Here is a 56,459-nt window from a genome sequence, read left to right as displayed (position 1 = left end):
GGCGGTCGTCGATCTGGCAGATGGTCTGCGGATCGGCGATCAGTGACTAGGGCTCTCCGCCCCACCAGCCGACGGCCACGGGTTCCCAGGAATCATTGGCGAAGCCGCAGCTCGGGCGCTCTCGATTCGGGGTCGACCAACCCCAGCGGTGGTGGTCGTCGAATCTGAGAGGGGTCATGCCTTCGGACGATAACAGCTTGCGTGAGGCTTCACAATAAATTCTCAGCAACGAATGGCCGCCGCCATCGCCGAGGATGCACCGGGCTGAGCCGCCCGGACCTGCCCCGCGCGGGAACGGTCAATCGGGCAGTCCCGGTCGATTCGGCAGTCCCGGTCGATTCGGCAGTCCCGGGTCAGCCTATTTCGACGAGGATGACTCCGACGGTGATGAAGCCGATGCCCAGCAGCGCCTTGCGCGTGAGCGGATCCTTCCAGATGACCCGGGAGAGCAGGCAGACCAGCGCGACTCCGCAGGCCGCCCACAGACCATAGGCGACGCCCAGAGGCATGCCCTCGGCAAGTGTGCGGCCGAGGAAGAAGAAGGCCGCGGTGTAGCTGATGGCCACGGGAATGAACCAGATCCTGCGCTGCAGTCCGGCGCTCGCACGCAGGCACAGGGTGCCGGCGACCTCGCTGAGGATCGACAGGGCCAACCACATCCAGCTCATTCGGTCACCTCCGTCTCCACGGTCGCGGATTCTTCGGGAGTGCCGGATTCGACGAGGATGACGCCGATGATGATGAGGGCGATGCCGATGATGGCGCCGACGCTCAGAAGTTCACCGAAGAACACGACACCGAGCACGGCCACGAGTGCGACCCCGCTGGCCGACCAGGTCGCGTAGACGGCACCCAGCGGCATACCGAGCCGCTGGGTGAGGCCGAGGATGAAGAAGGCCGCGGCGTAGAGGACGACGACCCCGGGAATCCACACCGGATCGGCGACCGCGGCGCGCAGCATCAGGGTGGCGGCCACCTCGGCGAGGATGGCGGTAACGAGCAGCAGCAGACGTGTCGAGTTCATCCTGTCACCTCCGCCGCGGCATCGTCGGACGTTCCCACAGCGACTCCCGCCGCGGCATCGATGGCTGCCTCAGCGGCGTCGATGAGCGCGAGCGCGTGCGTGCGCACGGCCGCGAGATCGGTGGAGGGGAACACTCCGGTGGCTTCGGACATCCATGCGCCGTCGGCACAGAAACGAGCGGCGGTGAGCAGAGACACCGCACGATCATCGAGCCCGGCGGTGTCGAACCACGGACCGAGATGCTCGCTCCACGCCCGCGACAGCTTCGGGTGGTAGAGCGCATCGGAGAAGATCCAGTAGTCCGCGCGCGAGACCTCGGCGGTGGTGGCCACGGTGACGTAGGCCCGGTGCCGTTCGAAGCTCGTCAGTTCCCGACTCGAATGTCCGGTGTGCTCACGCAGCCGCTGCGCCCAGTCTTTCGCGGCATGGTCGACGAGCCCGAGCATGAGCGCTTCCTTGGACGGGAAGTGATACATCAGGCCCGGTTTCGTCAGTCCCGCCTGCTGCGCGACCGATTCGAGCGAGATCGTCACACCCTGCACCGAATCATGCGATTCGGCCAGAGCCTTCGCCGCCTCGAGAATCCGCATCCGTCCGTCATTCGCCATGCCTCGACTTTACCAACCGGTTGGTAAAGTTCGCCAGTGCGGAAGAGAGGGTGGTCCACACCACGCGGTGTGAACCACCCTCTTATGTGCCTCGGCCGGGTGTCATGCGCGCGGCTGTTCGCCAGCGAGCTCGGCACCCATGCGCTTCAGCGGCTATCGAGCCTCGGCTCAGTTCAGCAGTGCCCGATCGCCGAGCGTCGCTCCCTTGAGCTTCGAGAATTCGCCGAGCAGGGTCTCGACGGTCAGGTCCTTCTTCTCCTCGGCCGAAGCCTGGTAGATGATCCGTCCCTCGTGCATCATGATCAGCCGGTTGCCCAGCGCGATCGCCTGCTCCATATTGTGGGTGACCATGAGGGTGGTCAGCCCGTCGGCCTCGACGATCTTCTTCGTCAGGGTCGACACCAGAGCAGCACGCTGCGGGTCGAGAGCGGCGGTGTGCTCGTCGAGCAGCAGGATCCGCGGCTGAGTGAATCCGGCCATGAGCAGGCTCAGTGCCTGCCGCTGTCCGCCGGAGAGCAGTCCGACCTTCGTCTTCAGCCGGTTCTCGAGGCCGAGTTCGAGAGTCGCCAGCTCCTCTTTGAAGTGTTCGCGCCGTTCCGAGGTGGTCCCCCGTCCCAGCCCGCGCGGCTTTCCGCGCTTGAGCGCAAGAGAGAGGTTCTGTTCGATCGTGAGGTCCGGAGCGGTTCCGGCCATCGGATCCTGGAAGACTCGGCCCAGGTATCCCGCTCGTTTGTATTCGGGCATCCGCGAGACCTCGGCGCCGTCGATGGCGATCGATCCGGTGTCGATGGGCAGACGGCCGGAGATGGTGTTGAGTAGCGTCGATTTTCCGGCACCGTTGGAGCCGATGACGGTGACGAAGTCGGATTCGTCGAGTTCGAGCGAAAGCCCTTGCAGTGCCTTGCGTTCGTTGACGGTGCCGGGGAAGAAGGTCTTGGAGATATTGTCGATCGTGAGCATGGGTCTCAGATCTCCTTCCCGGCTCGGGCACCGGTCGCGCCGGCGGGGATGTCGGCGACCTCGGCGGGGTCTTTCATATCGGTCGTTCCCGCCGGCACCGAGGCGGCCGCGCGGTTTCCGCGTCCGCGCAGTGAGGGGATCCGTTTGAGGAATCCCCACCTGGGCAGCAGCAGTGCGATGACGACGAGCAGCGCGGTCGTCAGCTTCATATCGTTCGTATCCAGGCCCGCACGCAGGGCGAGGAAGATGATGAGCCGGTAGACGACCGACCCGAGGAGTGCGCCGAGGCTGGCCATGACGATGTTGCGGCTGCCGAACACGGCCTGGCCGAGGATCACCGAGGCGAGCCCGACGAGGATGAGGCCGATGCCCATGCTGATATCGGAGAACCCCTGGTACTGAGCGACGAGCGCTCCGCAGAGCGCGACGAATCCGTTCGACAGCGCCAGGGTGAGCATCGTCGAGTTGTCGGTGTTGACGCCGAGACTGCGGATCATCTCTTTGTTGTTGCCGGTGGCCTGGATGGCCAGTCCGAGATCGGTGGTGAGGAACCAGTCGATGGCGAACTTGAGGATGAGTGCGAAGGCGAGCAGGATCGCAATCGACACCCAGGTGCCCATGAGCATGTTCTCGCGCAGCGGGGTGAAAACAGTGTCTTCTCGCAGGAGCGGCAGGTTCGCCTTCCCCATGATCCGCAGGTTGATCGACCACAGGCCGATCATCGTGAGGATTCCGGCGAGCAGTCCGTCGATGCCGCCTTTCGTGTGGAGCAGGCCGGTGATGTAGCCGGCGATGAGTCCGGCGCCGATCGCCGCGAGCGTGGCCAGGAAGGGGTTGACCCCGGCGATGATGAGGGAGGCTGCGGTGGCCCCGCCCGTGGTGAAGCTTCCGTCGACGGTGAGGTCGGGGAAGTTGAGGACCTTGAAGGTCAGATAGACCCCGAGCGCCATCGCGCCGTAGATGAGCCCGAGCTCCAATGCTCCGAACATGGGTTTCCGTTCATTTCTGGTGTGTGGTTCGTGGTGGCCCCGAGGTCGTCGGTGTCAGCGCCGGCGGCCTCGGGGCCGGTGACGTCGGTGGAATCGAGGAGTTCAGGACTCTCTGCACCGGGTCACGGTTGGTGTCGGTTACTCGATGACCTTGTCGGCCTCGTCGACGAGCTTCTGCGGAATCTCGGCGCCCTGGGCCTCGGCGGCCTTCGGGTTGACGACGAGCTCGAGGTTCGAGCTGGTCTCGACGGGCATTTCGGCGGGCTTATTTCCGTCCTGGAGGATCTTCAGAGCCATTTCGCCGGTCTGTTCTCCGAGCTTCGTGTAGTCGATGCCGCGGGTGATCGCCGCGCCGGATTCGACCTGGCCGGCTTCTGACCCGACGAGCAGAGCCTTGTTCTTCTCTGCCGCCTGGACCATGGTCGACACTGCCGAGACGACGTTGTTGTCGGTGGGCACGTAGTAGGCGTCGACCTTGCCGAGCGAGTCCACGGCCTGAGCGAGCTCGCCCGAGTTCGCGATCGTCGCCTCCTTGATCTCCACGTCGAGGCCTTCTGCCGCCTTCTTCGCGAGATCGACCTGCACCTGCGAGTTGACCTCACCGGAGCTGTAGACGATGCCGACGGTCTTCGCATCGGGTTTGACGTCCTTGACCAGCTTCAGCTGCTCTTCGACCGGGTTGAGGTCGGAGGTGCCGGTGACGTTGCCGCCGGGGCTGTCATTGGAATCGACGAGTCCGGCCTCCTCGGCGTCGGTGACGGCGGTGAAGAGCACGGGCTTGTCGGTGATCGCCTGGGCCGCGGCCTGAGCGGCCGGGGTGGCGACGGCGAGGACGAGGTCGAGGTCGTCGCTGGCGAACTGCTGTGCGATCGAGGTCGCATTGGCCTGTTCGCCCTGGGCGTTCTGCACGTCCCATTCGACGTCGACGCCGGCATCCTCGAAGGACTTCTTGAAGCCTTCGGTCGCGGCGTCGAGCGCCGGGTGCTGCACGAGCTGCGAGACGCCGATGGAGAACGAATCGCCTTCGCCGCCACCGCTCTCACCGCCGCCGCAGGCCGAAACCGCAAGAATCGAACCGACTGCCACCATCGCTGTGGCCACTTTGCTGAGACGCATTCTTCTCCCTTTCGGAATTTCGGTCCGCCGGTGCGGATCCGTCACGAATTCTGCATTCGACACCGCCGCTCCTCGCGGGCAAGGACAGTGACGGCAATGCAGATGAATGATGCGCCGCCGTCACTCAGACCGTTCTGAGTTCATGACGCGCATCACGTCGAATGTGATGATATCCACTCTATGGCCCGGCACTGACACCGGGTGCCGAATCCGGGTTTTGGAGACAATCGTCCCGTTATCGTTATCTGCGGCGACAGTCGTCCCCTCAGGGCTCTGTTTCGACGTCCGATCGTCCCAGCACGTCGAGGATCCAGGCGTATTCGAATGCGACTTCCTTCCAGGCGTCATACCGCCCGGAGACCCCGCCGTGCCCGGCGACCATTTCGGTCTTGAGCAGGGCGTTCGCACCGACCTCGCGGAGTCGGGCGACCCATTTCGCGGGTTCGACGTAGAGGACCCGGGTGTCGTTGAGCGAGGTCACGGCCAAGATCTGCGGGTAGGCCGCCTCGGTGACGTTTTCGTAGGGAGAGTACGAGCGCATGTACTCGTAGACCTCCGGATCATGCAGCGGGTCGCCCCACTCCTCCCATTCGATGACGGTCAGCGGCAGCTCGGGCATGAGGATCGAGGTCAGCGCGTCGACAAAGGGCACGTCGGCGCTGATTCCGGCGAAGAGCTCGGGCGCCATGTTCGCAATCGCACCCATGAGCAGGCCCCCGGCCGATCCGCCGCTGGCCACGAGCCGATCCGGACTCGTCCACCCGGTGTCGATGAGGTGGCGGGCGACGTCGATGAAGTCGGTGAACGTGTTCTTCTTCGCCGTCGTCTTGCCCTGGTCGTACCAGTGTCGGCCCATTTCGCCGCCGCCGCGCACGTGCGCGATGGCGAAGACGACGCCGCGGTCGAGCAGCGACAGCCGCGAGACCGAGAAGTACGGGTCCATGCTCGCCTCGTACGAGCCGTACCCGTAGAGGAGCAGCGGTTTCGCCGAGGCGGCTCTGCCGTTCGCCTCGTCCGCGCCGACTCCGTCCGCTGTGTCCTCCGTCGAGGCGGGATTGCCGTGTTCGCCGTGTTCGTCGGATCGGTGCAGGTCCTTGCGGAAGACCACCGAGATCGGGATGTCGGTGCCGTCGCCGGCCTTCGCCCACAGGAGGGTTTCGGTGTAGGCGTCGAGGTCGACGGATCCGAGAACGGGCTGACGCTTGAGGACCGTGTCAGTGCCGTCTGCGACGCTGTGCGAATAGAGCACCGCGGGCGTTGACATGGAGGTGAAGTGAAGTCGGATGCTCGTCTGTGCGAATTCGGGGTTGCCGCCCAGCGACAGGGTTCCGGTCTCCCGACCGAAGGGCAGCTCCTGCAGCGATCCGAAGGGAGAGGAGGCATCGCCGAGGCGGATGATGCCGACGCGGGCGAAGCCGCCGCGACGGTAGCTGAGCACGATGAAGTCGGCGAAGGCGTCGACATCTTCGATGCGCAGGTCATCAACTCGCAGTTCGCCGCTGCGCAGTTCGCCGTCATGCGGCTCTCCATTGCCGCCTGCGGCTTCGGTGACGATGACGTCTCGACCGGGCGCGGTCGGGTCCGCGGCGGGGACGTCGACGAGCTCGAAATCGGCGCGGTTGCGGTTGTGGGTGATGAGGAATCGGTCTTCACCGCCGATGACGGCGTGCTCGACGGTGTATTCGACTCCGTCGACACGGGGCCAGATCTCCTGCGGTTCGGCTTCGAGGTCGTCGACGCGGACGACCCAGTACCCGGTGGTCGTCTTCGACCCGGTGACGACGAACATCATCCGGCCCGAACGTGAGAATCCCGATCCGACGAAGAAGCGCTCATCGGGTTCGTGGAAGATGCACACGTCGTCGCTGCTGTCGGTGCCGACCACGTGGCGCCACACCTTCTCCGGCCGCCAGGCGTCGTCGACAGTGGTGTAGAAGACGAAGCGACCGCTCGGGTCGAGGGAGGCTCCGGCGAAGGTGCCCTCGATCGTGTCTGCGAGGTCATCTCCTGTGACCAGGTCGCGGAGTCGGAGGGTGTAGCGTTCGTCGCCGGTGGTGTCGACACCGTAGAGGAGTCTGCTGCCGTCGTCCGAGAGTGAGAAGGAACCGAGGGAGAAGAACTCCTGACCAGCGGCGGCGATGTTCGAGTCGAAGACGACTTCTTCGCCGGGCATAGGTTGTTCGCCGACCTCGGGCGGCGTCCAGTCGTCGGGCCCGGAGATGGGGATCCGGACGCTGATGCCGTAGTCGAGCCCGGCCTTCGTGCGGGAGAAGTACCAATAGTTCCCGCGCCGGTTGGGCACCGACATATCGGTCTCTTTGATGCGCGTCTTGATCTCGGTGAAGATCGAATCTCGGAGCCCTTCGAGGTGAGCAGTCTGTGCGCTCGTCCAGGCGTTCTCTGCTTCGAGGTGGGCGATGACCTCGGGCGACTCCTTCTCACGCATCCACTCGTAATCGTCGATGAAGGTATGGCCGTGGTGGGTGCGCTCGAAGGGAACCTTCTTCGCCACCGGCGCAGAAGCGGGGGTGGCCCCGGCCCCGGACGGGGTCTGTGCTGCAGGAACGGTGGCAGGAGAATCGGCATCAGTCATGGTCCCACCCTAGTCACTCCGCCCGTTCACCTCGTCTGCGGCCAGTCAGCCGAGGCGTGTCCCCGATCTTCGCTGTTATGCCTCGGTGGAATGATCACACACAGACGAGCCGCGACGACCAGGCGACGCCGCGCAGCGATGACCCACCGTGAGCAGAATGCACTCAACGCGCTCAATGAGCAGAAAGCGCAGAGCGAGCACAAGCTCGCAGTGGACACTCAGCAAGCTCTAAGGTGAGTCTCGAATCACACTCGCCTTCAAAGGAGAAGACCGTGCCACAGGCGCCACCTCCCGAGGATTCGACGGTCGAATCCTCCCATCCCTCACGACGCACCTTCGGACGCATCGCCTACGGGGCGATCGCCTTGGCAGCGATCGGAACGGCGACGACCTACTCGGTCAGGGCCGCCTCGGCGAAGGGCGACCTGTCGTCGAATCTCACCCTCATCGCTCCGGCCGGCGCCGGCGGCGGCTGGGACGGCTTTGCCCGCGAGACCCAGCAGGCCATGCGCGTCGAACGGCTGGCCAACAACGCCCAGGTCGTCAACATCCCCGGTGCCGGCGGCACGATCGGCCTCGGCAAGTTCTCAACGATGCACGGCCAGGCGGACACGATCCTGGCCACCGGCACCGCCATGGTCGGCGGGATCGCGCTGAACAAGTCGCCGGTCGGATTCGACAACACCACCCTGATGGCCCGCGTGGCCGAGGACTACGACGTCCTCATCGCCGCCGCCGACTCCCCGCACAACACGATCGACGATGTCATCGGCGCGTGGAAGAAGGACCCGAAGGGGCTCGTGTGGACGGGCGGTTCGGCGGGTTCGGTCGACCATCTCACGATCGCGCAGCTCGCGCTCCTCGGCGGGATCGCCGCGTCCGACATCACCTACATCCCGAAGTCCGGCGGCGGCGAAGCGATCCAGACGCTGCTCTCGGGGACCACCGATTTCGCCTCCTGCGGCTTCAACGAGGTCTCCGACCAGATCGAAGCCGGACGCGTCAAGGCCATCGGCGTGGCCGCCCCGAAGCGGATCGAGGGCTTCGACGAGGTGCCGACGATGTCCGAACAGGGCTATGAGGTCACGCTGACGAACTGGCGCGGCTGGCTCGGCGCCCCGGACATCACCGGCGAGGAATCCAGCCAGCTGCTCGACATCCTCCAGAAGACCCGCGACAGCGCGGCCTGGAAGGACGCCCTCGAACGGAACAAATGGACCGACGTGTGGCTGACCGGCGACGAATTCGCCGAGTTCATCAAGGAGGACTCGTCACGGGTGGAGAAGCTGCTGAAGGAGTTGGGACTGTGAGCGCACAGACGACGAAACGCACGGGCCACCTCGGCGCGGGAACCTGGTGGCAGGGAAGGTCAGGACTCATCGTTCCCCTCATCATGGGTGCATTCTCGACCTATCTGCTCGTCGGCATCCTCACGATGGACGTGCCTGCGGATGCGGACAAACCGGGTCCGCAGTTCTTCCCGACGATCATCATGCTCGTCGGCTACGCGCTGACGGTCCTGCTGGTCATTGCCTATATCCGCAATCCCGAACCCGTCGACGTCGACGATGCGGTCCCGGCCCAGGTCGAAGAGGACAAGGCGTTCTCGACTCCGGTCACCTCGGCAGTCGCGGCCTCTCGGCTCACCCCTCATGAGGAAGACGAACCCGAGGACGACCGCGCAGCTCTGGCCGCGGCCCGCAAGGCCGATTCGACGCACCGCACTCACAGTGACTTCGTGTCCCTGGCCTGGGGCGCCGGCGGTTTCGCGGCGTTCGCCCTCATCCTCGAATTCGCAGGGTGGATCATCGCCGCAGCGCTGCTGTTCTGGTGTGTGGCCCGGTCGATGGGATCGAAGAAGCCGCTGTTCGACCTCACTCTGGCACTGACGTTCTCGTCCCTGGTCTACATCGCCTTCGCGGTGATGCTGGGACTCAACCTTCCTTCGGGAATTCTGGGAGGTGGCTTCTGATATGGACGCTCTCATGTCCCTCTTCGAAGGCTTCGCACACGCTCTGACCCCAATGAACCTGCTGTGGGTGTTCGTCGGATGCTTCCTCGGCACCGCCGTCGGCGTACTGCCGGGCCTCGGGTCGTCGATGGCCGTGGCTCTGCTGCTGCCGATGACCTTCGCCCTCGACCCCACAGGCGCGTTCATCATGTTCGCCGGCGTCTACTTCGGTGGGCTCTTCGGCGACTCGACGATGGCCATCCTCATGAACACCCCGGGTCAGGCCTCTGCGATCGCCTCGACGTTCGAAGGCCACAAGATGGCCAAATCCGGGCGGGCCCCGCAGGCTCTGGCCACCGCCGCGATCGGCGCATTCATCGGCGGGTTCATCTCGTGCTTCCTCGTCGTCTTCGTCGCTCCCGCGTTGGCGGATCTGTCGACGAGCTTCGGCCCGGCCGAGTTCTTCGCCCTTGCCCTGTTCGCCTTCGTCGCCACCTCCTCGGTGGTCGCCGATTCGGTGCTCAAGGGGCTCACGGCTCTGGTGCTGGGCATCGGCTTCACCGTCATCGGCATCGACTCGGTTTCGGGCACGGAGCGGTTCACCCTCGGCGTCCCCGAACTCTTCGACGGTGTTTCGCTGGTCACGGTGACGGTCGGTGTGCTGGCGCTGGGCGAAGTGTTCTTCATCGCCTCCCGGATCCGCCGCCAGGCCACGGACAACACAGTCAGCTCCTCGGGCCGCCCGTTCCTCTCCCGCAAGGAGGTCGGCGAAGCTCTGCCGGCATGGCTGCGCGGCACGGCGATCGGTCTGCCTTTCGGCGTCATCCCCGTCGGCGGTGCCGATGTTCCGACGTTCATGGCCTACGGCCTGGAGCGCAAGCTCGATTCCCGGCGGAAGGATCCGCAGTTCGGAAAGGGCGCGATCCGTGGTCTTGCCGCCCCCGAGGCGGCCGGATCGGCGACGACGGGCATCGCGATGGGTGCGCTGTTGGCTCTGGGTCTGCCGATCTCGGCGACGGCGGCGATCATGCTCGCGGCGTTCCGTCAGTACGGCATCCAGCCCGGTCCGCTGCTCTTCGACCGCTCCCCCGAGCTCGTCTGGGGTCTGCTCGCGAGCTTCTTCGTCGCGATGATCGTCCTGCTCATCATCAACCTGCCGTTCGCTCCGCTGTGGGCGAAGCTGCTGAAGATCCCGGACCCGTACCTCTACGGCGGCATCGCGGTCTTCTGCGGCCTGGGCATCTATGCGACGTCTGCCTCGACGTTCGAGCTGCTCATTCTGCTGGGCATCGGCGTGTTGAGCTTCGTGCTCAAGCGCTACGGTGTGCCGTTGGCGCCGCTGATGATCGGCATGGTGCTCGGGCCCCTGGCCGAGTCGAACCTGCGTGATGCCCTGTTGGCGGCCGGCGGAGATGCGTCGACTTTGGTGTCCTCGCCGATCACGATCGTCATCTACGTCGTGCTCATCGCCGCTCTGGTCTACACCGGCATCGGCCGAGTGCTCGCCCGCAAGCGGCAGAAGCAGGCGACACAGGAGGTGCTCGCTCCGGCGAACTCGTCGCAGGGCTGATCCCAGCGGCCGCGGCGTAGGCCGCCGCGTTTGCTGGGTGCGGTTCCGGCCTCGGCGATCACCAGCGACTGGGGAGATGGTCCCGGCTCCGTGCCGAGGAACGTCTCCCCAGTCCTTTGTCGTAAACGGCGCCGAACATAGGTCAGCACCGGATACGTTCTGCCCCCAAGAAGTATCCGGTGCTGACCTATGTTCGTGGGGAGTCCACTGCCCAGCGTGCTCTGCCCCGCGCCCACTGCCCATGATGCGGGATCAGCGGTCGGAATCAGATCGGGAGGCTGCTCTCGGCAGGAGTCGCCCGGCCCCCTTGAGGCCGAAACTCGTGAGCACAGCGGCGATGAGGACGAGGGCGACGGCCGCACCGGCGGCCCACTGCACGCCGAAGTCGAAGGCCGACACAGCCGCCTCGGTGATCTTCTCACCTGCTGCGGAACTCAGTCCGGACGCGTATTCGAGGGCGGAGCCGAGCGTATCGAACTCGGCTTTGTCGGCTGTGTCCCCGATCGCGGACTGCAGCGCGGATCCGTACATGAAGGTCGAGAGCCCGCCGAGCACGGTCGTGCCCATGACGGATCCGAATTCGTAGGCGGTCTCCGATATCGCCGAGGCGGCTCCGGCCTTGTGGGCCGGGACCGCGGCGAGGATGAGGTCGTTCGTGATGACCTCGGCGGTGCCGAGTCCGATGCCGAGGATGAGGAAGGCCAGCAGCATTCCCATCACGGAGTGTTCGGAGGTGAAGGCGATGATGCCCATGCCGATGGCGTTGAGCGCGAGCGCACAGGGCACGACGACGCGCGGTTCGAAGCGGGCGATGAGCGGCACCGCGAGGTAGCCGGCCGCGACCGAGGTGATCAGCCCAGGGATGAGCACAAGCGCGGCGTCGATCGGAGAGAGCCCGAGCACGAGCTGGAGCAGCTGGGTACCGAAGTAGAGGAACCCGGCCAGCCCCATGACGCTCAGCAGGTTCGACACCACCGCCGAGGTGAACACGGAGTTCGCGAACAGACGGACGTCGAGCATCGGGTTCGGTGTGGCGAGCTGGCGGAGGACGAAGCTGGCGCCGGCGACGATCGCCACGGACAGGGTGAACCAGAAGAGGAGGTCGGCGCCAGAAGCCATGCTGTGTTTGATGGCGAAGACGAGCGGGGCCAGGGCGAGCATCGACAGGATGATGGAGAACGGGTCGAAGCGGCCGGGGTTCGGATCGCGCGATTCGGGCAGCAGGAAGGCGGCCGCGGGGATGAAGAGCGCGATGAGCGGCAGGTTGATGAAGAAGACCGAGCTCCAGTGGAAGTGCTCGAGCAGAAAGCCGCCGACGATCGGACCCAGAGCGGCACCGCCGGAGAACATCGCGGCCCAGGTGGCGATCGCGATGCGGCGGTCCTTGTCGTGGTCGAAGATGTTGCGGATGAGTGACAGCGTCGAGGGCATGAGGGTGGCCCCGAAGATGCCCAGCAGTGCGCGGGCGAGGATGAGCATCTCTGCCGAGGTGGAGAACGCCGCGAGCAGTGAGGCCGCACCGAATCCGGCGGACCCGATGATGAGCAGTTTGCGACGCCCGACTCGATCGCCGAGGCTGCCCATGGCCACCAGCAGACCGGCGAGCATGAGCGCGTAGATGTCGACGATCCACAGCAGCTGCGTGCCGGTCGGATGCAGCCCGGTGCTGATCGCGGGGATCGCGAAGCCGAGCACCGTGTTGTCGATCGAGATCAGCAGCACGGGGATCATGAGCACCGCAAGGCCGACCCACTCGCGCCGACCGGCACGCAGCTGTGGAGTCAGTGTCGTCGTCATGCCCCCAACTGTACCGTCTGGACGGTACAGTTGGGAAGCGGAAAGGTCACCCGCATTCGCACGCTCAGGAGATACACGGAGTGCTCGACCGCCTCGGCGATGACCGTGTCCCTACCCGCATCCCCGCCCGGTACCATCGGTTCGCCCCCTCACCGCCTCGGTCCGGTTTCGGGCGCACCGTCAGTCTCATGGGCCCCGCCATCGACTAGGCTCGTGGCTATGGCACGCAATCCGACCGCAACCAAGGAGAAGCTGCTCGACGCGTTCGATGAGCTCCTCGACGAACACGGCACAGCCGGTGCGACTCTGGACGCAGTTGCTGCGAAAGCCGGAGTCTCCAAGGGCGGTCTGCTCTACCATTTCGGCTCGAAAGCCGAGCTCATCAAGGGCAGCCTGGAACGGCTCGACCAGCTGGTCGACGAGGACATCGAAGAGATGAAGGCCGCCGGCGAACGCCTTCACTACTACTACCTCGAGACCTCGGCCGAGGTCGGCACTCCCCTGGACCGCAGCCTCATCGCTGCCGGCTGTCTCGCACTCGAGAACGAGGAGGCCAAGGCGGCTCTGCGCAGGACCAGGGAAGCGTGGTTCAACTTACTCAACGACCACCTCGGCGATGCTGACCTGGCGATGACGATCCAGCTCATCGGCGACGGCATGTACTTCAATCAGAACTTCGGGCTGTCACAGGATGAAGCCCTCGACCACGTGAAGCGAGTGCTCACCCGCCTCGGACTCTGAATCACCCACCGTGGAGTTCCGGACGTCTCGTGCGGGATATTGCCTCAGCTTTCAGCACAGATCGTCCGGAAGTCGGCCCGCGACCGCTGTATCACTCGCACACAGCTGACTGTGGATGGCGCTTCTCTATCCACAGGCTGGTTTCTCGCCATTTCTTTTCAGTGACCGGCAGGCGAAGCTGGCTCCTATGTGCGCTGACTCTCGCTGGATGATGCACGATTTTCCGGAGGTGTTCCGAACCCGGGACTACATCGAACGAGGCATCACACGGCACAGCCTCTATCATTCGAAGCGCTTTCAGCAGGTATTGCCCGGCGTACGGATGGACCTCGAACGGTTCGACCGCCGCCCGGTACCTGCTTGGGCCGATACTGACTGGCTGTTTGATGCGCAGAGGCTCAGAGCCGCGCTCCTTCACTACCCGGACATTGCTGCCAGCCACGCCCTTGCCGCGCGGCTCTACGGCTGGCCGCTTCCTTCCACCTGGCTGACGTCGCAACTCCATGTCTCAGTCACAGAGCCCAATTGTCGGATCAGACTCCCTGGGATCACTCTGCGTCGAATGACGACCATGACGGTCAGGCAATGGTTCGGCTTACCCATTCTCGCTCCAGCAGAGGTCATCATCGGAATCGCAGGCGACCTGATGCAACGCGACCTCGTGAAAATCTGCGACGCGGCCGTCGGCAACTGGCACGGACCACCACAGATCGGGCTCGACGAACTGCGTGACTGCGTTCGCACACGTCCATTCGTCCGCGGACGACAGCACCTCTTGGAGGCGGCCAACCTCGCCCGTCCGACTGTTGATTCGCCACCCGAGACAGACCTGCGGCTGTGGGCCGTCGACGTCGGTCTTCCCGAACCTGTCGTGCATCCTCATGTTCCCAGCCGCCTCCTTGGGCGCATTGTCGAACCTGACCTCGGCTATCCCGACGCACGGCTTGCTCTGGAGTACGAGGGCGGTCACCACTTCGAATCGAAGCGGCAGAGAGAAAGCGACCTCAGACGCGACGAAGCGCTCCGTGCAGAAGGCTGGACGGTCCTCCACGTGACGAGCAATGCCAACTACATCCTGTTGGAGTCACAGATTCGTGACCATTTGGGTCTCGAGCCGCGCGTTCGGTCGGGCCGGGGCAGTGGTGGCGGCTGTTGACCATGCGGCGACCGACCGGGATGACGTTCGTCTCAGGCGAGATTCAGCTAAAAGATGGGAAGTTCCGGACGATCTGTGCTGAAAACTGAGGCTCAAATCAGCACAGATCGTCCGGAACTTCCTATAACACGCCTCCGCACGCAGCGAAGATGACCGGTTCGGGCGAGAGTCACCTCAGGTGGTGCACCTCCTGCAGCCCGTACACCGGAGTCTCGATACCTTCGTGCCGGGCCTTGAGCTGCAATGCCAGGTAGAGCGAGTAGTGGCGGGACTGGTGGAGGTTGCCGCCCATGAACCACAGGTTCTCCTGCTGGGTGGGCTTCCACATATTGCGCTGCTCGCCCTCCCACGGGCCCGGGTCCTTCGTCGTCTCCGATCCCAGCCCCCAGCATTTGCCGACCTTGTCCGCGGTCTCCTGGTCAACAAGGTCGGCGACCCATCCGTTCATCGAACCGTAGCCGGTGGCATAGACGACGAGGTCAGCCGGCAGCTCGGTGCCGTCCGCCAACACAACCGAGTCAGAAGTCAGGTGGTCGACCTGGCCTTTGGCCAACTTCACTTTGCCGTCGGCGACGAGCTCGGCGGCTCCGACGTCGATGTAGTAGCCCGAGCCCCGGCGCAGGTACTTGAGGAACAGACCGGACTCGTCGTCGCCGAAATCGAGGTCGAACCCGGCATCTTCCATGCGCTGGTAGAAGTCCTTATCCGCTTCCTTGATCTGGTCGTAGAGCGGGATCTGGAACTCGTGCATGATCCGGTACGGCAGCGACGCAAAGATGAGATCCGCCTTCTCCGTCGTCACCCCGCTCTCAAGAGCGCGTTCGGAGTACAGGTCCCCCATCGCGATCTCCACGAGCGAGTCGCTCTTGACGATGTGCGTGCTCGAGCGCTGCACCATCGTGACGTCGGCGCCGTTCTCGTACAGGGCTCCGCAGATGTCGAAGGCCGAGTTGTTGCTGCCGATGACGACGACCTTCTTGCCCGCATAGGCGTCAGGGCCCGGGTGCTGCGAGGAATGCTGCTGCTCGCCCTCGAAGATGTCCGAGCCCGGGAAAGTGGGGATGCTCGGCTTGCCCGACATGCCCGTGGCCATCACCAGATGGGTCGGGCGCAGAGTGACTTTCTCTCCGTTCCGGTCGACCTCGACCGTCCACCGGCCTTCTGCTTCGTCATAGGTCGCCGAGGCGGCTGTCGTCGATGACCAGTACGGAATCTCCATCACCTTCGTGTAGAACTCCAACCAGTCCGCGATCTTGTCCTTCGGTGCGAACACCGGCCAATTGTCGGGGAACTTCAGGTACGGCAGGTGGTCGTACCAGACCGGATCGTGCAGGCACAGCGACTTGTACCGCGACCGCCACTGGTCACCCGGCCGCTCCCACCGATCGATGACCAGGGAGGGCACCCCGAGTTGGCGGAGGCGTGCGCCGAGGGCGATCCCGCCCTGCCCGCCACCGACGACGAGGATGTACGGATCGGCGGTCTTACCCCAGGCGGCGTCCTCCTCGGCGAGTTTCTCCGACCAGCTCTTCCGCTCGGGATCGACGCCGTGTTCGGCACCCTTGGCCCGGCGGGTGCCGCGCGGCTCCTCGTGTCCGGCGATCTCCTGAAGCGCGGTGAGCATGGTCCAGGCCTTGATGCCGTCTTCGTCGATGAGGCGGACGAGCCCTTTGCCACGCCCCACCGAGGTGGTGAAGGTGAACCATGCTTCCGTCACTCCGTCGGCGGTTGCCGCCGGTTCGGTCAGTTCGAATTCTTCCGGTGAGACCCGGTCGAGGTTGTGGGTGAGCAGGTCGGTGACCCCATCAGGGTTCTCCACCGTCTTGAGGTTCCAGGTGAAGGACACGAGGTCCCTCCAGTAGCTGTCGGTGGCGAACAGTCCGGCGGCGGCCGGAATGTTCCGGCGGCTCAGTGCCGATTCGAAGTCCTGCAGCCACCTCATTGCGATGTCGTCGGCAGTCAGCTGGGGACGGTCGAGCGTCGTTGTCATGTCACTCCTCCTCATTGAGTTCAGTGACTCCAAACTAGGCCGGGCGTTCACGGCTCGGAAGAGTTGCATCGGATTGCAAGGCTCGCGCCGGGCCGGGATTCTCACCAACGTTCCGACCCCATGGTCAGGGATACGTTCCCGTCTTATACTCAAGGCATGCTTCAGCCGGATCTGGCGCATCTCGCCAGAGATCTGACACGCATTCACGATGCCGTGATCACCGGGGCCTCGCCGCCGGTGCAACCGCGCGCGCTGGTCAGGCGTTCGTGGGATCGGATGCTGCGCTTGGGGCTGGACCCGGATGGTGCGAATGCGCGGATCGTCGCCGATGAGGCCGAGCTGGAGACTCGGCGGCGCACGTCGCGGCTGCGACTGGTCGTCGAGGAGATGCGCTCAGTGCTGCTGCGGGCTCCGGACGCGGCTCCGTTCATCCTCGTCGTCACCGATGCCGACGGCGTCATTCTGTGGCGAGACGGTGCGGCATCGGCCAGACGGCAAGCCGATGAGCTCGGATTCGTCGAAGGAGCGCATTGGTCCGAAGTCAAGGTCGGCACGAATGCCATCGGCACGGCGTTGACCGAGGAGGCACCCGTCCAGCTCTTCTCCGCCGAGCACTTCGAAGCCTCGCAGCATCCCTGGTACTGCAGCGCCGTGCCCGTCCACGACCCGCACGATGGGACCCTCTTGGGAGTCGTCGACATCAGCGGCCCGGCGATGACCCTCCACCCGGCCGTGCAGTCCTTGGTGACGACGGCGGTGCGCTTGGCCGAGGCCAGACTGATGATCGCGCAGCAGGAAGCGCTGAACACCTTGCGCGATCGGATGTCGGCGATGCTCGCCGGCACGTCCGGCCCGGCCCTCGTCGTCGACGAGGCCGGATGGGTGGCCTACCAGCAGGGAGTGCGCAGCCGCGACCGCATCGAGGCCCCCGCTGCCGACCGCTCGATCCTCATTCCCGGTGCTGGTCTGTGCCTGCCGGAGAAGATCACCGGCGGGTGGCTGCTGCGGCCCACCGGCGACCGTCGAGCCTCGGTGACTCTGCGGATGAGACAGGACCCACCCGTGCTCGACATCCATTCCGGTACCGACCCCCTCGTCGTTCCGCTCACGCCGCGGAGGGCGCAGATTCTGGCGGCGGTCACCTCGGCGGGTGTTGCAGGGATCAGTGCCGCCGATCTCAGCCAGCGCCTCTACGGGGACGGCGACCATGTGGTCACCGTCCGCGCTGAGGTCTCGCGTCTGCGCCGATCCGTCGGTGCGCTGCTCGCCACCCGCCCCTACCGGTGGGCCGAGGGCGTCGACGCACGGGTGGAGTGACTCTCGGGCCGATGCGGATCGGTCCGAGCCGTCACGTGCCGGCTCCGCGGTAGCTGCCGACCGACCACAGCACACCCTCGGGGTCCTGGATGGCGAAGTCGAGCGATCCGTAGTCCTGCTCGGTCAGTCCCATGACCTCGGTGGCACCGGCGGCGAGCGCACGCTGGTGGAGCTCACGGACGTTGCCGGAGGCCAGATACACCGACCCCGAGGCGACTCCCGTCTTGGTCATGACCCCGCCGTCGTCGCGGACGGACCCGAGCATCACTCCCCCGCCCTCGGGCCAAGCGAGTTCGGCATGATCGACGCGATCCGGATAGTCGGCGTTCGTGTATTCGGCGATGACGTCGAAGCCGAGGGCCTCCTGCAGGAAGGCGATCGCGGCTTTGGCATCGCGGTAGCGGAAGGTGGGCCAGACGTTGGCATGGTTCTCGGACATGGTCACTCCTGAGTTCGTCGCAGTTGGAATTCCATCATCGACGCACACCCACCTATACGTCTTGGACAAATGGGAACAGGTCATCCCCTCGCCGAGGCGGCCCCCACCGAATCTGTTCCCCCAGTCCGGGTCCGGGCCACGTCATCGGCGGCCAGCCACCGGCTGGGGCTGAGACCGACGAAATCCTGGAAGTCCCGGTTGAGGTGCGCTTGATCGGCATAGCCGCAGCTCACGGCGATCTCCGCCAAACTGCCCCGGCCTTCGGGGATGAGCCTCCGCGCCCGATCGAAGCGGACGATGCGGGCGGCGTCCTTGAGTCCGATCCCGTATTCGGATCGGAACTGGCTGCCCAGATGGCGCCTGCTCCATCCGACGTGATCAGCGACGAGGGAGACGGGCAGACCGCCATGGCTGTCGGCGATCCGATGCCAGGCGGCGGCCACCTCGGTGCGGGGGCGATTCGCGTCATCGATCGTGCGCGTGAGCACGTCGTCGATGGCGGCGAAGCGGGCGGACCATTCGGTCTCCAGGTTGACCCGCTCGTGCAGTTCCACGGCCAGCGGCCGGGAGATCCCCGCAAGGTCGACGCTGTGGTGGGCGAATTCTGCGGCGGGGATTCCGAAGAACGCCCGTGGGGCCGACGGGCTGAAATTGATCTGGATTCCCGACATCGCACCGGGGTGGGCGATGAGCGTCGAGCGCAGGTGAAGGCCGGCGAGCAGCACGTCGAAATGCTCACGGCTGCCGGTGAGGGCACCGACCTGGCACAGTGGTTCGTCGATCGAGACGATGAAAGTCAGAGTTCCCGATGGCAGTCCGAGGTGCGTCCCCGCGGGGACGCCGGAGATGTCGTAGCCGACGTAGTCACCCACGAATGGCCGCAGACTTGGGTGAGGCCGGCCGATCAGGTCGTCAGTGCGCGACGCGGACATGGCGCCAGTGTAAACCCGCGAGTGCGGGCGGGTAGGCGTGATCAGCCCGGCCCGTCACGATCGTTCGACGACGCCCCAGATCGGGTCGGTGAAAGTCCGGTCGAGGTCGAGCCCGAATTCTCCACGGAGAACGGCGGCGAAGTCGGCGGCATCGGTCACCGTCCGCTCAATGCGTTCGGGCTCGCCACCGGGGCGGAGACTGCGCAGCTGGCCACCTTCGAGCGACACCTTGCCGCCGCTGTCGAGCGTCCTTGCCACCACCGGTGCGCCGGTGAAGCGCGTGCCGGGCTTCGTCGCGGTGAACCAGTTCGACACACCTCGAGGTCGGATTGTTCCCGTGGGACATCCGCGAAGGCATAGACGGTGCGGAACTCCTGGTCAGCACTGGTCCGCGACTGCAGCGCACAGTCGGCTTCCGCTCGCATCGCCGGTGCCAGCACGGTGTCGGCCGGGACGATCCTGTGCTCTCCGTGCTCTGTCGTCCGCGGTTTCGACTCCGCCTCGAGCGCGAGTGCAGCCTGCGGCGTCCCACCGCCGAACCCCGGGTCGACGAGGAAACGCCGACCCTTGATCTCGACGATCGTCGCCTGGTGGGTCAGCGGTCCGGGCGCGGACCTCCCGTCGCCGAGGTGAACGCGGGCGAGGATCGGGTGCGCGCTCAGCCCGAGCTCTCGGAGCACGGCGCGGACGAGTGTCGCATGTTCGTGGCAGTAGCCGCCGCGGCCGGCGTCCAAGAGCTTCGCCGTCAGTGGGTCGAGGTCGGTGGGAATGCCTCGCGACTTCCCTGCCGCGCGTGCGGCGATGACGTCGAGGTTCTCGAAGCAGATCGACCGGACGTGGGCGGTCAGCAGCTCGTCGATGAGGTCGACGATGTCGTCGATCGTCCCGTGCGCCCGACGGCGCAGTCCGTCCTCCGAGCTGTCGAGTCCGAGCCGGTCGGCATACCGGGCTGCAAGCGATGATGGTGTCATTGCCGGTCCTTCCGTTCTGGACGCGAGTTCACGCCCACGGTTGGGGTCGGAGTCCGTGGGCTCCCCGATAGTTCGGTGAGCTCGGCTCCTCCCACTCGCCGAGGAGGTCCGCGGGGAGCCGATAGACCGTGACCTGCAGTGGGTGGCAGTTCTCCACCGGATCGGACGAGCCGTCACCGAACATCGGTGCGGACAGATCTCCGCCGGGGCAGGTGGACAGGGCCGCGAGCAGGTCCTGCTCGGCGAAGAACTCGAAGTGGTCGCCCGGGCGTGCCGGGCAGGTCTTCATGAAGTATTCGTCGTTGCTGTTCAGCCCCGTGCACTGGAAGACGTTGAGCACATCGTGGACGTCGAATTCGGTGAGGCCGTAGGGCAGGATCGCGCGGACGAGGTTCGAATGGCAGTGGTAGTCGAAGTCGACGCCGCTCAGCATCTGCGACACATAAGGGTCGCATCGGGTGCCCAAGGTGTCGTGCACTCGGCCGCCCTCCGGGTCCGTGCCGTAGTCGGACAGTGTGTCTCCGACGATGGTGGCCATCGGTCGTAGAAACGGCAGCGTCGACCACAGGCGGTCGAATGTGGACACGTGTGCAGCCTGGAGCTGTCGGGTCCGTGCTGCCCAGAACCGTTCCCTGGGATCGTGCCGATTCCACAGATTGAGGTCGCCGACCTGCGGGCCGTCGACGGTGGAGATGCGGCAGACGTGGCCGGCGGGGACGTCCCACGCCTGTCCGGAGCGGATGGGGATGGTGAACTCGTCGATGATTTCCCGGGACTGGGTGTCTTCACCGATCTGTGAGTAGAAGTCTCTGTCGACCTCGAGCGCGGGGCCCTGATAGGCGGCTTCCTGCAGACGGCTCTGAGCCATTGGACGCATCCTCCTCCGTAGTCGTGTTGCCTGCAACGATGCCAGCTTCTCACCGGCTGTCCAAGACGGTGGTCGTCGGGTCTATGCTGAAATCACAGAGCCGACGCAGGTGAATGAGCCGCGTCGTCGTATGCACCGAACCGCGTGCACCGAGCAGTGGGAGGTCGGAATGGCTGAAGAGATCGACGTGGAGATGCAGGACACGGGAGAGTTCCTGGCCAGCATCCGCTCAGCGACGGGAACCGACGAGATCGTTCTGATGTTCGACGATGCCGAAGAGGTCTCCGACGGAGTCTTGGGCAATGACGAAGCCTCTGTCCGGGCGACTGTGGAATTCCTCCTCAGCCATCAGCCTCCTGGGGACCTGCCGGACCGGATCGACCTCGTCGACATCGCCGCCGCCTACGACGGCGCCGTCGAGTCCATCCGGAAGCTGCGGGGTTAGCAACCCACAAACACTGTGCTGACGGGCTCATGCCGAAGGGCGGAACCGACGCACTGTCGGCTCCGCCCTTCACCATGTGTTTCGATCCGGGAAGCTCCCGGGGCCCTGCTCAGTCCAGCAGGTCGTGACGCACGATCGACTGTTCGCGGTCGGGGCCGACGCCGATGACCGACATCCGGCAGCCCGAGAGCTCTTCGAGGGCGAGCACGTACTTCTGTGCGTTGACCGGCAGGTCGTCGAAGGTGCGAGCCTTCGTGATGTCCTCGGTCCAGCCGTCGAAGTACTCGAAGATCGGCTTCGCATGGTGGAACTCGGTCTGCGACACCGGCATCTCGTCCTGGCGCACTCCATCGACGTCGTAGGCGACACAGACAGGAATGCGCTCGATGCCGGTGAGCACGTCGAGCTTGGTCAGCACATAGTCGGTGAAGCCGTTGGTGCGGGCGGCGTAGCGGGCGATGACCGCGTCGTACCAGCCGCAGCGGCGCGGACGACCGGTGTTGACACCGAATTCTCCGCCGGCCTTCTGCAGGTATTCGCCCATCTCATCGAACAGCTCGGTCGGGAACGGTCCGGCACCCACCCGGGTGGTGTATGCCTTGACGATGCCGACGACGCGGTTGATGCGGGTCGGGCCGATGCCTGTGCCCACGCAGGATCCGCCGGCTGTCGGGTTCGACGAGGTGACGAACGGGTAAGTGCCGTGGTCGACGTCGAGCATGGTCGCCTGACCGCCCTCCATGACGACGACCTCACCGCGGTCGAGCGCCTCATTGAGCATGAGCTCGGTCTCGGCGACGTAGGGGCGCAGACGTTCGATGAAAGGTTCGAAGTATTCGACGATCTCTTCGACCGACACCGCTCGGCGGTTGTAGACCTTGACGAGCAGTTCGTTCTTCTGCCGCAGCGATCCTTCGATCTTCTGGCGCAGGATGGACTCGTCGAAGACGTCCTGGACGCGGATGCCCAAGCGCCCGATCTTGTCCATATAGGCCGGTCCGATGCCGCGGCCGGTGGTGCCGATGGCCCGCTTGCCGAGGAACCGTTCGGTCACCTTGTCCAGCGTCTGGTGGTACGGAGCCACGAGGTGGGCGTTCGCGGAGATCCGCAGCTTCGATGTGTCCGCGCCGCGCGACTCGAGGGCGTCGATTTCCTCGAAGAGCGCCTCGAGGTTGACGACGACGCCGTTGCCGATGACCGGGGTGACGTTCGGTGAGAGGATGCCCGCCGGCAGAAGCTTGAGTTCGTACTTCTCTCCTCCGACGACAACCGTATGGCCGGCATTGTTCCCACCATTGGGCTTGACCACGTAGTCGACGCTGGTGCCGAGGATATCGGTGGTCTTACCTTTACCTTCGTCGCCCCACTGAGCGCCGACGACAACGATTGCTGGCATGAGAGTGCTTCACCTCGAAGTGAAAGGGGATGTCATTACTCCCCAAGTCTACTGGGTCACACCGACACAGCCGCCATCGGGAGCATTCCCTCACCGAGGCGGCCGCGGGCAGGAGACCCGAAGCTCCCACTCGCGGCCGCACCGAGACCCGACCCCGGTCTCACTCCATGCTCATCCCCTTGGCCGGGGCGATCCGCGACATCGACCTCGCCGGTATCGCCGAGGCGAGAACGGCGGCGAGCACTGCGGCGACGCCGATCAGCCCGATCTGCGTCCACGGCACGGACAGCACCGGATTCGCTGAGGCAGGCATCATCGATGCCGTTCCGACCCAGCCGAAGAACGTGCCGACCCCGGCTCCGACGATCAGTGCGATGACCGTCATGAGCAGCGATTCGATCGTGATCATCCGCGACATCGCGGCTCGGGTGAATCCCAATGCCCGCAGCAGGGCACCCTCTCGGCGTCGTTCGATGACCGAGAGCGTGAGTGTGTTGCTCACTCCGATCACGGCGATGACCACCGCGGCCGCCAGCAGTCCGAGCACCACGCTCAGAGCGACCTGGAACAGCGAGGCGAAATCCGCCCGGTACTGTGCAGCAGTCGCATCGGCTGAGGCACCGACGGCGTCGAGTTCTGAGGTCAGGGCCTCGATCTGCGAAATCGAAGCGTCATCGGCGATCTTCGCCCAGGTCTGTTCGGCCACATCGTCGCCGGCGGCCTCCTCGAGGGTCTTCGCGTCGACACCGCTGACCAAGGCCGTCCCCGCGGGGACGTCGAAGGAAGTCTCGATCGTCAGATCGAGGTCCTGCTCGCCGAGGCGGACGGTCGCGCTCTGGCCGTCGACATCAGAATCCGCCTCGTCGAGTCCCACCGTTGTCGGGTCGAGGAGGATCGTGCCCTCATCGACGTCGTACCCGTCGCTGCGCAGAACCGGGGAGTCCGCGGCCGCCTCGGCGCTGGTGATCGCCACATCACCGGACCCGTCGGTCCCACCGACGCTCACCGAGGCGGTGGGCGCCGGGATGTTCATGCGCTCCTCGACGACCGGCGAATCTTCGAGCACGGAGGCGATCTTCGCATCATCGGCACCGTCTTGCCCTGCCGCGGAGACCACGAGATCGACCGGGGTGTCCTCGGCGGTGGCGAGCTCGAGGGTTCGCTGCAGGCTCGAGGAACCGACGACCACGGCTGTGACGAGGGTGATCCCGATGAGCAGGGCACCCGTCGTCGAGGCGGTGCGTCCTCCCGCTGTGCTCGCCGACCGTCCGGCCAGCTTCACTGCCGGCGAGCGCCGAGTGATCAGGCCGACTGCGGCGGCGAACAGCGCCACTAACGGCGGCACGAAGACCTTCGCACCGACGAGGAGGGCGACGAAGAGCGCGAAGCAGCCGACGATGCCGAACAGCACGGACTGGCTGGCGGTGCCGAGCAGGCACAGTCCGATTCCGGCGATGCCGAGCACAAGCGTCAGGCTCAGACGCACCCACCGGATGCTCGGGGCGGCGGCAGGCACATCGACCGGGCGGAGCGCTTCGATCGGGGAAACCCGAGAGGCCCGGATCGCGGGGATCAGCCCCGCGGCGAGGGTGACGAGGATGCCGACGACCGGTCCGACGACGAACGCCGAGACGGACGGTGACATCTGAGCGAATTCCGGCATCCACAGCGCACGGACCACGGTTGAGAGTCCCCATCCGATGAGGAGTCCGAGCCCGACGCCGAGCACGGATCCGACGATTCCGAGGCTCAGGCTCTCCACCACCGCGGCTCCGCGCACCTGACTGCGTGAGGCTCCGATCGCGCGGAAGAGCGCGAGCACGCGGGTGCGGGAGGCGACGAGGACGTTGAACGTGTTCGAGATGACGAGCGCCGCGACCCCCGCGGCCAGCAGTCCGAAAGCGATGCCGACGGTCGAGAGCATGTCGGTGGTGTTCGACAGCGACTCGATCTGCTCCTCGACGACCTGGTCGACGGTCCTCACCGACACGTCGGCACCGGCATCGGCGAGCGCGGATCCGACCGCCTCGGCGAGGGCCGTGCGATCACTCCCGTCGTCGGCGACGACCCGGATGGAGTCGGGCACGAGCTCACCCGGGGCGGTTTTGAGTCCGCCGTCGGTGAGGTAGAGATTCATCCCCGCGGCCGAGGAGCCGGGCATGATGCCCGAGACGGTGAAGCTCGGCCCATCGGCGGACCGCCGCGCCCCGTCGAACTCGCCGAGTGTGATGCTGTCGCCGACGCCGACCCCGAGGGTCTTCGCATCGGCTTCGCGGAGCATGAGCTCGTCATCCGAGCCCGGGGCGGAGCCGTCGACGGTCTCTGCCTGTCCCTGTGGGAGGTTCGTCGCCGACCCCGTCACCGAGGTGGATCCCGCCGAGACCGAGACGAAGGCGGACTCGGTGAGCTGGGCGGACTCGACCCCCTCGACGTCGGCCACCGTCTGACGCATGGACTCGGTGAGCGGGGAGGCCTCATCGGCTGCAGCTGCCGGGTCCTCGGATGCGGCCGCGGTGACGGCAACGTCGGCGCCGGCCCATTCGGCTTGGACCTGATTGCGCAGGGTGTCGCCGAAGGCCTGGGAGAACAGGAGTGCCGCGACGATGAAGGCCACGGACACGGCGATCGCGATCATCGCCGCACTCAGGCGCCCGGAGGCGCTGCGGAGGTTGGACCAGGCGATGCGGATCATCGGGCACCTCCGTCTGCCGGCGCGGCTCCGGCTGGAGACCCGGGGCCGGTTGCGGTCCCGGCCGACTGGCCAGCAGGTGCGGCTCCCGAAGACGCCGAGGCCGCCGTGACATTCATCAGCGCGGCGGCAACGGAATCCGGATCCGGTTGGGAGAGCTCACCTGCCAGCCGTCCGTCGGCGAGCAGAACGACGCGGTCGGCGCGGGCGGCGGCCCGGGGATCGTGGGTGACCATGACGACGGTCTGGCCGAGTTCATCGACCGAGGCGCGCAGGATGTTCAGGACCTCTTCACCGGAGCTCGAGTCGAGGTTGCCGGTGGGCTCGTCGGCGACGAGCACATCGGGCTGGGCGACGAGTGCGCGAGCGACGGCGACTCTCTGCTGCTGTCCGCCGGAGAGCTCGTGCGGCCGGTGGCCCAGGCGCTCGCGCAGACCGAGCAGGTCGACCATGCGATCGAAGATGCGGCGGTCGGTCTTCTGCCCCGATAGCTGCGAGGGCAGCAGGATGTTCTCCTCGGCACTCATCGCGGGCACGAGGTTGAAGGACTGGAAGACGAAGCCGATGCGGTCACGGCGCAGCGCCGTGAGCTTGCGGTCGCCCAGCCGTGAGATCGCCGTGCGTCCGATGAAGACCTCGCCCGAATCCGGGGTGTCGAGTCCGGCGAGCATGTTGAGCAGCGTCGATTTGCCCGAGCCGGAGGGTCCCATGATGGCGGTGAAGCGTTCGGCTTCGATGTCGAGGCTGAGGTCGTCGAGCGGTCGGACCTGCGCGTCCCCTCTACCGTAGGTTTTGCGCAGTCCGATGGCTTGGATGGCCAGCCTCGGCGCGGGGTTCGAACCCTGGCCCCGGGTCGACCCTTGCGCGGAGGTCGGGGATGAGGTCGGGGAAGGATGGGCATCGGTGTATGTCGCTGATGTGTTCATGCCTCCAGCTTCGTCGCCGGGCCCGCCCTCCCACATCGGACCTGAGGATGGTCTTCGCCGCAGAGCGCCGAGGCGGCCGTGGCCCGACCGTCATACCTGAGGATGATTTCGGATTCCTTTGAGCGACCTTGCTCGCCGACGATGAACCGGTCTCGAGCAGTCGGCCCAAAGCACGTGAGAGATGCTTCCGGTTCAGTGACCGGGGCCGACGAGACCGGCTTCGTAGGCGAACACGACGGCCTGCACACGGTCACGGGCCTCGAGTTTCATGAGGATCCGACCGACGTGGGTCTTCACGGTCGGCTGCGCGAGGAAGAGCCGCTCGCCGATCTCGGTGTTGCTCAGACCGGTGGCGATGAGAACGAGGACCTCGGTCTCGCGCTGGGTCAGTGACTCCAGGCGGCGCATATCGGCCGCATCGAGACGGCTGGCACCGGCCGCGGATGGTGCAGGCTCAACGCCTTCGGGCTGTGTGGGCGCACTTCCCCCGGCCGAGGTCGCCCCAGCTGACGAGGCCGCTGATTGCGGATCCGAATGGGAACGAGACTCCGCGCCGAGGTGGGGCAGGAGTCGTGTTTCGAGCAGTCGTCTGGTGGTGGTGGGGGCGATGACGGCACCGCCGTCGACGACGGTGCGGATCGACTCGAGGAGCACCTCGGGCAGGGTGTCTTTGAGCAGGAAGCCTGACGCACCGGCGCGCAGCGCACGCAGGGCGTAGTCGTCATCGTCGAAGGTGGTCAGCACGATGATCTTCGGGGGACGGATCGTCCCCTCGTCGGCGCGAGCGAGGATCCGCTGGGTCGCTTCGATGCCGTCGATACGGGGCATCCGGACGTCCATGAGTACGACATCGGGTTGATCTTGTACGACGATGTCGAGACCTGCCGCGCCGTCGCCGGCCTGTCCGACGACGGTGAGGTCCGGCTGGGAGTCGATGACCATGGCGAAGCCCGCCCTCACGAGGGCCTGATCATCGACGAGGACGACGCGAAGCGGCCCGCTCTCCCGAGCATCGGTCCGACCGTGCACGGTCGCCTCGTCATCGGCGCTCATCGGCTGCTCTCCTCGACTTCGGCGGACTGGCTCTCTCCGGTCTCGGCAGCCTCGGCGGGCTGTCGCGTCTCAGCCTCCTGTCCTGTTCCGGCTGTCTGCCCGGTTCCGGCAGACCCATTCTCTCCAAGATCGGACGAACCATGAGGGCCGGTGCCCGCGGTGAGCCCGGAATCGGATTCGGGAGTGGGCGCGGGAGCGGACAGCGGCAGTCGGGACTCGACGAGGAATCCCGTCATCGTTCCGAAGGCGCTTCCCATGACCGCACCGGAGGACAACCCGGGCTTCGCGTCGGTGCGCCCTTCGGACCGGTCCTTCACTCCGGTCGAACGGATCGGTCGAGCCGTGAGCGTGCCGCCGTAGAGCGCAGCGCGTTCCTGCATGCCGACGATGCCGTAGCCACGGCCGTGGGCAGCCGTCCCTGTCGGGTCGTCGGCTCCGTGGCCGTCCGTTTCTCCGCTCACGCGGGCGCTCGTCTGTCCGGTTCCGTTGTCGCTGATGCGGGCGACGAGCTCCGCGTCCTCGGCCAGCAGCTCGACATGTGCCCGAGCACCGTCTCCGGCATGTTTGAGCACATTCGTCAGCGCTTCCTGAACGATGCGGTAGACGGCGAGCGACGCTCCTTCGGCCAAGCGGCCGCGGTCGACGTCATCCAGTTCGGTCACCGAGACCGGGAGCCCCGCCGACCGCACATCGTCGATGAGGGAGCCGATGTCGGCGACGCCAGGCAGCGGCGACGAAGAGCGCTCGTCGTCCTCCTCGGCGCGGAGGAAGCCGAGCAGCGACCGCGTCTGTGCCAAGGCTTCCCGTCCGGTCTGTGCGATGGTCTCGAGGGCGCCGACCGCGACAGCCGGATCGGTCTTCGCCGCATAGCGACCTCCGTCGGCTTGGGCGATGACGACGGACAGGGAATGGGCGATGACATCATGCATTTCGCGGGCGATGCGCATGCGTTCGGCATCGGCGGCCAGCCGGGTCTCGGATTCGCGTTCGCGTTCCAGCAGGCGGTTGCGCTCCCGAATACCCTCGATCTCGCGGCGGCGACGGAATCCGACTCCGCCCAACAGCCAGGCGATGAGCACGATCGACGCACACAGTGCCACGACGACGACCAGCAGCACGTATTCGCCGAAGGCCAAGGGGCGCGGGTTCACCCCGATCGTCGCCTGCAGGGACACGAGGTAGAGCCACCCGCCCAGGAAGAGCGCGCCGAGGAGGCCCAGGACGAGCACGATGCGACCGTGGTTGCGTGTCCCCCACGCCGTCGTCGAATACACGGTGAGCGGAACGGCGACGATGCCGAAGGTCGGTCCCATCATCGTGAGCACGGTCAGCAGGCAGCCGACGGCGATGAGCGAGGAGCTCAGCAGCGGGGCTGTGCGCCGCAGTCCCAGCGGCAGCGTCTGGAGCAGAACGATGCCGATCTGCACTGCAACGGGCACCAGGGCGATCTCGCTCCGCTCGGCCTGGGAGGAGGTGAAGACGACGGTCAGATAGGTGATCGGCAGAGCCCAGAGCAGCGAGTCGACGATCCACGGATGAGCGGTGAAGGAGCGACGGATGCGGTCGACTCGGTCGGGGGTGGGCAGCTGCGGCTCCGGGCGGTGGCCCTCGGTCCGGATCGATCGATTGCTCATGTCGGCCATGGTAGTTCTGCGCCGCCGGGGCTCACATCATACTCAGGGCTGATCCGAGCCGACGACGCCGGCCGTGGCGCTCACCCGCGGCAGCTCGCTCAGCCTGGACGGCTGCCCACCCCGACTCACCGAGCAGGACCTTCCCTAGCGCACGACCCCGGACCAGCCGCCGCGTCTGCCTCGCTCGGCGAGGATCTGCTCGCGCAGGATGTCCGCGTGCCCGCAGTGGTGCGCGAGTTCCCGCAGGACATGGAGGAGGACCCATCGCAGCGGCATCGGTCCCGCCCGATGGCCGGTGAGCACGGTGTCGAGATCCATTCCCTCGATCGCCGAATGCGACCGCTCCACGGCGGCCCGATAGTCAGCCGAAACGCTGGCGATCGTGTCCGAGGAATCGAGGAGGAAGGAGTCCTTGGAGTCGCGCGGCAGCCCGTAGTCGACCCGACTCTTCCCCGTGACCGCCTCACCGAACCAGACGGTCTCGACGAACACCGCATGCTTGAGCAGAGACAGCAGGCGGGTTCTGCTCGGCACCAGGGACCGCCTCGCTTCGTCTTCGCTCAGCTCGTTGAGACTGCCGAGCAGATGCTGTCGGTGTTCGTCGATGAACGCTGTGAACTGTGCGGCAAGATCGGCCTCTCGCATGGCGAAGGTGCTGTTGGCATCGACTCCGTTGTCCGTCATGGCTCCAGCTTAGAGCCGCCTCGGCGAGGGAGGACACACCTGATCGCCGACTCGCCCGAAATCGCAGGCATCCAGCGTCCTTGTCCGCCAGGTCCCCCACCCCTATGCTGAAGTCACCCACGTAACCCGTCGTTCGGGCAGGAGCCTTGGCATGGTCGCCGGAGCCGTCGACTTCAGGGCATCACCGCTCAGAGGAGGTCGCTCATGTCCACCACGTCAATGCATCCGGCCACGAGTGCTTCGCAGAACCGATCCCCGAACCAGCCCGAGAACCAGCCGCAGTCCCCCGCGCTGCCCTACGCCCGCCGCCGCGATCAGCTCGTCGGGTCCGTCATCGATGCCTCCACCACGGTGCTGGCCCAATACGACCACGACATCGTCAAGTTCGGCATGGGAGCACCGGCCCCGGATATGCTCCCGGCCGCGGATTTCGCCCGGATCGCCTCAGACGTGTTCTCCCCGGAGAACTTCACGTACGGGGAGACGAAAGGCGAGCCCATCCTCATCGAGGCCCTCCACGACTACCTCGCGTCCACCGATCAGATCCCGCCCGAACAGCAGGGAAACCGTGACCGCCTCCTCATCACCTCCGGAGGAATGCAGGGCCTCGACCTCGGATTCAAGCTCTTCGTCACCCCGGGCGACCTCGTCGCCTGTGAGTCGCCGACCTATACGAACGGCTCGGCGACGGCCATGAGCTATGAAGCGGAGATCCTCGAGATCCCCGTCGACGAAGAAGGCATGCAGATCGACGCCCTCGAGGAGCACACGCAGCGCACCGGGCGCGCCCCGAAGGTCATCTACACCGTCCCGACCTTCCAGAACCCGGCCGGAGTGACGATGTCGCTGCCGCGTCGCGAACGCCTGCTCGAGTTCGCTCACCGCCACCGTTCGGTCATCATCGAGGACAACCCGTACGGAATGCTGCGCTTCGAAGGCCAGTCCCTGCCGGCGCTGAGCGACCTCAGCCCGAACGATCCCCTCATCTTCGGAGTGCGCACCTTCTCGAAATTCGTCGCCCCGGGCCTGCGGGTCGGGTGGATCGACGTCGACCCGGAGGTCCGCGAGCTCGCCGTCAACGCCAAACAGACGATGGACTCCTGCGCCCCCGTTCCCAACCAGCACCTCATCGCCCGCTGGCTGGCCGAAGGCGGTGCCGACTCCCACGTCGAGGTCCTGCGCAAGGCCTACCGCGACCGGAAGATCGCGATGTCAGAGGGCTTGGCCCGCCTCTTCCCCGGCGAGATCCGAGCCACCGATCCCGACGGCGGATTCTTCCTGTGGGTGACCTTCGAGGACGAATCCATCAACACCGAAGACCTCATGACCACCGCGCTCGAGGAGGGGGTCGCCTACATCCCCGGTCCCGCGTTCTCCCCGGCCGGGAACTTCTCGAATGCGCTGCGCCTGTGCTTCGCTTCGGCGGCCCCCGACCGCATCGACGACGGCCTCGAACGTCTCCGCCGCGCCGTCGACCGGTACCGCGCGGAGCGCTGATCACCTCGACGACTCCTTCGCCGAGGCGGCCCTGACCTCGCCCGACCACGACGTCGGGGCGCTCCCGCACTGGGGGTCGCCTCGGCGCTCGGACGCGGCCGTGTCCGCCGCCTGCGACCGCGTCTGCCCCCTGTGGCACAATGAAGATGTCGCACATGCGCGACACGGCGGTGGGGCTCGCCGTACCCAACCTCGGCGCGGGACTCGTGCAGACGCTCGAGACTCCGCAGTCGACAACAGTCCCTACCTCGACCGGCTTCAGCATGCCCGAAAGGTAGGAGAGACCATGACCACCGGCCCCGAACCGAGACATCGCGATCCGAAACATGACGGGCCGCCGCGCGCCCGCATCATCCTCGGCATCGTCCCCGATCAGCCCGCCGAGGTGATCGCCGCCGCCGCGGACTACGCCGCCCACTTCGACGCCGAGCTGATCTGTGCCCATGTCGACGACTCCCGCTACACCGTTGAGACCCGCCCCGACGGCTCCGTGCTCTCGATGCCCATCGATCCCGACACCACCGACGAGGCGGCCACCGAGTTCGACCCCGAACTCGAGCGCCGCATCGCTGCCGCCCTGGCAGGGACGCATGTGGCCTGGTCGACCCGTGCGCTGGCGGGGTCGCCGGCGCAGGAACTCGACCGGCTCGCCGAGGCGCTCGATGCCCGCATGATCATCCTCGGCGTCCGTCGCGCAGGTGTCCGTGGCTCTCTGCGCGAGTTCTTCAACGGTTCGGTCGCGATCCAGCTGTCGAGGCACCAGCATCGCCCGCTCGTCGTCGTTCCGCTGGCCGCAGGCGCCTCCCCCACTGCTGAACCTCAGACCGACGAGGCCGGGCAGTGACCCGGCCGGTCCATCTGCGCCTGTCCTATCTGGGGCTCGCGTTCCTCGGCGGCACACTCGGAACCGCGGCACGCGAGGCGGTCAGTCTGAGCCTGCCGACCCTCGGCGATGTGCCGTGGGCGATCCTCACGGTCAACATCCTCGGCGCGTTCGCACTCGGCCTTCTCTTGGATTCCCTGGCGCGCAGCGGTCCCGATGACGGATGGCGCCGGAGAACGCGGATCCTCGGGGGCACCGGTTTCATGGGCGGTTTCACCACGTACAGTGCACTGGCCGCGGATACGGCGAGCCTCCTCGGCGCGGGTCCGGGCGGTGCGAACAATCCCGGTGTCGGTCTGGCCTACGGGGTGGGCACGGTGCTCATCGGCGGTCTCGCCACGTTCGTCGGCATCGCCACGGCGACGGCGCTGCGTCGAGGCGGCGGTGAGGTCGACGAGGGGGCCGACGGTGTGCCGATCGCTCCCGATGTCTGGGACGAGGACGCCGCGGATGCCGGTCGCGATGTCTCCACGGACCCTCACCCGGGAGGCGCACGATGACCCCGCTGGTCTTCATCGCTCTTGCCGCCGCCGGCGGGCTCGGTGCCTCGTCACGGATGCTGCTCGACGGACTCATCAAGTCCCGCATGAGCACCGCCCTGCCGTGGGGGACGATCATCATCAACGTCTCGGGGTCGCTCGCTCTCGGTCTGCTCACCGGGCTGGCCGGAGCGAACCTGCTACCGGAAGCCTGGCACCTGGTGCTCGGCACGGGATTCCTCGGCGGGTACACGACGTTTTCGACGGCGAGCTTCGAAACCGTCCGACTACTCCAAGAACGGCGCTGGGCCGCCGGTCTGGTCAACGGACTCGGCACCTTCGTCTTCGCCACAACGGCCGCGGCGATCGGGCTGTGGCTCGGCGGTCTGGCTTAGCAGCGACCGACCGTTTTAAGCTCAGCCGCATCTCCACACGCCTCCCCTCAGCGAGGCGCTGTCCATGCAGACGCCAAACGGCCCAGTCGAAGTCGAAGAGCACACATTTGATCATGTGCTCTTCGACTTCGACTGGGCCGTCAGCGCCCGAGTCCGCCACTCCCCCAGCGCCTCAGCCTCAGCTCACGCGTAGGCCCGCTGATATTGGGCCGGGCGGTAGTCGATATCGAAGCGCAGGGCGTCGGCGGCCCGGAGCGCGAAGTTCGGGTCACGCAGGTATTCGCGGCCCACGAGGATCGCATCGGCCTGACCAGTGGCCAGAATGTGCTCGCCCTGGAACGGTTCGTTGATCAGTCCCACTGCGGCGGTCGGCAGACCCGACCCTTGACGCACACCGGCGGCCAGGTTCGTCTGGTAGCCGGGTCCGACGGGAATCTCCGCCATCACATTGCCGCCGGAGGAGACGTCGATGAGGTCGGCGCCGTGGTCCTTGAGCCAGCCGGCGACCTCGACTGTGTCCTCGAGCGTGACCCCGCCCTCGGTCCAGTCCGTCGCGGACAGGCGCACGAACACGGGAACGTCGTCGCCCACCTCGGCGCGGGTGGCATCGACGACCTCGAGCAGCAGCCGGGCACGGTTCTCCGGCGATCCCCCGTAGGAATCGGTACGAGTGTTGCTCAGCGGGGACAGGAACTCGTCGATGAGATAGCCGTGGGCGGCATGGATCTCGACGAAGTCGAACCCGGCCTCGATCGCCCGGCGCGCCGAGGACCGGAAGGCCGCGACCACCTCGGCGATCTCCGTCTCAGTCAGGGCCCGGGGTTCGGCGAGGCCCTCGAAGGCCAACGCGGACGGAGCCACGGTCTGCCAACCGCCCTGCTCGACCGGGACGCTGCCGTCGCCGTCGGTCCCCCACTCGGGATATGTCGAGGCCTTGCGGCCCGCGTGGCCGAGCTGGATGCCGGCGGCCGCTCCCTGCGAGTGAAGGAAGTCGACGATGGGGGCGAAGGCGTCGCGCTGCGCGTCGTTCCACAGCCCCAGGTCCTTCGCCGAGATCCGCCCCTCGGGAGTGACGCCGGTGGCTTCGACGATGACAGCTCCCGCACCTCCCCTGGCCATGGCGCCGTAGTGGACGGTGTGCCAGGGGACGGGGACGCCGTCGAGAGCCTCGACGGAGTACTGGCACATGGGCGGAACCCAGATGCGGTTGCGGAAGGTCAGTCCGCGCAGAGTGAGCGGTTCGAACAGCAGATGAGACATGGCACCTCGCGATCTCGTGGAGAATGTGCAATTGGAAGTACGACGTTCTTCGTACTTCAATGAAGGACCATACTACGATAGATCTCGTACTACCAAATGTCTCGTACAATGGGGAGATACGGCGCTGCATGTGATCGGGGGCTGTTCAGATGACATCCACCGACGCTGACCGACACGATGGCGAGAAGGGAGGGTCCTTATGCGCACACTCGACCACCCCAGCAGGGGCGAGATGAGACTCGACGCGGTTCTGGCCGCGCTGGCCGACCCGGTCCGTCGGACCGTTGCCTGCAAGCTCAACGACGCATTCGACGATCATGCGTGTGCGACCTTCGAGCTGCCGGTGTCGAAGTCGACGGCGACGTACCACTTCCGCACCCTGCGCGAAGCCGGCGTCATCCGCCAGGAGTACGAGGGCACGAAGATCATGAATACCCTGCGCAAGGATGACCTCGACGCTCGCTTCCCCGGCCTCCTCGACGCCGTATTCGCAGCCCAGTACATCGAACGCGCCGAGGCGACCGCCCCCGATCCTCAAGCCTGACCCGACCGAGTCGCCTCCGCCCAGACTCGGCCGCAGCGGGCGGGCGACGCTCTCCCCCGCGCAAGCAAGCCTCTCTCCTCCCGCTGACGAAACTTAAGTGGGGCCAGATTGCCCGCTACATACGGGTAGACGAGCAATCTGGCCCCACTTAAGTCGCAATCGGGACGACCGCGTCGTTCTGATTGAGCACCTCGACCCAGAAATCGACGATGCCGTCGGACCGGGCCTCAGCTGCTGACCGGCTGCCCCTCCTGCCGGGCCTTGGCCCGACCGCGGGCGAGATCGACCAGTCCGATGATTCCGGCGAAGACGATGACGAGCGCGATGAACCCGAAACCCGCAACGATGGCAGCGCCGTAGCCGGCCAGAGGCTGGACGACGAAGAACACGGCGGTGACGACCGCAATGCCGATGGCCGTGCCCACCCGCTGCCCGGTCTGCATCACGCCGCCGGAGCTGCCCGCGTACTCGACGGGCACCTCGGCCAGAGTGAGCGTCTGGTTCGGGCTGATCGCCATTCCCTGTCCGAGGCCGGTGATCCCGAGCGTCAGCAGCAGCCACCAGATGCTGATTCCCCAGGCCCCATGCGCCAGCACCAGCAGCGCCGAGGCGACGACCCCGGTCAGACCGATCGCCACCCCGAGGACGACCATCTTCCGTCCGAAGGTGAGCACGACACGGCCGGCCGCCTGTGCGGCGATGGCCGAGAGCAGCGCCGAGGGCAGACCGATGAGGCCGGCGTGGAGGGCGGGGAACCCGAGACCGTTCTGCAGGTAGAGCGCCACGATGACCCAGATGCCGGGCATGCCGACGAAATACATGGACGTCAGCGACGCCCCGTAGGCGAAGCTGCGCGTCCGGAACAGCTGCATGTCGACCATCGGTGATCCGCCTCGGCGGGAGTACCGGTTCTCCCACCGCACCCACAGCCAGACGACGGCGACGCCGACCGGGACGAGGGCGTAGATCCACGCCCCTGCGCCGCGTTCGAGGAAGGGCAGCATGACCAGCAGCGTGCCCACGCCGAGCAGCACGAGTCCGATCGGGTCGAAGTCGGCCCGACGTCGGCCCTGCGAGGCGGACTCGGTGCCGGTGCCGATCCAGGCGCTCTTGGGCAGCCAGAACCGGCCGAGGATGATCGCGGTCAGGGCGATCGGCACGTTGATGAGGAACGCCGATCGCCATCCCCATTCGTCGCCGAGGACAGCGATGAGTCCACCGCCGAGGACGGGGCCGATGCCCACGGAGACCCCGACGATCGTGCCGAACATTCCGAAGGCGCGACCGCGCACCTTGCCGTGGAAGTACTGCTGGAGCATCCCCACGCCCTGGGGGCTGAGCAGGCCGGAGCCGAGGCCCATGACGACACGGGCGATGTTGAGCACGAGCGGGTCCGGGGACAGTCCCGAGATGAGGGAGCCGAGGGCGAAGACACTGACGCCGATGACGAAGAGCCGACCACGCCCGAAGAGGTCGCCGGCTCGGCCGGCGGCGACGAGGAGCACGCCGAAGGCGAGCGTATAGCCCGACAGAACCCACTGGATCGCCGAGTTCGAGGCGCCGATCGAGCGCTGCATGTCGGGGAGGATGACATTGACGATCGAGACGCTCAGCAGCGACATGAACATCGGGACGAGCATCACCGCCAGGATCTTGCGCTGCTCTGCCGTCATGACTGTCTCGGAAACATTACCCATTCATATAGTTCTACGCCGCCCTGCCGACAAGCACAATCGGCCTCCGCGGTGCGTTTGCTCACGCACCACGGAGGCCGATGTATTCGCCGACGATGCGGCGGGCCTGCTCCCTTACTCCCCGCGGCCGATGGCGTCCACGGCTGTCGGGTCGGAGGAGTGCAGGAACTCCTCGATGCGCGCGGCCTCTTCGCCTTCGCCGATCGCTCCGGCGGCACGGCCGAGAGCGTAGAGCGCGCGGAGGAATCCGCGGTTGACTTCGTGCGAGTACGGGATCGGGCCGGCACCGCGCCATCCGGCGGCACGCAGGGCGTCGAGTCCGCGGTGGTAGCCGACGCGGGCGTAGGCATAGGCGTCGACGAGGCGGCCCTCCTGGTGCGCTTCCTCGGCGAGTTCCGCCCAAGCCAACGAGGAAGCCGGCAGTGCGGCTGCCACGTCGATGGGCTCTTCACCTGCGTCGATGCGCTTGCGAGCGTCGACGTCCGGGTGGTCGTCCGGCAGGTAGGTCGGCTGCGGGCCGAGCTGGCTGGCATCCAGATTGCCGATATGCGATGGGTTGCCGATGGGCTGGGTCATTGCGTCTCCTTTTTAGTCGGTCTTCACTTCGGACGGCAGAACCGTGTACGGGTTCTCACTCAGCGCGCCGGTGACTCCGGCGTCTGCGAGCTTCTCGAGCTGCTTCTCGTCCTTGACGTCGGTGGCCCAGACGGCCAGGTCCACTCCGGTCCATTTCTCGGCGACATCGGCCTCGACAGCCAGGGCCGTGTATCCGCTACCGGAAAGCGACTCGTTCCGTGTCGCCGTCACGTCCCCGGTGAACATGGCGCCGACGCCGGCATCGGCGGCGGCACGGGCCACCTCGGGGTCATCGGTGCGCACGAGCGTCGAATCCTCGAGCCCCGCCTCGGTGATGGTCTTCAATGCGGGGGTGGCCACCTCGTCGGAGTCGATGGCGGGCATGAACACGGTGTCCCCGCCGAACTCGTCGACGATCTGATCCCAGGTGATGGGCTCGCCCGGGCTCGTGTCCTTGCGGGCCGGTTTGATGGTCTGGTCGAGGAATTCGTCCGAGTCGAGCTCGTCAAGGCTCTTCTTCAGGCCCATGTCCTCGGCGGCGGTCTCCGGGTTCGCGGCCACGATCGTGCCGTCGCCCAACGCGGTGAGCGTGGGTGCGGGCAGGTAGCCGAACTTCACGTTCTCGGTGAAGGCGAGCTTCGAGTTCGCCGGGTATACCGAGGATCCGCCGTCGAGGGCGCCCACGGCCGGCGGGTTGAGCGAATCGACGGTCAGCTGGTCGTCGGAGCCGAAGAAGTTCATCGCGAACACGCCCGCGACGAGGAGGACGACGATGATTCCGGCCCACAGGGGTGCGTTGAATTTCTTCGGCTCGGGACGATCGGGCACGGGAATCCGCTCGCGGGATTCGGGATCGACGCTCGGCAGCGGATCAGTGGTGCCGCGGCCATAGCGGTCCCGGTGTGCCCGGCTCGACTTCTTCTTGCTCATCGGCTGCTGTCCTTCGTCGATCCGGCCCCGGTGACGAGTCCCCGGAGGAACCCGGCACCCCAGCACAGGTGCATGGTCGGCAGGACGATGCCGAACCAGAACCGCTCACGTCGTCCGCAGTCCTTCGCCGCCGAGGCGGTGGCCAGGATTCCGGAGATGTAGCCGAAGCTCGGCACGTGGATGAGCGAAGTGAACCGACGGAGGAACTTCGGCCACCGCTTCGTCGTGCCCGTCAGTTGGAGCAGGGTCTCGATCACGGCCGCGCTCATGCCGAGCACGAGCAGCGGCGGGGCGAAGTAGCGCAGCGAGTTCTGCGATCCGTAGCGGCGGATGAGTTCGGCCCGCCAGATTCCGGTGGCCCAGAACTGCTGCGCGATCTTCGCCCAGGTGCCGCGCGGCCAATAGGTGACTTCCATGTCGGGGTTGAACCAGATGCGGCCGCCCGCGGTGCGGATGCGCAGGTTGAGCTCCCAGTCCTGACCGCGTTTGATGCCTTCGTCGAACCCGCCGAGGTGGTCGAACACTTCCCGACGATAGACGCCGAGGTAGGCCGATTCGGCTTCCTGCGCCTCGTCGCCGGAGTGGTACGCGGGGCCGCCGAGGCCGACCGGGGACATATAGGCCCGCGCCACGGCTTTCTGGAAGGAGGTTGTGCCACGGGCGAGCATGAGCCCGCCGCAGTTCGCGGCCTTCGTCGCGCGCAGAGTGTCGATGGCCTGCTTGGTGTAGTCGGGCCTAAGTCCGGAGTGCGCGTCGACGCGGATGATCACGGGGTGCCGGGTCGCGGCGATGGCGAGGTTGAGCCCGATCGGGGTCGCGGCCTGCGGATTGTCGACCGTCTGGATCCGTGAGTCGCGCGCGGCCATCGATGCGATGATGGCATTCGTATCGTCGGTCGAGGGACCGAGAGCGAGCACGATCTCTTTGTCGCCGGCATACTCCTGCGCGAGGATCGTGGTGATCGCCTGCTCGATGTGCTCGGCCTCGTTGAGGACCGGCATGATGAAGGAGACACCGGACTTCTCGTTAAGCGGCGGAAGGCCCTCCGGGGTCAGGATCTCAAGTACTTTCGACACGCTGTCAATCTTCCCATACCCGCACGCACCCGGTCTTGAGGGGGCATACAGGTGGGGCCCGGCTCACAGACCCCGAGCGATGAGCTCCTTCATGATTTCGTTCGTGCCGCCGTAGATCTTCTGCACCCGGGAATCGGCGTAGAGGCGAGCAATCGGGTATTCGACCATGTATCCGTAGCCGCCGAATACCTGCAGGCAGCGGTCGACGACCCGGTTCTGAGCATCCGTGGCCCAGTACTTTCCGGCCGACGCCTGCTCCGTCGTCAGCGTTCCCCTGATGTGTTCGCTGGTGAGATGGTCGATGAAGGTGCGGACGGACAATGCCTCGGTGGCACATTCGGCGAGGACGAACTTCGTGTTCTGGAAACCGAGGATGGGCCTGCCGAAGGCCTCCCGCTCCTTCGCATAGGCGACGGTCTCCCGGACGGCGAATTCCGCGGTCGCGGCACCGCCGACGGCGATCGCCAACCGTTCCTGAGGCAGCTGCTGCATGAGTTGGATGAACCCGCGGCCCTCGACTCCGCCGAGGACGTTCTCGGCCGGGACGCGCATGTCCTCGAAGAACAGCTCCCGCGTGTCCTGTCCATGCAGTCCGACCTTCTCCAGCACACGTCCGCGGGAGAACCCCGGCAGATCATTCACCTCGGCCACGATGAGCGAAACCCCCTTCGCACCGGGCTCGTCGCTCGTGCGGGCCACGATGATGACGAGGTCGGCGTGGGACCCGTTGGTGATGAAGGTCTTGGCGCCGTTGATGACGTATTCGTCGCCGTCGCGCACCGCCCGGGTCGTGATGTTCTGCAGGTCCGAGCCGGTGCCCGGTTCGGTCATCGCGATCGCCGAGACGAGCTCGCCGGTGGCCATGCGGGGCAGCCACCTGCGCTTCTGCTCTTCGGTGCCGAAGGCATTGATGTAGTGGGCGTTGATCGTCGAGTGGACGCTGTTGCCCCAGGCGGTGTCGCCGACGAACCCCTGTTCCTGCAGGAGCACCGCCTCGTGGGCGAAGGTGCCGCCACCGCCGCCGTATTCTTCTGGGATCGAGATGCACAGCAGACCGGCGTCGCCGGCCCGGGTCCACGTTTCGCGATCGACCTGTTTCTGTTCGGCGAAGCGGGCTTCGTGCGGCACGATCTCCTTGGCGAAGAATCCGCGTGCCAGATCACGCAGGTCGTCGGTCTCCTGGGTTTCCCAGGTGCCGCGGTATCCGTCGAGAATCATTTTTCGTCTCCTGAGATTGATGGTTGAGCTGGTGTCAGCGGGTTGAGCGGGGGTGCGGGGTCCTTGAGTGGGACTTTCGTGTGGCGTGGGGATGCGCGAGTGGGGCTTGTGCGTCCGGGTCACCTCGGCGAGGGGCGATCACACGAGGGCGACCGGCTCGATCGGCAGTTCGTGTTCCGCGGCGAAGGCGACCCAGTGCGCCGTCGGCTCGGCTGCGAAGACCCGCTCGAGCTCTTCGTGCTCCGACCCGAGGAGAGACCCCAGCGCCTTCGCGAAGTGCGGTTCGAGACACGCCACGGCAACGTGCCCGTCGGCCGTGGGATAGGTGCGGTAGACCGGCAGACCCCCGCCGAGGTGGCCTCCCGGTGTGCTCATTCCGTGCCGCGCCGGCCCTGCCGCCCATTCGGCCGCCTCATCGAGGACGACCCGCCGGACGACTCCGCCGGTGCGCTGACCGGCGTCTTGACCGGCATCGCGTCGGGCCTCGAGTGCACGCAGCCCCGCCAGGGCCTGGAGTGCGGCGTGCTCCCCGCCGAGGACATCGGCGACGGGCACCGTGGGCATGGTTCCGGGCAGGAGGGTGGAGTGAGCGGCCTGGTAGGTGAGGTCGTGACCGGGGACGTCGGCACGGTCGCCGGCGAATCCGACGATCTCGACGTGGACCAGTCCGTACTCGTCGACGAGTTCCGGCAGGCCGAGCGCCGCTGCCGCGCGCGGACGCATCGAGGTGAGCAGCAGATCGGCCTCGGCCAGAAGTGCTTTGAGCTGTTCCGCTCCCGCTCCGTCCTTGAGGTCGATGGTGCGGATCTCCTGCCCGGCGGTGAGCTCCTGGTAGTAGTCGGGGTACAGCAGGTTGAGGGGATCGCCGACGGGCGGCTCGACCTTGATCACCCGGGCGCCGATCGAGTGCAGGCGTGCGGCCGCCAATGGTCCGGGAAGATTGACGGCAAGCGAGATCACCGTGATTCCGGCGAGCGGTTGAGGGGCAGTCATTCTTGGGGCCTCCGGTCGAGTCGACTACTCACTTTTGAACAAACATATAGGATGTTGAAAGACCGTTCAATGCCGCGGAGGGAATCCGCCCCGCGAAGCCGGCAGTATGCGCCGACCTGAGACAATGACGGCGGACGACAGAGGTGAGGACATGAGCGTGCCGATGAATGTGGACAACGGAACCAGCAGCGCCGACGCCGGCGGCCCCTCGGGGTCCGACCTCACCAGCCGGGCCCGCATCCGCAATGCGGGGCTCCACCAGTTCGCGACGACCGGCTTCGCCGGCACACCCCTGCGCGCCATCGCCTCCGAAGCCGGAGTGGCCATCGGTCTGATCTCGCATCATTTCGGCTCGAAGGACGGTCTCCGAGAAGCCGTCGAGGGCTGGGTCGTCGACCAATTCGCCGCAGCGATCACCGGTGCCGATACCGCCGCTGCGAACTCCGTCGCAGATACGGCCGCTCGCGATGCCGCGGTGGCCCGGATGCTCGAGAACAATCCGCTCATCGTCGGCTATCTGCGTCGCGAACTCCTCGAAGACTCCGCCGATCGCACTCTCATCACTCGCCTGGCCCGGCTCTCGCTGCAGAGCGTCGACTCGATGCGCTCGGGCGGCGTCGCCTCCACGGACAGGGATCGCGTCGATCAGGTCGTCACCGTCATGGTCCGCCAGCTGGGCAGACTGTTCCTTCAGCCGCTCGTCGATCAGGTCGTCGACTCATTTCCCACTGATGAGCGCCCGGCTGCCAAGCCGGAGCTGACGATCACCGTACGCACACCGCAGGACTGACCGAGCTCAACTGCACCCGCCCTCATCTGACCCAGCTCAGCTGCACCCGCCTCACCTGCGCGGATATCATGCCCTCTGCCCTCCGGGTTGTGCCGTGTCGCACATTCCCGTACATTCACAACATAGGACATCATACGTCTTACGTGTCGGTCCTAAATGTCAGATGGGGCTTCCGCTCGCACTCACGCCCGCGCCGGCCCTCTACATCATCCACGTGAGGAGGGAGCATGGACGCTCCGGGACTCGGCGGCCTCAACTGGGCCGTGATCATCATCTACCTCTTGGCCACTCTCGGCATCGCGGTCTGGTTCACCCGCCGGGCAGGCAGAGGCAAGGACGCCTTCTTCAAGGCCGAAGGGCGGATCCCGGCTTGGGCGGCGGGCTTCTCCATCTACGCGACGACGCTGTCGGCGATCACCTACATGTCCACGCCCGAGCAGGCGTTCCTCGCCGATTGGTCCTATGCGGCCGGCAACATCGCGATCTTCGCGATCGTCCCGCTGCTCGTGATCTTCTACATCCCGTTCTTCCGCAAGCTCGACGTCACCACGGCGTACGAGTACCTCGAGGAGCGCTTCGGCCCGAGCATCCGCGTGCTCGGCTCGGTTCTCTTCGTCCTCTTCCACATCGGCCGCGTCGCCATCGTCATCTATCTGCCGACGCTGGCCATCAGCTCGGTCACCGACATCAACCCGGCCGTCGTCGCCGGAGCCGTCGGCGTGCTCTCGGTCGTCTACACCTTCCTCGGCGGCATCGAGGGTGTCATCTGGTCCGATGTCGTCCAGGGCATCATCCTCCTCGTCGGTGCCGCGGTCATCCTCGTCTTCGGCATCATGGCCATCGACGGCGGGCTCGGCACGGTCGCCGCCGACGCTGCGGCCGATGACAAGTTCATCTCCGCCGACAACTGGAAGTTCGGCGGAGCGGCAGCGGCCATCCCGATCGTCTTCCTCGGTTCGGTCTTCAACAACCTGCACCAGTACACGGCCAGCCAGGACGTCGTCCAGCGCTACCAGACCACGGACTCGCCGAAGTCGACGGCGCGTTCGCTCATCGTCAACGGCTTCCTCGCCCTGCTGACGATCCCGCTGTTCTACGGCATCGGCACCGTCCTCTTCAGCTTCTACCGGCACGCGGAGTCGCTGCCGGAGGGCTTCAACACCTCGGCGCTCGTGCCGTACTTCGCGGTCACCGCGCTGCCGGCCGGCATCTCGGGTCTGCTCATCGCCGCGATCTTCGCCGCTGCGCAGTCGACGATCTCGTCGAGCCTCAACTCGATCTCGGCCTGCGTGACCGTCGACATCCGCGACCGCTTCTTCCCGTCGAAGGACGGAGCGCCTCGCACCGGGGTCGGCTTCTCCCGCGCCGTCATCGTCATCGTCGGCGCCCTGTCCGTCGGCGTCGCGCTCTACCTCTCGGCGACCGATCAGGCCCAGACCTGGGACCTGTTCCTGTCGATCACCGGGCTCTTCGGCGTCCCGCTGGCCGGCGTCTTCGCCCTCGGGATCTTCACGAAGCGGGCGAACACCTCGGGCGTGCTGGCAGGTCTCCTGCTCGGTGCCGCACTGGCCTGGATCGTCCAGGACACGGCCGGGCTCTCGCCGTTTGCCGTCTCCACCGTCGCATTCATCGGCGCCATGGTCTTCGGCTACCTCATCTCCCTGCTCACCGGGACGATGCAGCGCGGCCGCAGCGACCACGATGTGCTGCCGCTGACGATCTTCGGCAAGCGCTCGGCCTACACTCGCCGAGTCCCCACCGAACCCGCTCGGGCGGTCGCCGCATCCGCGGCCTCCTCCCGTGCGGTCTCCGCGGCCGCCTCCCCCGCGGTCTCCGCCGACTCAGCCCCGACGATCGGATCGGATCCGACCGAGCCCGGGGCCGCCTCGGCGAGCAATGACAAGAACGACAAGTAAGGACACGACCATGACTGACTTCCACGGCATCATCCCCCCGCTGCTGACCCCGCGCACGGCGCACGGCGAGATCGACCGGGCGGGGCTGGCCGCCCTCGTCGACCACCTCGTGGCCGGCGGAGTGCACGGAATCTTCGTGCTCGGGTCCTCCGGTGAGGTCCCGTACCTGACGAACGCCGAACGTGACCTCGTGCTCGAAACCGCGCTCGAGGCCGCCGCCGGCCGGGTGCCCGTGCTCGTGGGCATCAGCGAGCAGACGACCACCCGGGTTCTCGACGAGGCCGACCGTCTGCTGGCCATCGGCGGTGACGCCGCCGTCGTGACCACGCCGTTCTATGCCCTGTCCGACGCCGCCGAGGTGGAGCGCCACCTGCGCGCCGTCGCCGCCCATATCAGCGTGCCCGTCTTCGCCTACGACGTGCCGGTGCGCACGCATATGAAGATGCCGCTCGACGTCCTCGTCCGCCTCGCCGAGGAGGGTGTGATCGCCGGAGTCAAGGATTCCTCCGGTGATGACGTCGGATTCCGCCGTCTGCTGCTGGCGACGAAGCACCTGACCGATTTCGCCGTGTTCACCGGCCACGAGGTCGTCACCGACGGTGCGATGCTCGGCGGGGCGGCGGGCATCGTCCCCGGCCTCGGCAATGTCGACCCCGCCGGATACGTGCGCATCTATGATGCGGCGAAGGCCGGCGACTGGCGGGCAGCGGCTGCCGAACAGGACCGTGTGGCAGCCCTGTTCGACATCACCGGGGCAGCCACCCCGGGTCGCGTCTCCGCGGGTGCGGCGGGGCTCGGCGGGTTCAAGACCGCACTGCAGCTCATGGGCGTCATCGACTCGAACCGGATGGCCGAGCCGATGGAGGCGCTCAACGCCGACGAGGCCGAGCGCGTCCGCCAGATCGTCAGCACCGCAGGACTGCTGTGACACCGCCCGCCACCGTCGCCGTCGATGTCGGAGGCACGAAGATCCGTGCCGGCTCCGTCATCGACGGCAATCTGGCGCACGTGCGCAGCGTCCCGACGCCTGCGACCGCAGGTGCCCAGGCCGTTCTCGACACCATCGCCGAGGTGGCCGCCGCCGTCATCGCCGAGACGTCGGGTGCGCGTGGCGCCGAGACCGGCGGTCATGGCAGTGCCGCGACTGCCGGTCGTGGCAGTGCCGGATTCGGCGGTCTTGTCGGGGGCGGGGACGGCTCGGGTTCCGACTTCGTGTGGCGGATCGGCATCGGCGCGGCCGGGGTCATCGACCCGTCGAGCGGTCTCGTCGTCTCCGCGACGGAGTCCCTGCCCGGATGGGCCGGAACGGACCTGGTCGCTGAACTCTCCGCGCGCACCGGCCTTCCCGTGCGCGTCGTCAACGATGTGCACGCCCATGCCCTCGGCGAGGCCGCCGCCGGAGCCTCCCGCGGTGCTCGAAGCTGCCTGCTCGTCGCGGCGGGCACCGGAATCGGCGGCGGGTTCATCGCCGACGGGCATCTGCTCACGGGCCGGAATTCCGCAGCCGGTCATATCGGTCATGTGCCCGTCGCAGCTGCGGCCGGTCTGGGCTGCCCGTGCAGCGGCACCGGCCATGTCGAGGCCATTGCTTCGGGTCCGGCTGTTCTCGAAACCTACCGGCGCCTGGCCTCTGGCTCTGGCGAGCGCGTTCCCGGGCCGGCGGAGCCTGCGGCACACGAACATTCCCACAATCAGGAATCGGCGAATCCGTCCAGCTCCTCCTCGGGGCCAAATTTAGGATCCGATCATGATGCGGCGGCCGCCTCGGCGAACTCAGCATCCGTCCCGGCCAACACCCGAGAATTGGCGGCGGCCGCCTCGGCGGGGGATGCTCTAGCAATCCGCGCCTTCGACATCGGGGCACGTGCCCTCGGATCGGCACTCGGCGGGATCGTCAATGTCCTCTCCCCCGAGGTCGTCGTCATCGGCGGCGGACTCGCCGAGATGGACGGCATCTGGTGGGGACCCCTCCGGGAGGCCTTCGCCGCGGACCTCATCCCCGCCGCCTCCGGAACTCAGCTCGTGAAGGCAGAATTGGGACAGGATGCCGCGCTCATCGGCGCCGCCGGCCTGTGGAATGACGACTGCGGCCAGAAGAAGGAGACTCACTGATGCTGTCGAAGACCGAGATCCTCGAGGCATTGCAGGGGCGGCTCATCGTCTCCGCGCAGGCCTATCCCGGCGAGCCGATGCGCGATCCGAGAACGATGGCGCAGGTGGCGGCCTCGGCGGTCAGCGGAGGAGCGGCGGCCGTGCGGGTGCAGGGGCTCGGCGACATCCAGGCGACCCGCTCGGCCGTCGAGGTCCCGATCATCGGCCTGTGGAAGGACGGCAAGGACGGGGTCGTCATCACTCCGACCTTCCAGCACGCCTATGCGGTGGCTCTGGCCGGATCCCACATCGTCGCCCTCGACGGGACACGGCGTGAACGACCCGACGGGCTGAGCCTGGCCGAGACCGTCGAACGCCTCCATGAGCAGACGAACGCCCTGGTCATGGCCGATTGCGGCAGCCTTGACGATGCGAAGGCCGCGGTCGAGGCCGGAGCCGACATCATCGGCACGACCCTGGCCGGCTACACCGGCGAACGGGCGAAGACCGAGGGTCCCGATCTCGGACTCATCAGCGCCCTCCGACGTGCGGAACTGCCCGCGCTGCTCGTCGCCGAGGGCCGCATCCACACCCCGCTGCATGCCGCCGCCGCGGTCGAAGCCGGCGCCGACTCCGTGGTCGTGGGCACCGCGATCACGCATCCGACGACGATCACCTCATGGTTCACCGAGGCGGTCGAGGGCTGAGTTCGCTCAGAGGCTCTGCCAATCCGGTTTGTTCTCGTACGCGTGACGGTAGTAGTCGCCGAGCTGCAGCCGCGACGCCGCCGCATCATCGAGCATGACCGTGACATGCGGGTGCATCTGCAGCACGGTCGCCGGCCACATCGCGGAGATCGGCCCCTCGACCATCTGATGCACGGCCTCGGCCTTGTTGCCGCCGGTCGCGACGAGCACGAGGTGTTTGGCCTCCATGATCGTGCCCAGCCCCTGGGTCAGGCACAGCTTCGGCACCTGCTCGACGTCGCCGTCGAAGAACCGCGCATTGTCGAGCCGGGTCTGGTGCGTCAGGGACTTCACTCGCGTCCTTGAGGCCAGGGATGATCCGGGTTCGTTGAACGCGATGTGACCGTCGCTGCCGATCCCGAGGATCTGCAGGTCGATCCCGCCCGCCTCGGCGATCTTGTGTTCATAGTCCGCCGAGGCGGCCGCCAGGTCATCGGCCGACCCTTCCGGACCGTGGACGGCCCCCTCGGCGAAGTCGACGCGCGTGGCGATCTCGGTGTCGATGACGTTGCGATAGCGCTGCGGATGGTCGTCGGCGATGCCGACGTATTCGTCGAGCATGAATGCCTGCGCGTGGGCGAAGGACAGCCCTTCGTTCTTGTGGCGGGTGGTCAGCTCATCGTAGATGCGCAGCGGGCTCGATCCGGTGGCCAGCCCGATGACCGGGGCGGCTTCGGTGCGCAGCAGCCGCTCGATCGCGTCGGCGGCGAGTTCCGCCAGCGTGTATTCGTCGGCGATGACGACTTCCATGTGGTCTCCTTCGTCGTTCAGTCAATCACTTCTGCTCGAGGGCGCGCATGATCGGCTCATAGTGGGCGGTGATCGCGGCGCGGAAAGCCGCGGCATCGCCGGATTCCGCCGCTTCGAGCATGAGGCCGTGGGCCTGCGCGGTCTGCTCGAGGTCGGCGGCCACGGCGACATTGAGTTTGGGCAGGACGGCCGTGTGCACATCCCAGAACGCTGCGACGAGTTGGCCGACGAGCGAGTTGCCGAGTTTCGCGAGCAGCCCCGTGTGGAAGGCGCGATCCTGCTGCGGGAAGGTCTTGCCGGCGGCGGCGAGCGCGGTCATCTCATCGACGAGGGAGTGCAGCTCCGGGTTCGAGGTTCCGCGCAGTGCGTCGACGATCTGCTCGGACATTCCGTGGTCGAGGGCCTTGCGCACCTCGACGACATCACGCAGGGCGTCGAGGTCGTCACCGGGGCTGAGCACGCCGCGGAAGACGAGGGCTTCGACAAGGGCATCGAGCGTCATCTCGCCGACGTAGGTGCCGTGGCCGTGGCGGACATCGACGATGTCGAGGGTCGAGAGTTTGCGGATGGCTTCCCTGACGTTCGACCGCGAGACGCCGAGGCGGGTGCACAGTTCGCCTTCGGTCGGCAGCAGGTCTCCGGGGCGCAGACCGTCAGAGAGGATGAGATCCTTGATCCTGTCGGACGTCGTCACTTTCCGTCCGGTCTCTGTCGTCTCCGCCATGATCACCTTCTGCTGGTCGTTCCACGCTGAGCCTCCAGTATACGTCTGACATCAGATGTATCGGTGATGAGTTCCCTCCTCGAGACGAGAGCCAGCGTCCTTGTCATATACGCGGCGCTCGATGACTACTAGAGTGATAGGAGTCAGCGGTCGTCGCACGGCCGACAACCACGACCCATTGGAGGAGTCATGAGTGGAGTGGCGGTCACCATCGCCGTTGTCATCATCATCCTCGTCGTCGCCGTCCTGCTGTTCGGGAAGCTGCGCACGAGCGTGTTCTTCACGGTGAAGACGCAGGAGAACGTCATCGTCGAAAGATTCGGCAAGTTCAAGAAGGTCGCGCGGCCGGGACTGAACACGAAGGTGCCGTTCATCGAGACGACGAGCAGGCCGATCTCGCTGCGCGTCCAGCAGCTCGAGGTCAACATCGAGTCGAAGACGAAGGACAATGTCTTCGTCACCGTTCCCGTCGCGGTCCAGTACGTCGTCGAAGAGGACAACGTCGCCGATGCCTATTACCGGCTGGCGAATTCGGAGGAGCAGATCCGCTCCTATGTCTTCGACACCGTCCGTTCGGCGCTGTCGGGACTGACGCTCGACACCGCGTTCGAGTCGAAGGACGACATCGCGGAGAACGTCGAGCGCCGACTGTCGGAGTCGATGAAGCGCTACGGCTTCAAGATCGTGAGCACTCTGGTCACGGACATCACCCCTGATCCGCGCGTGCGGGATTCGATGAACTCGATCAACGCCGCGCAGCGTGACAAGGTCGCCGCGCAGTCGCTGGCCGAGGCCGACAAGATCAAGCGCGTGACTCAGGCACAGGCCGAATCGGAGGCGATGCGCCTGCACGGTGAAGGCGTGGCCGCTCAGCGGAAGGCGATCGCCAACGGCATCGCCGAACAGTACGCACTGCTGCAGGAGGTGGGCATCCACAAGACGGCCGAGCAGCTGCTGATGATGACCCAGTACTTCGACACGATGCAGAACGTCGCGCAGGAGGGCCGGTCGAACGTGCTGTTCATGCCGTCGAACCCGGGCGGCCTGGGCGAGATGGGCCAGGAGATCCGCAACGCCCTGTTCGCCGCCAATGCCGCCGACGAAGGCTCGCATCTGCCCGCTCCGCAGGGCCGCGATGATGCGGGCGATGATTCCAGGCGCAGCTCCGGCAGCGCAGCCGGCAGTACGAACGTCCCGCCGCAGCCGACGACTCCCCCGGCAGATCGGTCCGGGCAGTATGCCGGCGGACAGGGCCAGGGCGGCTCTGGACAGGGAGTGGGCGGACAGGGCCAACCGGGGCAGGGCCAGCCGGGGCAGGGCCAAGGTCAGCACGGTCAGCAGGGACACACGGATCCGCGCTCCGCGGCCCAGTCGGCCGTTCGCGCCGCCGCCGAGCAGTGGCGCAACCGCCGAGGCGGCAACCAGGGCTGAGCCGGCAACACTGAACCGGCCGGCAGAGCTGAGCCGGCAGCGCTGGGCCGGCAGAGTTGAGCTGGCAGACACCGCTCAGCGCACACCGCCGAGGGGCGGGTGAAGAGAGATCTTCACCCGCCCCTCATCCGTATACGCACCTCCAGTGCTCCACTTGGTAACTCCTCCACCGGCGGGGTCCTCCCCATAGGAACTCGCCGCCACCTGGGAACTTCTCTTCCTAGAAACTCGCCGCCTCCTGGGATTTCGACGCCGCCCGCGAACTGACTGACTCCTGGGAACTCGCCGCCTCCCGGAATTATTAGTTGTGCACAATTGAATTGTGTGCAATCATTTTTCCCATGAACGCGCTCGATCTCGACCGGCAGCTCTGCTTCGCTCTCTATTCGGCGTCACGAGCGATGACCGCGTCGTACAAAGATCTGCTTGCCGAACTCGGCATCACTTATCCGCAGTATCTGGTGATGCTCGTGCTGTGGGAAGAGGGTTCCGACGACGATGGTGTGACGGTCAAGCGCCTCGGCGAGCGTCTGCAGCTCGACTCGGGCACGCTCTCCCCTCTGCTGTCACGACTCGAATCGCTCGGCTTCGTCGCCCGCCATCGTTCCGCCGAGGATTCGCGCAGAGTTCTCGTCCGCGCCACTGCCGAGGGCGCGGCGGCTAAAGCACGCGCCGAATGCGTTCCCGCCCGGATCGGTGAGCGCACGAATCTCGACCCAGCGTCGATGCCCGAGCTGCTGAAGACCCTGCGCACGCTGACGAGGAACCTGCGCGCGGAACCGGCGCCCGTCGAGTCCCCCGACCCCCTGCCGCACCATTGAACTCACACCGCACCGCTGACCCCGCACTGCACCGCTGACCCCACATTTCACCACCGACCCCACTGATCACCGCCGATCCCACTGATCACCACTGATCCGACAATGCACCACCAACGGAAGGAAACATCATGAAGGCTCTCTACACAGCAGAAGCACTGGCCACAGGCGAAGGCCGCGACGGCCACGGACGCACGAGCGACGGAAAGGTCGATGTCGATCTCGCGACTCCGACCGAGATGGGCGGCAGCGGCAACGGCACGAATCCCGAACAGCTCTTCGCCGTCGGCTACGCGGCCTGCTATCACTCAGCGCTGCGCCTCGTGGCCGGTCAGGCCAAGGCGAACGTCGACGATTCCACGGTCGGCTCACGCGTCAGCATCGGCAAGGACAATGAGGGCGGGTTCCAGCTCGCCGTCGAACTCGAGGTCACTCTCCCGCACCTCGACAAGGCCGAGGCCCAGGCGCTGGCCGACAAGGCCCACAAGGTGTGCCCGTACTCCAACGCCACCCGCGGCAACATCGACGTCACCATCACCGTCACCGACGACTGAGCGGCAACGCGGCTGCCAGGAGTCGGCGGCAGCCCTCCGGCGGCTGACCGGCTCCGGCGCGCCGGCGCGGGCCAGAACCTCCGGCCGCAACAACAGCTGAGGGGCGGGTGAAGATCTCTCTTCACCCGCCCCTCAGTGCCGTTCTGATCCAGCAGCCGACCCGCAGACCCTGCCCCACCCAAACCTCAGCTGACATCAGCGGATACCAGCTGACACATGCGAACCTCAGCGCGACGCTATGACCTCAGCGCTCGGCCATCGCCTCGAGCGCGGACTTCTCGACCGCCTCGGCGACGGCCGGGGCAACACGGGAATCGAGCGCGCCGGGCACGATGTAGCCGGGCTCGAGGTCATCGCCGACGAGATCGGCGATCGCACGGGCGGCGACGAGCTTCATATCGTCGGTGATCTCGGACGCATCGGCGTCGAGCGCACCGCGGAAGATTCCAGGGAACGCGAGGACGTTGTTGATCTGGTTCGGGAAGTCGCTGCGCCCGGTAGCCACCACGGTGGCGTACTTGGCGGCGACGTCGGGGGCCACCTCGGGGTTGGGGTTCGACAGAGCGAAGATGATCGCGTTGTCGGCCATGTTGGCCAGGTGCGCCTCGTCGATGGTGCCGCCGGAGACGCCGATGAAGGCATCGGCACCGTCGAGGGCCTCGCCGATCCCACCGGCGATTCCGCGCGGATTCGTCGACTCGGCGAGGAACTGCTTGGTCTCGGTCAGATCGGAGCGGCCGGCCTCGACGACGCCCTTGGAATCGAGGACGACGATGTCCTTCACGCCTGCGTCGGCAAGGATCTTCACCACGGCCACACCGGCAGCTCCGGCACCGGAGACGACGACGCGGACGGAATCGAAGGACTTCTTCACCACGCGCAGTGCGTTGGTCAGTGCGGCAAGGACGACGACGGCGGTGCCGTGCTGGTCATCGTGCATGACGGGAATGTCGAGGGCTTCTTTGACCCGGTCCTCGATCTCGAAGCAGCGCGGGGCGGAGATGTCCTCGAGGTTGATCGCTCCGAAAGTCGGGGCCATGCGGACGATGGTTTCGACGATCTCGTCCGTGTCATTGGTGTCGAGTACGATCGGAATCGCATTCAGCCCGGAGAAGGACTTGAACAGGGCGCACTTGCCCTCCATCACCGGCAGCGAGGCGGCCGGACCGATGTCACCGAGGCCGAGCACAGCCGACCCGTCAGAGATGACCGCGACGAGCCGGCCGGTCCACGTGTGCGTGCGCGCCAGCTGCGGTTCGTCCTTGATCGCGGTACAGACCTTGGCCACGCCGGGGGTGTACGCGATCGAGAGGTCGCGCTGGGTCTGGAGCGGTGAGGTGAGCTCGGCGGAGAGCTTGCCGCCTTCGTGTGCCTCGAAGATCTCGGCGTCGGTGATCGGGCCCTGCGAGCCCTGGTCGGAGGCGGCTGAGTTGTGAGCGGTGGTCGTCATGGTTGATCCTCATGGTTGATGCGGCGGCGGTCCGTGAGCGTGAGGAGCTCGCGCGCACTCGGCTGGGCGAGCACTCTGCTCGATGATCGGATCATCGGTGCAGCCGACAGTGATCGTCTGTCCACCGGTCGGCGCGGACACGGTCAGCCGTGAGCACCGGCGATGGTCTGAGCGAAGAACTGGTCACCAGTGAAGGATGGTGCGGTGACGTCGACGCGGCCCGCGACGTGGCCCTAGGTGAAGGGCTACGCGGTTGCGCGCAGTGCGGATACGGCTCGCATGTGGCGAGTACCGACCTCATGGGTCGCATCCGGCAACCCGATCATCATAACCGATGCTGTGACCCGTTACACCCGAAAATCCCGCCCTCACCGAGGCTGTCCCGCCGTTTCGGTGGCACGTTCTCCAGACCTTTGGACCCCGCGGGAGGGCTGTGGCCTTCGGCCTCACCGAGGCGGCGCGTCCTTGACGCGCCGACCCATTTCGAAATTGCGACGGGTCAGCGCCGAGGAGGCACGCCCCGATGGCCGACTCATTCTGCAGCCGCGACGGGTCAGTACCGAGGAGGCGTATTCTCCCCGGAAATCGCAGCAGACCTTCCCCGCAATCCCCACCCAGGAACCGCACTCATCCAGAAACCGCGCCTGACCTGCATGGATGAAATCCAACACTCTCATGTCAGTGCCGGATGCAACGATGATGAGGTAATCAGAACCTCTTAGATCTCTCACCGAGAAATATTCGAATCCTTTCTTTGTTTTCTATTGTGACTGTCCGTTTGAACGCTTATCATAGAATTAACAGCTTTTCGATTCAGCACCACTCCCGACAACGAAGTCCGAGGCAGGTGAAAACGCAATGAAGGGCACCACCAACCGTTCGACCCCGGGTCGGGCCGAAGAGCCGGGCGCAGCACAGACTTCGCCGTCACCGCGATTCGCCGTCCGCTTCGAATCCAGCATGTCTCGCTTCGCCGAGAATGCCGTCGCTTCCGATCGTGCGCATTTCTCGCTCCTCGAGTCGGTCTCTTCGGTCGTACTCGAACAGGTGTTCATCGAGTTCGAACTCCCCATGCCCGAGGGGTCCGAGCCTTTCCGCTGCGAGACGATTGCTGCAACCTTCGAGCGTCGAGCCGAAGAGTCCGAACAGACCACCGGCTTCGGCTCGGCGGATACGTTCGAGATCGCACCCACGGACGCACCGTCGTCGACCGATGCGCCTTCCTCCGCAGCAGTAGTGCCTTATGATGCCGACTTCGCCAGCGCGCAGGTGGAAAAGGCGGCTGAGTCCGAGAAGAAGGTCCTGCCTGAATTGCCCGAGCTCGATGAAGGCATCTGCTTCTCGAAATGGGTCTATGACTATGTCGACGCGGAGGACCTCGTTGAGATCTCGACGGTGCTGGGGACCAATACTGCGCGCACCTACCGTCAGCTGACCGGCGCGATGACGATCTTCTATGGTCTTCCCCGCTTCGCCGACCGGGTCCGCGCCGGAGAGTTCACCCAAGCCCATGTCGACGTGGTTGCCCGCCAGTGTGCCGACGTCGCGTTCGCCTTCCTTCCGAAACTCGATATCTTCCTGGCGGCCCGGCGCGCCGATATCACCTGCGAGACTCTGCGCCGTGATCTGGCCAAAATGATCGCCCTGCTCATTCCGCCCGTCGACAATACCGAGCTCGCCACCAAGCGTCGTCGCATCGATGTCGACGGCTACAAGGACGGCTCAGCTTGCCTGACCGTCAGCGGACCCTCGGCGGAGATCTTCGCCTGCTACAACCGGATCCAAGGCATGGCTCTTGCCGTGCATGGCAAGAACAAGTCGGCATTCAACTTACCCGTGGGCGTTGAGATCAGCGATGACCGCTCCATCTCCCAGCTCGAGTACGATCTGTTCATCCGGCCTGTCCCGGAGCTCAAGGTCAAGGTCGTGTCGGTCGATCGGATCACGGGAATCCAAACAGCCAAAGACACATCGCTGCTCGACGCCGACGGCGAGCTCATTCCGGATATGAACTCCGACGACGCCGTCGCCGACTTTGCGAAGCATGTTGCTTCGGGCTCAGCCGGCGACGCAATGGAGACGTCCGACGGGTGTTCAGCCGGCGGCGCCGAGGAATCGTCCGACGCTTGCTCTGCTGCCGACCGGTCCGTCGGCTCGGCGTTCTGCCCCGACGGTGAGGACGCTGACGGACCCGTTGAGTATTTCGTCAAGCTGCGTATGCCCACCAATGCGTGGTGGCTATCGCATCAGGCTGCTACCGTGGTGACCGTTCCCTTCCTCACCCTCACTGAAGATTCGGACCTGCCCGGCACTTTTGCCGACGGCTCGCCTGTACCCGCCGAGGTGGCCCGCACTATCGCCGGCCGCTCGAAGAGCATCCAACGGATCCTCACCGACCCCGGCACCGGCACTCCCGTCGACGCCAAAGCGACGACTTACCAAGTCCCCAGAGATCTTCGGAAGACCCTGGTCGAGCAGTGGACGGTGTGCACCGTTCCCGGCTGCTCGCGTCGGGCCGAGAAGTCGGAGATCGACCACGTCGTTCCGTTCTTCCACCTGAATCCGCTCAAGGGCGGTCTCACTCGGTTCGGAAACCTGCATCCTCTGTGCAAGAAACACCATGCACTGAAGACCGCCGGCCGCCTTCGGGTCACTATGCCCAAATCCGGTGAGCTCGACTACGAGTTCAGGCACGGGATCACGACTACTGTGTCGGCGCCCGGCCAGCCGATCAATGTGGCCCAAGCGCTCGAATTCGATGCCTTGGGACGACTGGGTCTCAAGCGGTGGAAACTGCCCTGGTCGATGGTCCCGCCAGCACCGAGGGTGCTCGAACTCATGCCCGGTGAGTCGACGATCCGCCAGCGCGACGAAGAGAAGCGCCGGCGCGACGAGGAGAGGCGTCAGCGAGAGGAACGCGAAGCTCGACAGCGGCAACTGTCGGAGGCGTATCGGGAGCAGCAGGCAGAAATCAGGCGGCTGCGGCTTGAACGCTGCCTCGATTGGGAGAACTCTGTCTTCCAGCCGTGCCTCCCCGCCGGCATCGACCCAGCTGCAATGAAGCAGCTGACTGGGAACGCCAAGTATGCACGAGTCGTCAAATGGGCGCGTCTCGCGGGTCTCGACATCGACGACATCACCGTCGACCCGAACGGGCTCGACAAACCCAGCGCTCGTACCAGCACGGGCTCGAGCATCAGCGACTCGGAGGTCAAGACGCAGTCTGAGGACGCTTCCGGCTCCAAGGACGCTGGAGCCGACGATCCCTGGGACCACCGTTTCGTCTCCAAGACGGTGAACTGGGAACACGACCTCGAGGTCGATCCCCCGCCATTCTGACCTCTCGCGCAGCTCGGTTGCACCGGTCTGTCCGAACACAGCGCCCACGCCGTACCGAAGCCAGACAGCCAGGTCCACAGCGCTGGCGGCAATACGCCTTCACACCGAAACCGCTGAGCGCGATTCGGCGGAAGCGCCATCGCCGACCGCAGTGAGCCGGTCGCCGTCCACCCCACAGGAGCAGCCTCCGTCCATCTCACAGGGCCGTCCATCTCAGAGGCCCGACCTTCGCCTACGCACGGTTCCGGCCCTCATCTACTGCATCGGGTGCAGTTCGTCCACTGCGTCGTCTTCAGTCGTGAGGTCGCGACCACGGGTTTCGGGTGCGAAGAGTGCGCCGAGCAGACCGCAGCCTGCGAAGAGGATGAGAACGATCGCGACGGGCCACCACGTGTCGGTGATCACCGCGACGAGCGAGGCGGCGATCACCGGTGCCAGACCGCCGGAGACGACCGA

53 protein-coding genes and 1 pseudogene (1 of these 54 running past the window's edge) are annotated in these 56,459 nt (G+C 66.2%); 22 read left to right on the top strand and 32 right to left on the bottom strand.

The features are described 5' to 3' along the window. Positions 1-46: 46 nt before the first annotated feature. From HF684_RS18925 to HF684_RS03465, 8 genes are all read right to left on the bottom strand, one after another. Positions 47-178, bottom strand: a complete 132-nt coding sequence (locus HF684_RS18925) for a hypothetical protein (RefSeq protein WP_276605997.1) — start codon at positions 176-178, stop codon at positions 47-49. Positions 179-353: 175 nt separating this feature from the next. Further along, positions 354-668 (bottom strand): SMR family transporter, encoded by a 315-nt coding sequence (locus tag HF684_RS03495; RefSeq protein ID WP_025779934.1) that lies wholly within the window; start codon positions 666-668, stop codon positions 354-356. Then, positions 665-1,024: an SMR family transporter gene (locus HF684_RS03490; RefSeq protein WP_025779936.1), complete on the bottom strand. Its 360-nt coding sequence runs from the start codon at positions 1,022-1,024 to the stop codon at positions 665-667. Before HF684_RS03490 ends, HF684_RS03495 begins: the two co-directional genes overlap by 4 nt. Further along, positions 1,021-1,632 (bottom strand): TetR/AcrR family transcriptional regulator, encoded by a 612-nt coding sequence (locus HF684_RS03485; RefSeq protein WP_169251368.1) that lies wholly within the window; start codon positions 1,630-1,632, stop codon positions 1,021-1,023. The genes HF684_RS03490 and HF684_RS03485 overlap by 4 nt, the downstream gene beginning before the upstream one ends. A gap of 168 nt (positions 1,633-1,800) precedes the next feature. Beyond that, complete coding sequence (locus HF684_RS03480; RefSeq protein WP_169251367.1) at positions 1,801-2,592, bottom strand: ABC transporter ATP-binding protein; 792 nt, start codon at positions 2,590-2,592, stop codon at positions 1,801-1,803. Between the two features lie 5 nt (positions 2,593-2,597). Then, positions 2,598-3,581: an ABC transporter permease gene (locus HF684_RS03475; protein ID WP_169251366.1), complete on the bottom strand. Its 984-nt coding sequence runs from the start codon at positions 3,579-3,581 to the stop codon at positions 2,598-2,600. 138 nt (positions 3,582-3,719) lie between these two features. After that, positions 3,720-4,697 carry an ABC transporter substrate-binding protein gene (locus tag HF684_RS03470; RefSeq protein WP_169251365.1) on the bottom strand — a complete coding sequence of 326 codons (978 nt, stop codon included), beginning with the start codon at positions 4,695-4,697 and terminating at the stop codon, positions 3,720-3,722. Positions 4,698-4,962: 265 nt separating this feature from the next. Further along, positions 4,963-7,290, bottom strand: a complete 2,328-nt coding sequence (locus HF684_RS03465) for a S9 family peptidase (RefSeq protein ID WP_169251364.1) — start codon at positions 7,288-7,290, stop codon at positions 4,963-4,965. 90 nt (positions 7,291-7,380) lie between these two features. On the opposite strand from HF684_RS03465, the gene HF684_RS03460 reads away from it, so the two are divergent. The 4 genes from HF684_RS03460 to HF684_RS03445 are packed head-to-tail and all read left to right on the top strand — an operon-like array spanning position 7,381 to position 10,811. Next, positions 7,381-7,527, top strand: a complete 147-nt coding sequence (locus tag HF684_RS03460; protein WP_169251363.1) for a hypothetical protein — start codon at positions 7,381-7,383, stop codon at positions 7,525-7,527. A gap of 35 nt (positions 7,528-7,562) precedes the next feature. Next, positions 7,563-8,600, top strand: a complete 1,038-nt coding sequence (locus HF684_RS03455; protein WP_169251362.1) for a tripartite tricarboxylate transporter substrate-binding protein — start codon at positions 7,563-7,565, stop codon at positions 8,598-8,600. After that, on the top strand, positions 8,597-9,262 hold the full coding sequence (locus HF684_RS03450) for a tripartite tricarboxylate transporter TctB family protein (RefSeq protein ID WP_248279100.1): 666 nt from the start codon (positions 8,597-8,599) through the stop codon (positions 9,260-9,262). Before HF684_RS03455 ends, HF684_RS03450 begins: the two co-directional genes overlap by 4 nt. Position 9,263: 1 nt before the next feature. Next, positions 9,264-10,811: a tripartite tricarboxylate transporter permease gene (locus tag HF684_RS03445; RefSeq protein WP_169251360.1), complete on the top strand. Its 1,548-nt coding sequence runs from the start codon at positions 9,264-9,266 to the stop codon at positions 10,809-10,811. Between the two features lie 252 nt (positions 10,812-11,063). Here the strand turns inward: HF684_RS03445 and HF684_RS03440 are convergent, their stop codons facing one another. Beyond that, positions 11,064-12,608 carry an MFS transporter gene (locus HF684_RS03440; protein WP_169251359.1) on the bottom strand — a complete coding sequence of 515 codons (1,545 nt, stop codon included), beginning with the start codon at positions 12,606-12,608 and terminating at the stop codon, positions 11,064-11,066. A 219-nt stretch (positions 12,609-12,827) separates the two neighbouring features. Here HF684_RS03440 and HF684_RS03435 point away from each other — a divergent pair, with 219 nt between their 5' ends. Both HF684_RS03435 and HF684_RS18720 read left to right on the top strand, forming a co-directional pair. Further along, positions 12,828-13,349, top strand: coding sequence for a TetR/AcrR family transcriptional regulator (locus tag HF684_RS03435; RefSeq protein WP_169251358.1), 522 nt, complete (start codon positions 12,828-12,830; stop codon positions 13,347-13,349). A gap of 115 nt (positions 13,350-13,464) precedes the next feature. Continuing rightward, positions 13,465-14,505, top strand: coding sequence for an endonuclease domain-containing protein (locus HF684_RS18720; protein ID WP_248279099.1), 1,041 nt, complete (start codon positions 13,465-13,467; stop codon positions 14,503-14,505). Positions 14,506-14,674: 169 nt separating this feature from the next. Here the strand turns inward: HF684_RS18720 and HF684_RS03425 are convergent, their stop codons facing one another. Beyond that, positions 14,675-16,495: an NAD(P)/FAD-dependent oxidoreductase gene (locus HF684_RS03425; protein ID WP_169251357.1), complete on the bottom strand. Its 1,821-nt coding sequence runs from the start codon at positions 16,493-16,495 to the stop codon at positions 14,675-14,677. Between the two features lie 156 nt (positions 16,496-16,651). On the opposite strand from HF684_RS03425, the gene HF684_RS03420 reads away from it, so the two are divergent. Next, positions 16,652-17,812, top strand: a complete 1,161-nt coding sequence (locus HF684_RS03420) for a GAF domain-containing protein (protein WP_169251356.1) — start codon at positions 16,652-16,654, stop codon at positions 17,810-17,812. 31 nt (positions 17,813-17,843) lie between these two features. Here the strand turns inward: HF684_RS03420 and HF684_RS03415 are convergent, their stop codons facing one another. From HF684_RS03415 to HF684_RS03400, 5 genes and pseudogenes are all read right to left on the bottom strand, one after another. Beyond that, positions 17,844-18,251 carry a VOC family protein gene (locus tag HF684_RS03415; protein ID WP_169251355.1) on the bottom strand — a complete coding sequence of 136 codons (408 nt, stop codon included), beginning with the start codon at positions 18,249-18,251 and terminating at the stop codon, positions 17,844-17,846. An 80-nt stretch (positions 18,252-18,331) separates the two neighbouring features. Beyond that, positions 18,332-19,183 (bottom strand): helix-turn-helix transcriptional regulator, encoded by an 852-nt coding sequence (locus HF684_RS03410; protein WP_169251354.1) that lies wholly within the window; start codon positions 19,181-19,183, stop codon positions 18,332-18,334. 54 nt (positions 19,184-19,237) lie between these two features. Beyond that, positions 19,238-19,441 carry a hypothetical protein gene (locus HF684_RS18920; protein ID WP_282433914.1) on the bottom strand — a complete coding sequence of 68 codons (204 nt, stop codon included), beginning with the start codon at positions 19,439-19,441 and terminating at the stop codon, positions 19,238-19,240. 68 nt (positions 19,442-19,509) lie between these two features. Next, positions 19,510-20,154 (bottom strand): annotated as a pseudogene (locus tag HF684_RS03405) (arylamine N-acetyltransferase); the annotation flags it as partial. 28 nt (positions 20,155-20,182) lie between these two features. Next, positions 20,183-21,022: an urea carboxylase-associated family protein gene (locus HF684_RS03400; protein ID WP_169251352.1), complete on the bottom strand. Its 840-nt coding sequence runs from the start codon at positions 21,020-21,022 to the stop codon at positions 20,183-20,185. Positions 21,023-21,191: 169 nt separating this feature from the next. On the opposite strand from HF684_RS03400, the gene HF684_RS03395 reads away from it, so the two are divergent. Beyond that, positions 21,192-21,467, top strand: coding sequence for a hypothetical protein (locus tag HF684_RS03395; RefSeq protein ID WP_169251351.1), 276 nt, complete (start codon positions 21,192-21,194; stop codon positions 21,465-21,467). Positions 21,468-21,576: 109 nt separating this feature from the next. On the opposite strand, the gene HF684_RS03390 is transcribed toward HF684_RS03395, so the two are convergent. The 6 genes from HF684_RS03390 to HF684_RS03365 all read right to left on the bottom strand — a co-directional run bounded on the left by HF684_RS03390 (position 21,577) and on the right by HF684_RS03365 (position 29,849). Then, positions 21,577-22,863: an adenylosuccinate synthase gene (locus HF684_RS03390; RefSeq protein WP_169251350.1), complete on the bottom strand. Its 1,287-nt coding sequence runs from the start codon at positions 22,861-22,863 to the stop codon at positions 21,577-21,579. A 160-nt stretch (positions 22,864-23,023) separates the two neighbouring features. Then, positions 23,024-25,555: an FtsX-like permease family protein gene (locus tag HF684_RS03385; protein WP_169251349.1), complete on the bottom strand. Its 2,532-nt coding sequence runs from the start codon at positions 25,553-25,555 to the stop codon at positions 23,024-23,026. Further along, a complete protein-coding gene (locus HF684_RS03380) occupies positions 25,552-26,478 on the bottom strand; it encodes an ABC transporter ATP-binding protein (protein ID WP_169251348.1) in 927 nt (308 codons plus the stop codon). Before HF684_RS03380 ends, HF684_RS03385 begins: the two co-directional genes overlap by 4 nt. 192 nt (positions 26,479-26,670) lie before the next feature. Further along, positions 26,671-27,531 carry a response regulator transcription factor gene (locus HF684_RS03375; RefSeq protein ID WP_169251347.1) on the bottom strand — a complete coding sequence of 287 codons (861 nt, stop codon included), beginning with the start codon at positions 27,529-27,531 and terminating at the stop codon, positions 26,671-26,673. After that, a complete protein-coding gene (locus HF684_RS03370) occupies positions 27,528-29,165 on the bottom strand; it encodes a histidine kinase (protein ID WP_169251346.1) in 1,638 nt (545 codons plus the stop codon). Before HF684_RS03370 ends, HF684_RS03375 begins: the two co-directional genes overlap by 4 nt. A gap of 144 nt (positions 29,166-29,309) precedes the next feature. Further along, a complete protein-coding gene (locus HF684_RS03365) occupies positions 29,310-29,849 on the bottom strand; it encodes a DinB family protein (RefSeq protein WP_248279098.1) in 540 nt (179 codons plus the stop codon). Between the two features lie 204 nt (positions 29,850-30,053). On the opposite strand from HF684_RS03365, the gene HF684_RS03360 reads away from it, so the two are divergent. The 4 genes from HF684_RS03360 (at position 30,054) to crcB (ending at position 33,103) form a co-directional block, all read left to right on the top strand. Continuing rightward, positions 30,054-31,346, top strand: a complete 1,293-nt coding sequence (locus tag HF684_RS03360) for a PLP-dependent aminotransferase family protein (protein ID WP_248279097.1) — start codon at positions 30,054-30,056, stop codon at positions 31,344-31,346. Between the two features lie 286 nt (positions 31,347-31,632). Continuing rightward, a complete protein-coding gene (locus HF684_RS03355) occupies positions 31,633-32,190 on the top strand; it encodes a universal stress protein (RefSeq protein ID WP_169251345.1) in 558 nt (185 codons plus the stop codon). Next, positions 32,187-32,729, top strand: coding sequence for a CrcB family protein (locus HF684_RS03350; protein ID WP_211168058.1), 543 nt, complete (start codon positions 32,187-32,189; stop codon positions 32,727-32,729). The genes HF684_RS03355 and HF684_RS03350 overlap by 4 nt, the downstream gene beginning before the upstream one ends. Beyond that, positions 32,726-33,103: a fluoride efflux transporter CrcB gene (gene crcB, locus HF684_RS03345; protein ID WP_169251344.1), complete on the top strand. Its 378-nt coding sequence runs from the start codon at positions 32,726-32,728 to the stop codon at positions 33,101-33,103. The genes HF684_RS03350 and crcB overlap by 4 nt, the downstream gene beginning before the upstream one ends. 183 nt (positions 33,104-33,286) lie before the next feature. On the opposite strand, the gene HF684_RS03340 is transcribed toward crcB, so the two are convergent. Continuing rightward, the gene (locus tag HF684_RS03340) at positions 33,287-34,363 is read right to left on the bottom strand and encodes an NADH:flavin oxidoreductase/NADH oxidase (protein ID WP_169251343.1); all 1,077 of its coding nucleotides are present in this window, start codon (positions 34,361-34,363) and stop codon (positions 33,287-33,289) included. A 199-nt stretch (positions 34,364-34,562) separates the two neighbouring features. On the opposite strand from HF684_RS03340, the gene HF684_RS03335 reads away from it, so the two are divergent. After that, the gene (locus HF684_RS03335; protein WP_169251342.1) at positions 34,563-34,907 is read left to right on the top strand and encodes a helix-turn-helix transcriptional regulator; all 345 of its coding nucleotides are present in this window, start codon (positions 34,563-34,565) and stop codon (positions 34,905-34,907) included. A gap of 227 nt (positions 34,908-35,134) precedes the next feature. Here HF684_RS03335 and HF684_RS03330 read toward each other — a convergent pair whose 3' ends face one another. The 6 genes from HF684_RS03330 to HF684_RS03305 form a co-directional block, all read right to left on the bottom strand. Continuing rightward, on the bottom strand, positions 35,135-36,604 hold the full coding sequence (locus HF684_RS03330) for an MFS transporter (protein WP_169251341.1): 1,470 nt from the start codon (positions 36,602-36,604) through the stop codon (positions 35,135-35,137). Positions 36,605-36,715: 111 nt separating this feature from the next. After that, on the bottom strand, positions 36,716-37,177 hold the full coding sequence (locus tag HF684_RS03325; RefSeq protein WP_169251340.1) for a DUF3151 domain-containing protein: 462 nt from the start codon (positions 37,175-37,177) through the stop codon (positions 36,716-36,718). A gap of 12 nt (positions 37,178-37,189) precedes the next feature. Continuing rightward, positions 37,190-38,107 carry a hypothetical protein gene (locus tag HF684_RS03320; RefSeq protein ID WP_248279096.1) on the bottom strand — a complete coding sequence of 306 codons (918 nt, stop codon included), beginning with the start codon at positions 38,105-38,107 and terminating at the stop codon, positions 37,190-37,192. After that, entirely contained in the window at positions 38,104-39,183 is a 1,080-nt protein-coding gene (locus tag HF684_RS03315) for a glycosyltransferase family 2 protein (protein WP_248279095.1), read from the bottom strand. Before HF684_RS03315 ends, HF684_RS03320 begins: the two co-directional genes overlap by 4 nt. Before the next feature lie 63 nt (positions 39,184-39,246). Continuing rightward, positions 39,247-40,401 carry an acyl-CoA dehydrogenase family protein gene (locus HF684_RS03310; RefSeq protein WP_169251339.1) on the bottom strand — a complete coding sequence of 385 codons (1,155 nt, stop codon included), beginning with the start codon at positions 40,399-40,401 and terminating at the stop codon, positions 39,247-39,249. A 138-nt stretch (positions 40,402-40,539) separates the two neighbouring features. Beyond that, positions 40,540-41,394, bottom strand: coding sequence for a CoA transferase (locus HF684_RS03305; RefSeq protein ID WP_169251338.1), 855 nt, complete (start codon positions 41,392-41,394; stop codon positions 40,540-40,542). A gap of 151 nt (positions 41,395-41,545) precedes the next feature. On the opposite strand from HF684_RS03305, the gene HF684_RS03300 reads away from it, so the two are divergent. The 5 genes from HF684_RS03300 (at position 41,546) to HF684_RS03280 (ending at position 46,898) form a co-directional block, all read left to right on the top strand. Then, positions 41,546-42,184, top strand: a complete 639-nt coding sequence (locus HF684_RS03300; protein WP_248279094.1) for a TetR/AcrR family transcriptional regulator — start codon at positions 41,546-41,548, stop codon at positions 42,182-42,184. A 227-nt stretch (positions 42,185-42,411) separates the two neighbouring features. Further along, on the top strand, positions 42,412-44,100 hold the full coding sequence (locus tag HF684_RS03295; RefSeq protein ID WP_169251337.1) for a sodium:solute symporter: 1,689 nt from the start codon (positions 42,412-42,414) through the stop codon (positions 44,098-44,100). Between the two features lie 10 nt (positions 44,101-44,110). Then, positions 44,111-45,028 (top strand): dihydrodipicolinate synthase family protein, encoded by a 918-nt coding sequence (locus tag HF684_RS03290; protein WP_169251336.1) that lies wholly within the window; start codon positions 44,111-44,113, stop codon positions 45,026-45,028. Next, complete coding sequence (locus HF684_RS03285; RefSeq protein WP_169251335.1) at positions 45,025-46,212, top strand: ROK family protein; 1,188 nt, start codon at positions 45,025-45,027, stop codon at positions 46,210-46,212. The genes HF684_RS03290 and HF684_RS03285 overlap by 4 nt, the downstream gene beginning before the upstream one ends. Then, positions 46,212-46,898 carry an N-acetylmannosamine-6-phosphate 2-epimerase gene (locus tag HF684_RS03280; protein WP_169251334.1) on the top strand — a complete coding sequence of 229 codons (687 nt, stop codon included), beginning with the start codon at positions 46,212-46,214 and terminating at the stop codon, positions 46,896-46,898. The genes HF684_RS03285 and HF684_RS03280 overlap by 1 nt, the downstream gene beginning before the upstream one ends. Before the next feature lie 6 nt (positions 46,899-46,904). Here the strand turns inward: HF684_RS03280 and nagB are convergent, their stop codons facing one another. Together nagB and HF684_RS03270 are read right to left on the bottom strand one after the other, a co-directional pair. Continuing rightward, positions 46,905-47,687, bottom strand: a complete 783-nt coding sequence (nagB, locus tag HF684_RS03275; protein WP_169251333.1) for a glucosamine-6-phosphate deaminase — start codon at positions 47,685-47,687, stop codon at positions 46,905-46,907. A gap of 25 nt (positions 47,688-47,712) precedes the next feature. Further along, a complete protein-coding gene (locus HF684_RS03270) occupies positions 47,713-48,411 on the bottom strand; it encodes a GntR family transcriptional regulator (protein ID WP_169251332.1) in 699 nt (232 codons plus the stop codon). A gap of 189 nt (positions 48,412-48,600) precedes the next feature. On the opposite strand from HF684_RS03270, the gene HF684_RS03265 reads away from it, so the two are divergent. From HF684_RS03265 to HF684_RS03255, 3 genes are all read left to right on the top strand, one after another. Next, positions 48,601-49,842 (top strand): SPFH domain-containing protein, encoded by a 1,242-nt coding sequence (locus HF684_RS03265; protein ID WP_248279093.1) that lies wholly within the window; start codon positions 48,601-48,603, stop codon positions 49,840-49,842. A 341-nt stretch (positions 49,843-50,183) separates the two neighbouring features. Continuing rightward, positions 50,184-50,663 carry a MarR family transcriptional regulator gene (locus HF684_RS18915; RefSeq protein WP_169251331.1) on the top strand — a complete coding sequence of 160 codons (480 nt, stop codon included), beginning with the start codon at positions 50,184-50,186 and terminating at the stop codon, positions 50,661-50,663. 128 nt (positions 50,664-50,791) lie between these two features. Next, a complete protein-coding gene (locus HF684_RS03255; protein WP_039209212.1) occupies positions 50,792-51,214 on the top strand; it encodes an organic hydroperoxide resistance protein in 423 nt (140 codons plus the stop codon). A 244-nt stretch (positions 51,215-51,458) separates the two neighbouring features. On the opposite strand, the gene HF684_RS03250 is transcribed toward HF684_RS03255, so the two are convergent. Beyond that, on the bottom strand, positions 51,459-52,664 hold the full coding sequence (locus HF684_RS03250; RefSeq protein WP_169251330.1) for an NADP-dependent malic enzyme: 1,206 nt from the start codon (positions 52,662-52,664) through the stop codon (positions 51,459-51,461). Positions 52,665-53,522: 858 nt separating this feature from the next. On the opposite strand from HF684_RS03250, the gene HF684_RS03245 reads away from it, so the two are divergent. Beyond that, entirely contained in the window at positions 53,523-56,003 is a 2,481-nt protein-coding gene (locus HF684_RS03245) for an HNH endonuclease signature motif containing protein (protein ID WP_169251329.1), read from the top strand. Positions 56,004-56,258: 255 nt separating this feature from the next. Here the strand turns inward: HF684_RS03245 and HF684_RS03240 are convergent, their stop codons facing one another. Beyond that, positions 56,259-56,459, bottom strand: partial view of an MFS transporter gene (locus HF684_RS03240; RefSeq protein ID WP_169251328.1) — the final stretch only. The gene runs 1,179 nt beyond the window's last position; 201 of the gene's 1,380 nt are visible here — the last part of the coding sequence; its start codon lies off the right edge, out of view — the gene reads right to left on this strand; it ends in the stop codon at positions 56,259-56,261.

Source organism: Brevibacterium sp. 'Marine' (genome assembly GCF_012844365.1).
Taxonomy (GTDB): Bacteria; Actinomycetota; Actinomycetes; order Actinomycetales; family Brevibacteriaceae; genus Brevibacterium.
The sequence above is the reverse complement of the archived record's forward strand: the minus strand, read 5'-3'. Positions and strand labels throughout refer to the sequence as shown.

Coding starts and splice junctions, on each gene's coding strand:
- HF684_RS03390 (WP_169251350.1), bottom strand. CDS start 22,863: ATGCCAGCAATCGTTGTCGTCGGCGCTCAGTGGGGCGACGAAGGTAAA.
- HF684_RS03480 (WP_169251367.1), bottom strand. CDS start 2,592: ATGCTCACGATCGACAATATCTCCAAGACCTTCTTCCCCGGCACCGTC.
- HF684_RS03460 (WP_169251363.1), top strand. CDS start 7,381: ATGATCACACACAGACGAGCCGCGACGACCAGGCGACGCCGCGCAGCG.
- HF684_RS03265 (WP_248279093.1), top strand. CDS start 48,601: ATGAGTGGAGTGGCGGTCACCATCGCCGTTGTCATCATCATCCTCGTC.
- HF684_RS03490 (WP_025779936.1), bottom strand. CDS start 1,024: ATGAACTCGACACGTCTGCTGCTGCTCGTTACCGCCATCCTCGCCGAG.
- HF684_RS03495 (WP_025779934.1), bottom strand. CDS start 668: ATGAGCTGGATGTGGTTGGCCCTGTCGATCCTCAGCGAGGTCGCCGGC.
- HF684_RS03250 (WP_169251330.1), bottom strand. CDS start 52,664: ATGACGACCACCGCTCACAACTCAGCCGCCTCCGACCAGGGCTCGCAG.
- HF684_RS03295 (WP_169251337.1), top strand. CDS start 42,412: ATGGACGCTCCGGGACTCGGCGGCCTCAACTGGGCCGTGATCATCATC.
- HF684_RS03255 (WP_039209212.1), top strand. CDS start 50,792: ATGAAGGCTCTCTACACAGCAGAAGCACTGGCCACAGGCGAAGGCCGC.
- HF684_RS03360 (WP_248279097.1), top strand. CDS start 30,054: ATGTCCACCACGTCAATGCATCCGGCCACGAGTGCTTCGCAGAACCGA.
- HF684_RS18720 (WP_248279099.1), top strand. CDS start 13,465: ATGGCGCTTCTCTATCCACAGGCTGGTTTCTCGCCATTTCTTTTCAGT.
- HF684_RS03420 (WP_169251356.1), top strand. CDS start 16,652: ATGCTTCAGCCGGATCTGGCGCATCTCGCCAGAGATCTGACACGCATT.
- HF684_RS03370 (WP_169251346.1), bottom strand. CDS start 29,165: ATGAGCAATCGATCGATCCGGACCGAGGGCCACCGCCCGGAGCCGCAG.
- HF684_RS03440 (WP_169251359.1), bottom strand. CDS start 12,608: ATGACGACGACACTGACTCCACAGCTGCGTGCCGGTCGGCGCGAGTGG.
- HF684_RS03485 (WP_169251368.1), bottom strand. CDS start 1,632: ATGGCGAATGACGGACGGATGCGGATTCTCGAGGCGGCGAAGGCTCTG.
- HF684_RS03425 (WP_169251357.1), bottom strand. CDS start 16,495: ATGACAACGACGCTCGACCGTCCCCAGCTGACTGCCGACGACATCGCA.
- HF684_RS03355 (WP_169251345.1), top strand. CDS start 31,633: ATGACCACCGGCCCCGAACCGAGACATCGCGATCCGAAACATGACGGG.
- HF684_RS03245 (WP_169251329.1), top strand. CDS start 53,523: ATGAAGGGCACCACCAACCGTTCGACCCCGGGTCGGGCCGAAGAGCCG.
- HF684_RS03400 (WP_169251352.1), bottom strand. CDS start 21,022: ATGGCTCAGAGCCGTCTGCAGGAAGCCGCCTATCAGGGCCCCGCGCTC.
- crcB (WP_169251344.1), top strand. CDS start 32,726: ATGACCCCGCTGGTCTTCATCGCTCTTGCCGCCGCCGGCGGGCTCGGT.
- HF684_RS03330 (WP_169251341.1), bottom strand. CDS start 36,604: ATGGGTAATGTTTCCGAGACAGTCATGACGGCAGAGCAGCGCAAGATC.
- HF684_RS18915 (WP_169251331.1), top strand. CDS start 50,184: ATGAACGCGCTCGATCTCGACCGGCAGCTCTGCTTCGCTCTCTATTCG.
- nagB (WP_169251333.1), bottom strand. CDS start 47,687: ATGGAAGTCGTCATCGCCGACGAATACACGCTGGCGGAACTCGCCGCC.
- HF684_RS03395 (WP_169251351.1), top strand. CDS start 21,192: ATGGCTGAAGAGATCGACGTGGAGATGCAGGACACGGGAGAGTTCCTG.
- HF684_RS03340 (WP_169251343.1), bottom strand. CDS start 34,363: ATGTCTCATCTGCTGTTCGAACCGCTCACTCTGCGCGGACTGACCTTC.
- HF684_RS03465 (WP_169251364.1), bottom strand. CDS start 7,290: ATGACTGATGCCGATTCTCCTGCCACCGTTCCTGCAGCACAGACCCCG.
- HF684_RS03305 (WP_169251338.1), bottom strand. CDS start 41,394: ATGACTGCCCCTCAACCGCTCGCCGGAATCACGGTGATCTCGCTTGCC.
- HF684_RS03320 (WP_248279096.1), bottom strand. CDS start 38,107: ATGAGCAAGAAGAAGTCGAGCCGGGCACACCGGGACCGCTATGGCCGC.
- HF684_RS03445 (WP_169251360.1), top strand. CDS start 9,264: ATGGACGCTCTCATGTCCCTCTTCGAAGGCTTCGCACACGCTCTGACC.
- HF684_RS03385 (WP_169251349.1), bottom strand. CDS start 25,555: ATGATCCGCATCGCCTGGTCCAACCTCCGCAGCGCCTCCGGGCGCCTG.
- HF684_RS03475 (WP_169251366.1), bottom strand. CDS start 3,581: ATGTTCGGAGCATTGGAGCTCGGGCTCATCTACGGCGCGATGGCGCTC.
- HF684_RS03290 (WP_169251336.1), top strand. CDS start 44,111: ATGACTGACTTCCACGGCATCATCCCCCCGCTGCTGACCCCGCGCACG.
- HF684_RS03375 (WP_169251347.1), bottom strand. CDS start 27,531: ATGAGCGCCGATGACGAGGCGACCGTGCACGGTCGGACCGATGCTCGG.
- HF684_RS03325 (WP_169251340.1), bottom strand. CDS start 37,177: ATGACCCAGCCCATCGGCAACCCATCGCATATCGGCAATCTGGATGCC.
- HF684_RS03270 (WP_169251332.1), bottom strand. CDS start 48,411: ATGGCGGAGACGACAGAGACCGGACGGAAAGTGACGACGTCCGACAGG.
- HF684_RS03410 (WP_169251354.1), bottom strand. CDS start 19,183: ATGTCCGCGTCGCGCACTGACGACCTGATCGGCCGGCCTCACCCAAGT.
- HF684_RS03415 (WP_169251355.1), bottom strand. CDS start 18,251: ATGTCCGAGAACCATGCCAACGTCTGGCCCACCTTCCGCTACCGCGAT.
- HF684_RS03280 (WP_169251334.1), top strand. CDS start 46,212: ATGCTGTCGAAGACCGAGATCCTCGAGGCATTGCAGGGGCGGCTCATC.
- HF684_RS03365 (WP_248279098.1), bottom strand. CDS start 29,849: ATGACGGACAACGGAGTCGATGCCAACAGCACCTTCGCCATGCGAGAG.
- HF684_RS03310 (WP_169251339.1), bottom strand. CDS start 40,401: ATGATTCTCGACGGATACCGCGGCACCTGGGAAACCCAGGAGACCGAC.
- HF684_RS03335 (WP_169251342.1), top strand. CDS start 34,563: ATGCGCACACTCGACCACCCCAGCAGGGGCGAGATGAGACTCGACGCG.
- HF684_RS03380 (WP_169251348.1), bottom strand. CDS start 26,478: ATGAACACATCAGCGACATACACCGATGCCCATCCTTCCCCGACCTCA.
- HF684_RS03300 (WP_248279094.1), top strand. CDS start 41,546: ATGAGCGTGCCGATGAATGTGGACAACGGAACCAGCAGCGCCGACGCC.
- HF684_RS18925 (WP_276605997.1), bottom strand. CDS start 178: ATGACCCCTCTCAGATTCGACGACCACCACCGCTGGGGTTGGTCGACC.
- HF684_RS03435 (WP_169251358.1), top strand. CDS start 12,828: ATGGCACGCAATCCGACCGCAACCAAGGAGAAGCTGCTCGACGCGTTC.
- HF684_RS03470 (WP_169251365.1), bottom strand. CDS start 4,697: ATGCGTCTCAGCAAAGTGGCCACAGCGATGGTGGCAGTCGGTTCGATT.